This window comes from Brevibacterium sp. UCMA 11752, from assembly GCF_021532235.1.
Taxonomy (GTDB): domain Bacteria; phylum Actinomycetota; class Actinomycetes; order Actinomycetales; family Brevibacteriaceae; genus Brevibacterium; species Brevibacterium antiquum.
Genome location: NZ_JACBOS010000003.1, coordinates 1,323,378 through 1,381,048 on the forward strand (window position 1 = coordinate 1,323,378; position 57,671 = coordinate 1,381,048).

Consider the following 57,671-nt stretch of genomic DNA (forward strand, 5'->3'; position numbering starts at 1 on the left):
ACTCGAGACCAAGGGCGGCGTGATGACCAAGCTCATCGAGCGCAACACCCCGATCCCGACCAAGCGCTCGGAAACCTTCACCACCGCCGAGGACAACCAGCCCTCCGTGTCGATCCAGGTCTTCCAGGGTGAGCGCGAGTTCACTCGCGATAACAAGAACCTGGGCACCTTCGAACTGACCGGCATCGCTCCGGCCCCTCGTGGCGTGCCGCAGATCGAGGTCGCCTTCGACATCGACGCCAACGGCATCGTGCACGTGTCGGCCACCGACAAGGGCACCGGCACCGAGCAGTCGATGACGATCACCGGCGGTTCCGCACTGCCGAAGGAAGACATCGACCGCATGGTCAAGGAAGCCGAGGAGCACGCAGACGAGGACAAGAAGCGCCGTGAGGCCGCTGACACTCGCAACAATGCGGAGAACCTCGCCTACCAGACCGAGAAGCTCATCACCGACAACGAGGACAAGCTGCCCGAAGAGGTCAAGACCGAGATCAACTCGGACGTTGAGGCTCTCAAGGAAGCGCTCAAGGGTGAAGACGACGACGCCGTGAAGACGGCCTACGACAAGCTCGTCGCCAACCAGCAGAAGATCGGCGAAGCCATCTACAACCAGCCAGGTGCCGAAGGCGCCGCTGGTGAAGAGGCAGCAGGCGATGCTGATGCAAGTGCCGATGACGATGTCGTCGACGCTGAGGTTGTCGATGAAGAGGACGAGGAGAAGAAGTAATGACTGCCGAGGGCAACGATCCGTCGTCCGAGGAGCCAGGCTTCACCTTCAGCGACAAGCGCCGGATTGATCCGGACACCGGCGAGCTCCGCCCCGAGGCCGACGCAGCGTCGGCCTCGGCGGAGGCTGGTGAGGCGAATGCCGCGAACGACGCCGCTGGTGCCGAAGGCGCCGAGGGCGTCCAAGATACCGATGAGAATCTGGCCGATGCCAGTGACCTCGGCGTTGACATTCCAGCCGATGCTTCGACGTTGAACGACACCGAGGCAGCACAGGGCGAAGAGGCCGCCGAACCCGCACCGGGAACTGAGGCCGCAGCGCACCTGGCCGACCTCAAGCGCATCAACGCCGAGTACGCCGCGTACCGGATGCGGGCCGATCGCGAACGCGAGCGGGCAGCAACCGGTGGCACGATCAAGGCTGTTGAAGCCCTGATCCCCGTGCTCGACGAGGTGCGCCTGGCGCAGGAGAACGGTGACGTCAGTGGGCCTTTCGAGACCCACGTGAACAAGCTGATCGACTCGCTGAACAAGGTCGGCGTCGAGCAGTACGGTGAGGTCGGCGACGAGTTCGATCCGCGACTGCATGAGGCACTCATGCAGCAGCCTTCGGACGACGTTGAGACTCCGACCGTCTTCCTGGTCATGCAGCCGGGCTACCGCATGGGTGAGCGCATCATCCGCGCGGCGCGCGTCGGCGTGCAGCAGCCGGAAGACTGAGAACCACGCCCTCGCCGAGGTGGTCCCGCCAACGTGGAACCACCTCGGCGGCGGTCCGGATCATCCGGGATCAAGATCCCGGGGTTGCGGATTGTGAGGAGACAATTGAATACACTGATGAAGAAGACACGGAAGGAGGTGCCAGGTGAATACCGGTCCTCAGAATGATTGGTTCGAAAAGGACTTCTACAAGACCCTCGGCGTCTCCAAAGATGCTTCCGACGCAGAGATCAAAAAGGCCTATCGCAAGCTGGCACGCAAGTATCACCCGGATGCCAATCCCGGTGATGCCAAGGCTGAAGACAAGTTCAAAGAGCTCGGCCAGGCGCATCAGGTGCTCTCTGACAAGGAATCTCGCGAACAGTACGATCAGGTCCGCGCCATGGGCGGCGGCGCCAGGTTCACCGGTTCCGGAGGACCAGGAGGCGGCGCCGGCGGTGGATTCGACGACGTATTCTCCGACCTCTTCGGCGGCGGAGGCGGACGGACACGGACCCGCTCGCCCTACGGCGGAGGCGGGGGAGACGTACCCCCTGACCTCGCTGACCTGCTCAATGGATTCGGCGGAGGCGGCTACGGCGGAGGTGGTTTCGGAGGCGGCTATTCGCCACCGGTCAAGGGCGGGGACATCAAGTCCAACACCACTCTGTCCTTCACGGAAGCCATCAACGGCGCCTCGGTGAAGCTGAACATGCCGGGCGGGAAGCCTCTGACCGTGCGGACACCGATCGGCGTCAAGGACGGGCAGAAGATCCGACTGGCAGGCAAGGGCAAGACCAGCCCCAACGGCGGCGAGACCGGCGACGTGATCCTTACGATCAAGGTCAAGCCGCACCCCGTGTTCACCCGTGATGGTGACAATCTGCGGATGGACCTGCCGGTGAGCTTCGACGAGGCCGCCCTGGGCGCCGAGGTCAAGGTGCCGACGCTCGACGGAATGCCGGTGACGATGAAGATCGCTCCGGGCACACCATCGGGACGGACCATGCGTCTGCGCGGCAAGGGCGTGAAATCGAAGAAGGGCACCGGCGACCTGCTGGTGACCGCGGAGATCGTCGTCCCGCAGAACCTGTCGAAGGACGCCAAAGACGCTGTCGAATCATTCCGTACCGCGACCGAGAACGAGGATCCGCGGGATGGTCTGCTCGACAAAGCCAAGGCCAGTTGAGGTGGTGAAGCACAATGCACATATCGACCAGTGCAGCGGTGTACGTCATTTCGGTGGCGGCGGACCTCGCAGGAATGCACCCGCAGACGCTGCGACAGTATGACCGTCTGGGTCTCGTCATCCCTGAGCGTACCGCGGGCAGAGGCCGGCGGTACTCGGGACGAGACATCGCCAAGCTCCGGCTGATCCAGCAGCTCTCGCAGGACGAGGGCGTGAACCTGGTGGGCATCAAGAAGATCATTGATCTGCAGAACCAGGTCGATGCCCTCAAATCCCGGAACGAGGAGCTCGAGACCGAAGTCAGGTCTCAGATGTCTGCGAAGGAACGCGAAGCACGCGTCTTCGCTGCCGGCTCCGCGGGTGATGTCGTCTCGATTGCGCGCGGCAGACGTCCGCAGGGACGGCCCGAACCTGGCGCAATGGTTCTCTACAACAGGTTCCGGCGCAGGTGAACTGACTGCCAGCCGCTCTCAACCAGATCACGACATGACGAAGGGGCGATTCCAACCGGAATCGCCCCTTCGTCATGCCCGGATTCTGACTCCGGTTTCAGGTCCTGGGATCAGATCTCTGAAGGATCCTGAGCAACCTTCTTGCGACGCATGGTCATGGTGACTGCGGCTCCGCCGATGAGGAGGAGGGCAGCTCCGCCGACGAGGCCGGTCAGTTCGGTACCGGTGCGAGGCAGGTCGCCGCCACCGCCTCCGTTGCCGTCACCGCCTCCGCCATTGCCGCCGTCCTCATTGCCGTCGCTGCCACCGGCGTTGGCGTCATCGCTGACGGTGAAGGCCCCGGTCATCTCGTCGTCGCCGCAGGTGACGCTGACGTCGTAGTCGCCGAGGTAGGCCGAAGCATCATCGGCAGAGGTTCCGTAGACGTTGACGGAGGCCGTGCCCTCGTCGTCGGCTTTGACGGTGTTGTCGTAGGCGGTGACGTTCGAGTTGCCCTCAGGGGTGACAACGTAGTGAACGTCCGAGCCGGGCTCACAGTTCTCGACTGCCAGGGTGACGCCCTTGTTCTCCACGACGAAGTCAGCGGCGTCGATGGTCTCAGGCGAGACGGTCAGCGTGGCTTCGACCGCTGGCGTGGTCGGCTTCGGCTCTTCGGTCTCGTCTTCGGTAACGGTGAACTTGGCGTAGTTCGACACTTCTTCGGACTCAGCATCGACTGCGGAGACCGAGTAGTCGCCGGGATCGAGGCCGTCTTCGGGTGCTTCGACCGTGGTGTTGATCTTGCCGTCTTCGTCGGCCTTGACCTCGTCATGGAAGAAGGGCGACTGAGTTGCGTTCCCCATCACGTTGACTGTGCTTCCGGGGGTGAAGCCTTCACCAGTGACCTCGAGGCCATCCTTCTCGAAGTCGGAGGCCGAGATCTTCTTATCGTCGAGGGTGACCTTCGGGTCGACCTCGGGGGCCTCTGGCTCTTCGTTGTCAGCAATGACCTCGACCTGAGAAGGGATCTCCTTGGTCTCTTCGCCGCGGACGACGGAGATCGTGAAGTTGAGAGTACCCGGATCGATGGCGGCGGGATCGCCGGTCACGTTGTGGATGGTGAATTCCACGGAGTCGCCTTCGGCTGTCACCTCTTCACTAGTGAGGTTGTCCGTGACCACGTCTCCGGCTTCGAGGCCAGTGACTGTGACGGTGAAGCCCGGGTCGAGGAGATCGGTCTGGGTGATCTCTTTCGGCGAAACAGTGACAGCTGCTTCGATGGCCTGAGCCTCGCTGCCGTCCTCGGCAGCTTCGGTTTCATCTGCCTGGCTGCCGTTCTGGCTGACCTGAATGTTTGTCTGTCCGAAAGCGTCGGCTGTGGGTGCAGCCATTACGGGGGATGCGGCGAGGCCGGTGATGGCCAGGGCAACTGCGGGGGCGAGTGCAAGCTTCTTCATGATGTCCTTCGTCTGAGCAACTGAGGATGATCTCCTACGCAGGTAACAATAATGAAATATATACAACGAGCATAGTTGTGGTCGTTGTGTTCACCTTTGTTGTCCATATCCGTCACAGGCGTCGTTGGTGAGTTAGGACGGCGGACTTGTTGGAAATGCGTGTGGCCCCGACCGAAGTCGGGGCCACACCCATTCAAGCGCTCACATGATCAGTTTCATCGAGTGATCACTCTGCAGTACTTACTCAGAAGTCGGTGGGTGACTGTCCGATCTTCTTGCGGCGACCGGTCACGGCGATCGCTGCTCCACCGATGATGAGGAGGAGCGCTCCCGAGGCGAGACCGCCAAGGTCTATACCGGTGCGTGGCAGCTGGCTGCCATCGTTTCCGCCGTTGTCGCTTCCGTCGCTGCCGCCGCCGTCTGCGCCGGCGGTGACTGTGAACGATTCCTTCATCGAGTCATCGCCGCAGATTGCGCTGGCTGTGTAGGCGCCGACATATGCCGAAATATTGTCGGAGGTGCCGAAGACATTGACCGAAGCCTTGCCCTCGTCATCGGCTTTGACTGTGTTTTCGTACGCTGTGACCGGGATGCCCTTGGGTGTGACCGCGAAGTGCACGTCCGAGCCGGGCTCGCAGTCTTCGACTGCCAAGGTGACGCCCTTCTCCTCGTTGGCGAAGTCGGCGGCTTCAAGCATCTTCGGTGAGACCGTGAACGACGCTTCTGCTGGAGCCTCGGGAGTGTCCCCTCCGTCTCCATTGTCTCCGTCATCGCCGTCTCCTTTGTCTTCGGCGACGACATTGATGTTGCCCTTGAGCGTCTCCGACTCGGTTCCCTCACGGTCGATTGTGACCGTGAACGGCACCTTGCCCTCTTCGAGGTTGTCGGGATTGCCCTGGTAGTAGAGGTGGAGCTTGTAGTCGCCATCGGCGTCAGCGGTTTCCGTGTCCCCGGTCAGGGAGTCGGTGATCTTGTCACCCTTCTTGACACCTGAGACGGTGACGGTCACGCCCTTCTCCTTGTTGGCGAGATCCGCCGCTGTGATCTCTTTGGGATCGACCTTCAACGAGGCCTCGATCGGATCAACAGCGTCGTCATCTTCGGTGACGGTGACCTCAACGGGAGCAGATTCCTCGCTGGTCGTATCGTCGATGAAGGTGAGTGAGTACTTGCCTGCTTCGATCGATTCTGGCGCGGTCACAACTCCGCTGACATTGCCGTCCTCGTCGGCGGTGGCTTTGTCGGCCTGAGCGGCAGCGCGCTGTGTCGAAACGGCTTCGCCCCTAACGCTGACGGTGCCGCCGGGGGTGAAGCCCTCGCCGGTGAACTTGAGCCCGTCGTTCTTGAAGTCGGAGACCGTGATCTCGTCGGTGCTGAGTGAGACCTTCGGGTCGGCATCCGACACTTCGTCGACGACTTCGATTTCTCCTTTGAGGGTGACCGCCTCTTCACCTTCGCGATTGATCTCAACCGTGAAGGGGACCGGCCCTTCGTCGAGTTCTTCGGGATCGCCCTGGTAATAGACGCCGAACGTGAAGTTGCCGTCCGCGTCGACAGTCCTGCCCTCTTCAGTCAGGCTGTCGGTGACCGTATCCCCTTTTTCCGCATTCGACACGGTGACCTGGACGCCCTTGTCAGGGTCGGCGAGATCTTCTGGGGTCACTTCGTCGGGATCAACTGTGAGTTCTGAGTCAATGGCATCCTGGGCTTCGATGACCTCGGTTGAGCCTGAGAGGGTCGTCGCCGGAACGCCAGCACGCTGGACCTTGATGGTGAAGCTCTTCTTGCCCTCTTTGAGGTCTTCAGCATCGCCGGAGTAGTCGAGGGTGAGCGACTTGCTGCCGTCAGCAGAGGCTGTGGTGGCTGGAGCCGTCAGACCGGAGGTCGAGAGCTTATCGCCCTTCTCCAGGCCGGTGACCGTGACCTTGACGCCTTTGGTTGCGAGGTCTTCGGCCGTGATCGAGGAGTTGGAGACCTTCAGGCTGGCGTTGATCTTCTCGGCGTCGTCCTTGGCGTCGGAGTCGTCCTTCTTGGAGTCCTTGGAATCGTCGTCCTTAGGTGCAGGCTTCTTCGGATCCTTGGCATCATCGCCGGACTCCTCGTCTGCCTTGTCGTCGGCCTTCTTCTTATCGGCTGCTTTCTTGGCCGCGTCCTTTTTGTCCGCAGCCTTCTTCTCGGCTGCGTCCTTCTTCTCCTGCTCAGCCTTGGCCTTGGCAGCCTTCTCTTTGGCTTCTTTTTCAGCAGCAGCCTTTTCCTCGTCGGCCTTCTTCTGCTCTGCCTTCTCCTCGGCAAGCTTCTCGGCCTTTTCCTTCTTGACCTGCTCAGCCTTGGCAGACGCGGACTGAGTGGACGGGGCCTCGGCGGCGGCGACTGGGGCGGCCACCAGGCCGGTGAACGCGAGGGCCACGGCCGGCGCGAGAATGAGCTTCTTCATTGGAGTGCCTTCAATCTAGAAAGTGTGAGGGGATGCACATCTGACAGACATCCTAGGCACAGAGAATTCCCGAAACTACTTATGTACGTTTTGGTCAGGGTAAAACGCGGTAACACTTTGATGAATGAAATGAGCACTCAGAGACACTCTCGTGATGTGACCAGCCAGTAGCTGAGTTCGGCTGATCAGCTGCGCAACTGCTCTCATATGGCATGACACTCACGAATCTCAGACTGGCCAGGCCTCGGCCCGGATCTGCTTGCGCTGCTCCACTGTGGGCACGCGAACGGTCAGCGACGAGGGCATGACCTCCATCGCCAGATATCCGGACTGGCCGATCGGATCCCCGTCCAGCTGCACATCGAGTTCCTCGCCGGATTCGATGACGACCTTCTGGCATTTCCTGATGTCTGTGTGCAGGCCCTTCGACGTCTTCCGGCCCAGAACGGAGGCAAGGACGCCCACCCATTGGCCTAGGTTCTTCGGACTGACGATGAGGACGTCGAGCATCCCGTCATCGATGACGGCCTGTGGCAGCAGCTGAATGCCGCCCTGCAGCTTGCCGCAGTTGCCGCCGAGCACTGAACGCACACGTGCCGAGACCCGATAGTCGTCGTCGAAGGTCACCTTCACGTGACTGGGACGGCCGACGAGCTTCCTTGACCCGGCCTCGACATAGGCCAACCAGCCCAGTCGCGACTTGAGATCGGAATTCGTATCGGCCATGACTGCGGCATCGAAGCCCAATCCCGTCATCACGGTGAAGACATGCGAGTCCCCATCCTCGGCGGTCTTGGCGGTTCCGACGTCGATCTTGCGGTTGCGGCCCCACAGCGCGATCCGCAGCGCCCACTCGGTTTTGTCGAGGACGATGTCGAGGTTTCGCGAGAGCAGATTTCCGGTGCCCAGCGGAACGATCCCCATCGGTGTCGATGTCTCTGCCAGCGCCGAGGCGACGGCTCGGACTGTGCCGTCCCCACCGGCTGCGATGACGACGTCGACCCCCTCGTCGAGTGCGCGGGTTGCGGCGCCCTCACCGGAGTCCTCAGGCGTGGTCTCGATGACCAACGGTGGGTTCCAGCCTTCGAAACGGCAGATCGCCTCGGCGGTCGACGACAACCGGTTGACGTCGACCTTGGTCGGATTCACGACGAGAGCTGCCCGGTAGCGGGCGGAGTTCTCAGACTCTGGCGCATCGGGGTCATTGCCTCGGGCGTACTGCCTGACCCGGCTGAGGGCACGACGAGTCCCGGTGCGGTGGCCGACGAAGAACGCGACAAGCAGCACCACGACGATGCCGGCGACGACGAACCACGTCATCATGGGGTCCAATGCGATGGTCATGTCTCAAATTTACAGTGCCCATCTTGAGAGGGAGCTGGCCACCCACCTGAGCGACGCCCGAATGTCGAAAAGAGTCAAGGGCCGTTAAGCTGAGAGGGTGATCGATCTAGCGCTCCTCAGAGAAGACCCGGACCTGTTCAAGGCATCGCAGGAGGCCCGCGGCTCATCCGTCGACCTCGTTGACGAAGTCCTCGCCGCTGATTCCGCACGCCGCTCTGCCATCACGGCATACGAGGACGCGCGCGCCGATCAGAAGTCCTTCTCCTCTCAGATCGCGAAAGCGGCCAAAGAGGACAAGCCCGCGCTCATCGCAGAGGGCAAAGAGAAGTCTGCCAAGGTCAAGGCACTGCAGGCCGAGTCCGACGAGGCGAGCTTCGCATTCGACAAGCTCGCAGGAAAGCTTCCGAACCTCATCGTCGAAGGCATCCCCTCCGGCGGCGAAGAGAACTTCGTGACCCTGAAGACTGTGGGCGAACCGCGTGACTTCAGCACCGACGGCTTCGAACCGGCCGACCACCTCGAGATCGGGGAGACGCTCAAGGCGATCGACACCGCACGGGGTACCAAGGTCGCAGGTTCGCGCTTCCACTACCTCACCGGCTTCGGTGCCAAGCTGGAGATGGCCCTGCTCAACCTGGCCCGCGACGTGGCCGAAGAAGCCGGCTTCATCCCGACCATCACACCGACTCTGGTCAAGCCCGAAGTCATGCGCGGCACCGGATTCCTCGGCGAGCACGCCGACGAGGTCTACCGACTCGAAGCCGATGACCTGTTCCTCGTCGGCACCTCCGAGGTGCCCTTGGCCGGACTCCACATGGACGAGATCATCGACCTGAGCGACGGTCCGCTGCGCTACGCCGGAATCTCCTCCTGCTACCGCCGCGAGGCCGGCTCCTACGGGAAGGACACCCGCGGAATCATCCGCGTCCACCAGTTCCAGAAGGTGGAGATGTTCGCCTACGTCGAGGTCGAGGACGCCGCGGCCGAGCACGAGCGCATGCTGTCCCTGCAGGAGAAGATGCTGGGTCTGTGCGAACTGCCCTACCGCGTCATCGACACCGCGGCCGGCGACCTCGGAGACTCCGCGGCACGCAAATTCGACTGCGAAGCCTGGGTCCCGACACAGGACACCTACCGCGAACTGACCTCGACCTCGAACTGCACGACCTTCCAGGCACGCCGCCTGCAGGTCCGCGAACGCTACGACGGAGCCACCCGCCCCGTCGCCACACTCAACGGAACCATGGCCAACACCCGCTGGCTCGTCCCGATCCTGGAGAACCACCAGCAGGCGGACGGCTCGGTCACGGTTCCCGCGGCACTGCGCCCCTACCTCGGCGGCATGACCGCCCAGGGACCAGAGGGCCCGCGTTACTGAAGCCACGATCCTCAAGCTTGGAGAGAAATTGCCCGAACACCTCATCGCGCTCGACATCGACGGCACCATCGTCAACTACGACGGATCACTGTCCGACTCCGTCCGCCAGGTGCTGACCCAGCTCGCCGAAGCCGGTCATCACCTCGTCATCTCCACCGGACGGGCGCTGCCCGGAGCGCTTGAGGTCGTCCACGCGCTCGACCTCAAGGAGGGGTTCGTCGTCTGCTCGAACGGGTCCGTCGTCGTCAAGCTCGACCCGGCCTCGCCGCTGGGCTGGGAGATGCACCACGTCGTGACCTTCGACCCCAAGGACGCTCTGGAGAAGATGCACGAGGCACTGCCGAACGCACTGTTCCTCGTTGAGGACCCCGACCTGCACCGGTGGGCCTCAGGACCGTTCCCCGCGGGTGAGCTCGCGGAATCGGACACGCTCGACATCGTCGACTTCGAGCAGCTCCTGCAGAAGCGCGCCACCCGCATCGTCATGCGAGAGGTCAACGGCACTGCGGAGGAATTCGCCGAGGCTGTCGATCGTCTCGGTCTCCACGAAGTCAGCTATTCGGTGGGCTGGAGCAACTGGCTCGACATCGCCCCCGACGGGGTCTCGAAGGCCAGTGGCCTCGAACTCGTCGAATCCGAACTCGGAATCGACCACGAACTGAGCATCGGCGCCGGTGACGGACTCAACGACATCGAAATGATCGAGTGGGTTCATCACGGAATCGTCATGGGCCAGTCGAAGGATGTGCTCAAGCAGCACGCTTCAGTGGTGACGAAGTCGGTCGATGACGACGGCCTGGCCGTCGCTCTCGTCGACTACTTCCACCTCGACCGCGAGGTGCTTTCGCTCAGCGGTTCCCGCGCCACCCACACCTGAGGCTCAGCGGCCGCTCGTGCTGACGCGGCGATGCGACCGCGTACTTCGCTAAAAATACCCGACGTCACTAATTCATTGCGGCGCCGCCCGATATTAGTGACGTCGGGTATTTTTAGGGGCGTCCTGCGCGGGCATCGAGCACGGCACTCAGGTAACGTGCTACGCCATCCTCGTCGACTGCGTCGGTGACGGTGGCAGCGCAATCCTTCACTGACTGCAGCGCATTGCCCATGGCGACGCCGTGCCCGGCCCAGGTCAGCATCTCAATGTCGTTGGGCATGTCCCCGAACGCCATCACTTGATCACGGGCCACGCCGAGGTGGTCGCACAGTTCCTCGAGCGTCTTCGCCTTCGTGACACCTGCCGGAGCCAGTTCGACGAGACCGTTGACAGGGTCTGAGAACGAAGCATGGCAGTTCGCGGCGACCAGGGGATCAAGCAGCTCGTGGAGGGCCGCTGAGTCCTCGGAGCCGATGCTGACGAGGATCTTCACGACATCACGCGTGGCCAGCTCCGACAGGTCCTCCATGACGTGGGCCTGTCGGGGGTTGCGGGAGATGAAGTTCTTGTCGACGAGTCCGCCGGTGAGAGTCTCGAACGCGAAATGCGCCTCCGGGCGGGACGCGGTGATCGTGGCGATGATCTTCTCAATTTCGGAGAATTCGATCGTGTGAGCAGAGACCACACTCGCCGAGGCGATGTCATAGACGACTGCCCCGTTGAGGCAGATGACACGACCGAGGTCGGGTATCTGTGCCGCGATCGCCTCCAACCACCTGATCGGCCGACCGGTGACGAGGACGAAGGGGATGTCCATGTCCTGGCAGCGGTGGATCGCATCGATCGTGGCCGTGGAGATGGGCTTCCAATCAAGCAGAAGCGTGCCATCGATGTCGCTGGCGACGAGGCCCAGATCAAAGCCCTGAGGTGGTGTCATGACTGCCCCAGCCCATCCAGGTTCTCCTGAACGCGTTCGAGCAGCTGCGCAGCGTCGGAGATGAAGCGTGCGGTCGCCGTCGCGCTGGGGCCGATCTGTCGCCCGGCGATGATCTCGGTGCGGGCCATCGATGCGGCGAGCACCGCCTCGGCGACCTTCGACGAGGCCTTGGTCAGCAGCTCCGGAGTGTCACCGACAGCATTTCGGGTGTGGCCGGGAACGACCTGCCCGGAGACCGGGTGATGGGTGTTCAGCCGCGCAGTGATCTCGTCGACGACAGGCACCAGATCGTTGAGGCGCTTCGTCCCCTCGATGATCGTGTTCGCGTCGGCAGACGGACTTCGGCCGTCGGCCGACAGCTCGTGAATGGCCACCGTGGTGGTGTAGTAGCGGTCGACGGCGCGGATGAACCGGTCGCGGTTATGGCGCCAGAGTCCAGTCCCGAACTGCTGGTCGGGGCCCTTGCGCGAGGAGGATCCGCCCGGTTTTCGCAGCCCGGAGAAGATGTTCTTCACAGGTAGTTGCCGGTGCGGCGGTCGTCGGCGTCGTCCTGATTCTGGTCGTTGCCGGCTGCGCTCGGAGCGGTCCCGGGTGCCACCATTCCCGGTGGCAGCTGTCCATACCCGGCAAGCCCCTGCTGCGCCATCGCCTGCTGTGCCATGATCGCGGTCTGGATGCCGTGGAAGAGTCCCTCCAGCCAGCCGACCAGCTGGGCCTGGGCGATGCGCAGCTCGGAGTTCGTCGGAGGGCCATCGCTCGAGTCGAAGGGCAGGTCGAGGCGTTCGAGTTCGTCGATGAGATCCTTGGACAGGCCGTCCTCGAGCTCGTCGATCGACCGGCGGTGGATCTTTGCCAGACGCTCGCGGCCCTTCTCATCGAGGTCGGTGTTGCGAACCTCTTCGAGGAGCTGCTTGACCATGGTCCCGATCCGCATCACCTTCGCGGGGGAGGACACATCGACCTCGGACGATGACTCCTCGACGGATTCACCGGCGGGACCCGTCGGCTTTTCGGGAGTGCTGGTCATGATCGGACACCTTCTTCCTGCGCTGAAGCTCAGACGCGCTGGGCCTCAGTCTCAATGAACCTCAGACGTGCTGCTCGGACTTCGCAGCAGGCGTTGACTCGTCGACGATGAGCAGCACCTTTCCGATGCTCGCGCCCTCTTCCAAGGCGGTATGCGCTTTGGGCGCATCGGACAGGGGCATCGTCTCGTGGACGATCGGGCGGATGTCACCGGAGATCACTGCCGGCCACAGCTGTGCGGCCACCTCGGTGACGATCTCGATCTTCTGCTCCTTGGGCCGTGCCCGGAGCGTCGTGCCGGCGACCGACTTGCGTGGCTGCATGAGCGAGGCGATGCTGAGTTCGGCCTTCGCGCCGCCCTGCATGCCGATGATGACGAGGCGCCCGTCGGTGCCCAGGGCCTTGACGTTGGACTTCAGGTACTTCGCGCCGATGATGTCGAGGATGACGTCGGCGCCGGTGGAACCGTCGGGGCGAACGCAGATCTCGTGGACGCGTTCGACGAAGTCCTCGTCACGATAGTTGATGACGGCATCGGCGCCGAGGCTGCGGCAGAATTCGGCCTTGCGTTCGGATCCGACGGTGACGACGATCTTCACGCCGAGGTGCGCAGCGATCTGGATGGCGGCCGTGCCGATTCCCGATCCGCCGCCGTGGACGAGGAGCCATTCGCCGGCCTGGATGTTCGCGTTGCCGACGATGTTGGAATGCACGGTCGACAGAACCTCGGGCAGGCCCGCAGCCTCGGTGAGGTCGAGACTGTCAGGGACTGGAAGCAGCTGACCTGCGGGAACAGGGACCGACTCGGCATATCCTCCGCCGGAGAGGAGAGCGGCGACTCGATCGCCGACCTTCCACCCGGTGACCTCGGAGCCGAGCTCGGCGATCGTTCCGGAGACCTCGAGGCCCGGGATCAGCGTGGCACCGGCCGGTGGGTCGTAGAAGCCCTGGCGCTGCAGCAGATCGGCGCGGTTGACGCCGGCCGCGTGCACTGTGACCAGCACTTCGTCGGCCGCGATGTCCGGGGTCGGCTCCTCGGTGACCTGAAGGACTTCGGGGCCGCCTGGAGAGGAAATCGTGATTGCTCGCATGATTCCACTCTAGTGGTTCGGCCGAGATTCGGCCGAGGTCACTTCACGTCTGAGACCAGGCCCGCAGGGTCTCAGGCGAAGAGACGGAACATCGGTGAGTTCTGGTGCACGCGTTCGATCTCGATCTGCGAGGCGTCCATACGTTCGAGCAGGTTCGGCAGGTCCTCGGCATAGCCGAGTTCGATGCCGACGAAGGCAGGGCCGGTTTCACGATCAGAGCGTTTGACGTACTCGAACATCGCGATGTCGTCGTCGGGGCCGAGGATCTCGTTGAGGAAGCGACGCAGGGCGCCGGGCTCCTGCGGGAAGTCGACGATGAAGTAGTGCTTGAGGCCTTCGTGGACGAGTGAGCGCTCCAAGATCTCCGGGTAGCGGGAGATGTCGTTGTTGCCGCCGGAGACCAGGCACACGACGGTCGATCCCGGTTTGATGGCGATCGGCTTGCCCGTTCCCGGCTTCCCGATGGCGGCCGAGGCGATTGCCCCGGAGGGCTCGGCGATGATGCCGTCGACCTGGTACATGTCGAGCATCTCTGTGGCCACTGCGCCCTCGGCAACGGGGCGGACATCGACATCGAGGTCGGAGACGATGTCGTAGGTCAGTGCCCCGGCGCGCTTGACTGCGGTGCCGTCGGCAAAGGGATCGATGTTCTCCAAAGTCACCGGACGTCCGGCCTTGAGTGCTGCGATCATCGAGGCGGCACCCGCTGGTTCGGCGCCGATGACGGTGGTGGCCGGCAGGTTGTGAGCCGCATAGGCCGCGATTCCGGAGATCACTCCGCCGCCGCCGACAGGCACGATGATGTAGTCGGGTGCGGCCTCGAGCTGGGAGGCGATCTCCACGGCGACCGTGCCCTGGCCGGCGATGGTGCGAAGATCGTCGAAGGCCGAGACGAGCAGGGCATCGTTGCGTTCGGCGTGCCGGTGGGCCAGTGCTGATGCGTCGTCATAGGTGGAGCCGGAGATCTCGATCGTGACCCAGTCGCCGCCGAAGTGACGGACCCGGTCGACCTTCTGCCTCGGCGTGGTCTTGGGCACGAAGATGGTGCCCTGGATGCCCAGTTCCTTGCACGCGCGGGCGAAGCCCTGGGCATGGTTGCCCGCCGAGGCGCACACGACTCCGCGGGCACGCTCGGTCTCATCCAGCTGCAGCATGAAGTTGAACGCGCCGCGGATCTTGTACGAACGCACCATCTGCAGGTCCTCGCGCTTGAGGTAGACGGTGGAGCCGGTGGCGGCGGACAGCCGCTCCGAAATCTGCAGGGGAGACATGATCACAGAGTCGGCAATTCGCGTCGCGGCCGCTTCGACCTCGTTCGCGAGTGTCTGCTGCTGGGGTGATACGTCTTTTTTCAACACGACTCCATTGTGCTCCTTCTGTGTTGTCCTTGTGCAACTCGTTCCGAGATAAGGACACCCGGCAAGCTGCCCTACCAGCACTCCGCTGCCGCCGACCGGCACTGCGCTGGGGCGTTGAACGCACTGCGATGGGGTGCTGAAGGCACTGCGACGGGGCGTTGAAGGCAAGGAATGCGGTGCGGAGTTGATGATTTCTGGTGCGCCCTGAACAGCGCGAGGGCCGTAACATGATTGGATGGAAGATGCCCGTAATTCCTTCAAGGAGGCGACATGGCCATCAGCAGTGAGCTGGAGCAACTGTTAGCCAGCTGGATACCTCGGCAGTCGTGGTTTCCGAAGCACGCCGCAGACTTCGGTACCGACCCCGATATCACCCCGATGTCGGTGGCTCGCGCCTTTGTGTATAAGGCTGAGGAGCTCGGTGGTTTCGCCGGTCTCGTGACCGTGATCTCTGTCGGTGACGGTCCGACCCTGCGTCGGCTCAACATCCCGCTCTCACTGCGCGGAGTCGAAGACATGCACCTGCGCAAGTCGCTGATCGGTCGGATCGATGACCTCGCACTGGGACCGGTCTTCGTCTATGACGGTGCGGCAGACCCCGTCTTCGTCAATCTCATGGCCGACGCGATCACCAAGCGCAAGGTCTTCGACGGCGGCCAGCTGAGCACAGAATCGCTGCGCCACAGCCAGGAGAAGGCAGCAGCATCGCGAGAGAGCCAGCCTGCACAGTCTTCGGTGCCGGCGGCGTCGGCTGCGTCTCGGTCAGCCTCGGGCAGCGGCAATTCCCCCGCCGAGGTGGTCCCACCGAAGCCATCGAAGGCTGCGTTGGTCACGGACTCTCGTGAAGAGCTGCCCATCGACATCCGTCCCATTGAGGTCACCGACTCCGGCGCCCACAAATCGACGGTCATCATCCACGACGAGTACGAGCCGATGGAGCTCAGCTTCTTCCGTGTGCTCGAGAACGGGATGCCGTCATCGCTGACGATCCCGGTTCTGCTCACCGAGGCGGGCTCCCGCAGTGTTCCCGAAGTCATCGGCTGGGGCTCGGGTCGGTGGTACGACATGTTCGAGGTCACCGAGATGGAGGCTCCGATGGCGCTGCTGTCGCATGTGGACGTCGACGCCGAACCCGCCTGGCGCGAAGCAGTGGACATCGTCTGCGCCGTCGATTCCGGATCGATCGGTGCCTATAACGCTCAGGCCGCAGAGATGGGCCGCCGCATCGGTGAGCTCCACTCAGACATGGCCGCCGAATTCGGCATCGTCGAAGGTCGGGGCGAGCCGACGAGGCTTCTGGCTAAGAAGTGGATTGAGCGCATCGACTGGGCACTGGGCCGTGCGCCGCTGGCCCTGGAGTCCCTGGTGCCCGAACTGCGTGCCCACCGCGTGAAGCTGCAGTCGCTGAATACGATCGGTGTGCTGCAGAAGATCCATGGCGAGCTGACTCTTGATCACGTAGTGAGCTCAGGAACCGACGGCTACTCGGTCGTGAAGTTCACGGACTCGACGAACTCGGATCCGAAGCCGGTGGCACTCGACCTCGTGGCATTGCTGCGCAGCGTTGACTACGCGGCCGGATTCGCACGATTGCAGCGGACCGGCGAGCTCGAATCCGAGGACGGCGGTCTCGTCGTCAACGGCTTCGGCAATGACGCGTCAGCGCTGCGGGCCATCTACGATTCCCCGGAATTCCTCTGGGCCTCGCAGGTGCAGAACTCGCTGCTCAGCGGTTATTCTCGTGCCCGTGGCGAAAGCCTGGGTCTCGGCGATCCTGTCCTGCGCGCGGCCCTCATCGACAGGCTCCTTGTGGAGGTCGTCACCGAACTGCGCAATCGTCCCAACTGGCTCTCGGTTCCGCTGTCGACCTTGGCTTTGGTGCTCCAGGGCAAGCCGGCTCGTTCCGGTGACACTCCTGCCGAGGCGGAACTCAGCGTTCCCGCGACCGCCGCAGAGGTTTCGAGTGCCACGGAGGCAACGAGCGACACGGTGGCTTCAAGCGACGAAGACAATTCGAGTGACGCGGATGAATCGCGGACGCCCGATCTCGTGGTCGAAGCCGACGAGGCTCTCGCTGACGCGGACACCGCGGCGGACGCTGACTCCGAGGTCAGCAAGGACGCTGGGACCGACACCGCCTCCGAGGCAGGCAAGGACGTAACGGCTGACACCGACTCTGTGATCAACACGGACGCTGCCGACACCGAGGTCGACCCAGACAATGCTGCTGACACGGACGCTGCTGACGCCGACACCACAGCCAACACCGGCCCTGTGACCGAAACAGACAGTGCTGCTGGCGCGGACACCGCCGTCGACACGGACGCCGACACCACCGTCGACACGTACTCCGAGACAACAGCATCCGCTGAACCTCAGCCACGTTCCGCACCCCGGCAGGAACCGACGGCGCAGTTCACCGGCGCTGCCCGGCCGAGCAGGATTCGTCGCCCAAGCCTCGCCGAGCAGTCGGCCTTCGACGATGAGGAGTTCGAGGACGAAGAGGACGAGTTCGTCGTCTCGCCCGTGCCTGCTACTTTCGCTGCGCGCGGTGCCGCCCCGGAGGATTCGGATTCGACTGGTCGACACGTCGTGCAGGAGGAGCAGCCGCGGACTGATGAGTCCGAAAAGTCACAGACTGATATGTCTGAGCAGATGCACACTGATGCATCTCAGCAGGGCAGCGGCTCAGCGAAGCACTGACGCCGGTCCGTCGGGAACCGATTAGCAGATGACAATCGGTTTGTGAGAAACTGTTGTGGCTCAGCCTCGTGCGGAGCAGGCCGTGGTTCATTGCGAACCCTTGGAAGCGTGTCCGAGCGGCCGAAGGAGATGGTCTTGAAAACCATTGAGCGGCAACCCCGCTCCGTGGGTTCGAATCCCACCGCTTCCGCAAAGTGAAAGTCCCCGTTCGCATCGTGAAAACGACAGCGACGGGGACTTTCTCACAACAAGCCCAGCCCAGCGCGGCCGGAACTTACTCCTGAACTGCCTCCGGTTCGGACATCTCAGCGTCGGCCTCGGGGTCGTCGAAGCTGCGGACTGTGCGCTTGAAGCCGCGGGTGAGCACGGCCAGGTAGATGACGCCGATGGCCAGCCAGATCGCGCCGCCGATCAGTGCGGTCTCGTGCAGACTCACCCACAGGATGCCGGTGAGTACTGCGCCGATCGCCGGCATCACCACGTAGTTGAACGCCGACTTGAAGTCGACCACCTGTCTGGTGCGGAACGCGAAGTGCGCAATCACGGTGAGGTTGACGAAGGTGAAGGCGATGAGGGCTCCGAAGTTGATCAGCGCGGAGATGAACTCGAGGCTGAACGACATCGCCAACAGGCAGACCGCGCCGACCAGGATGATGTTGAACATCGGGGTGTGAGTCTTCGGGTGGATGTAGCCGAAGGCCTTGCGCGGCAGCACGCCATTGCGTCCCATCACCAGCAGCATGCGCGAGACCGAGGCATGGGAGGCCAGGCCCGATGCCACAGTGGCGGCGAAGGCAGCTGCGAGGAAGAAGCCCATGAAGACGTGCCCTCCGGTGAGGAGACCGATCTCCGGCAGGGGGTCGTCGACGACGCTGAACTGCGAATTGTCGGGAAAGAGCTGTTGAGCGAAGTAGCTGGCGACGAGGAAGATGAGTCCACCAGCGACCACTGTCAGCAGAATCGCCTTGGGCATGAGGTTCACATGCTTGGCCTCATTGGTGTACATCGTCACAGCATCGAAGCCGATGAAGGAGAAGCAGACCACGGTGGCGCCAGTGAGCAACGCGGACATGTGCACGCCCTCATGCATGAAGGGCTCGGCGCTGAAGACGATTCCGGATCCCTCGCCGTTGGTCAGATTGACGACGGCGATGATGCAGAAGAGAGCGACCATGGTGACGGCGAAGACAAGGAGGACGGCGTTGAAGTTGGCCGTTCCGCGCATGGAGGTGGTGACGATGCCGGTCATGATCACGGTATAGAGGACCACCCACACCCAGGCGGGGGCATCGGGAACCAGCGACTCCATATACAGGCGGGCGATGAGGCAGTTGACCATCGGCAGCAGCAGGTAGTCCATGAGCGAGGTCCAGCCGACCAGGAAGCCGAGTCCCGGGCTCATGGTTTCGCGAGTGTAGGTGTAGGCCGAACCCGCTGTCGGGAAGACCTTGACCATCTTTCCGTAGCTGAAGGCCGTGAAGATCATGACGATGAGCGCGACGAGGTACGCGGCGGGCACCGCCCCGTCGGTTTCGTCCGACACGATCCCGAACGTATCGAAGACCACCGTCGGCGTCATATATCCGAGACCGAGCCCGACGATGGACCATAGCCCGAGGTTGCGTTTCAGTGACCCTGACGCAGCCATATCAATCCTCCCCAATGAGTCTTGCCGAATGTCGCAGCGCTCCCACCCGACCGTGCGTTCGCACAGGCGCATAAGTGATCTGCGCCATAGACACTATCCTCTGTACAACCGAAAACGCAATCATTCTCACGAAACGAAACGATAACTTCAGCTAAGGCGGGATATTCACAACGAATCCAGTAGCCCCAGTTGCTGATTGCTCGTATAGATTCGAGTCCGGATCAGGTGCCCAACGCCAGCACTTCGCGCAGGGCCTTGTGCTCATCACGGCGCCGAGGTGGTGGCGCCGCACCACGCTTCCTCCACCACGCTTATCCCATCCCGCCTATCGAACGACTTTTCAGTACCAGCGAAAAGAGAGTAGGTTGATCAGCATTGGCAATGTCGGCCCGCAGAAGTACGGGCTCGCAATGGTTCGGTCCCAACGGGACCGGCCATCATGCTCGACGAAGAGAGGCAACGGCGAACAATGGCGATCGAAACACTCAGCTCGGCGCAGTCGAAGGCGTGGAAAGACAGAGTTCTGCCCCCAGTGGAGAACGTTGCCGAAGGCGTCTGGGCGATCCCAGTCCCGATCCCCAACAACCCACTCGTCTACACCTACTGCTACGGCATCGCGGACGGCTCGGGTCTGATCCTCATCGATCCCGGTTGGGACGGCAAGGACCAGTACCTGGCGCTCACCTCGGCGCTGGGATCACTGGGATTCACTGTCGCGAACGTGCACGGGATCGCCATCACCCATTACCACCGCGATCACATCGGGCTGGTTCCCGCGCTGCTCCACAAGAACCCTGACATGTGGGTCGCCATGCACGGCGAAGATCTGCGCTCGATCAAGCGGTTCTTCTCCCAGAGCGTGGATCTGGGCACCGGCGTCGACCCGAGCATCAACATCGCTCGCGCCTACGGAGTTCCCGAAGACCGCTGGTCCGAGGTCGAGAGCCTCCAGGTCAGCAAGAAGGACGGCAGTAAGAAGGACAAGGGCGGCGCCGGATCCAAGGACGACTTCGCGCTGCTGATGAGCAGCATGCCCGACAGCATCACCATCCTCGAGGACGGCTCCGAACTGCCGCTGGAATCCGGCGCGCTGCGGGCGCTGTGGACACCGGGCCACACCTACGGCCACTCGGTCTTCATCCGCGATGAGGACCAGCTGCTGTTCTCGGGCGACCACGTGCTTCCGACGATCACCCCGAACATCGGGCTCGACAGCGGCGCAATCACGCACAGCCTCGGCGACTATCTGGGTTCTCTGGACAAAATCGGCCAGCTGGACGCCGAGGTGGCGGTCCTGCCGGCGCACGGGTTCCGCTTCCAGGGTCTCCACGACCGCAGGCGTGAACTCGTCGACCATCATCAGCAGCGTCTGGATGAGATCACCGCGCGCATGGAGGCCACCGAGGACCACAGCGTCTACTCGATCGCGCAGGGCCTGCACTGGTCGCGCGGATTCGAATCGCTGCACAACTTCAACCTGTTCGCCGCCCTGGCAGAGACCGCCGCCCACATGCACTACCTGGACATCGAAGTCGGAGCGGGGTCGCTCGTCCCACAGGCGTAAGGCGAGCACGCCCCAGTGAGAAGAGGAGACGCTGATGAGCACCGAATACGTTCCCGCAGCCGAGGTCAGGCCCGAGACCTTCATCTCGCGAGCCGCTGACCACGTCCAGCGCGGTGCCCAGCGCGGGCGTGAGCTGCGCACGGGCATCGAATCCGCGATCGCCGGCTACCGGCGCTACTTCGAATTCCTGTCCATCGCCGAGGCGGACGTCCGTACCGCTGCCGCGTCGAGTCACGCACGTCTCCAGGCATGGTCGCCGGAGGCCGCCGAGGAGGTCGCGGCCGTAGCCGAGGGCGCGCAGGTGCCCGTGGACGAACTGATGGAGGTCATCGCCCGCACGGAGATCATGACCCTGGCACCGGCCTCGGCGACGGAGTGCTCGACCGTGAGCTTCACCCGCCCGGGAAGCTCGCTTGCCGCGCAGAACTGGGATTGGGCTGCCGACTTCTCGACGCTGTGGCACATCAACGATGTGGGCGCTGTGCCCGGCCAGCAGCGTCATGTGGGCATCGCCGAATACGGGATGCTCGGCAAAATCGGACTCAACGAAGCCGGAGTCGGCGTCCTGCTCAACATCCTCAAGCACGAGGGCGACGGGGCCGGTGGAGTGCCCATCCACATGATCCTCGAACGCGTCCTGTCGACGGCGACGACACTGGACGAGGCGCTCGAAATCATCCACTCGGCGCCCACCACCTCCTCGTCGATCATCACGGTGGTCACCGCCGACGAGGTGGTTCAGGTCGAGATCGCCAACGCCCAGAAACGTGAGCGACGAGCCGGAGGGGCGAGCACATCGCCGGGCTCGGAGTCAGGATTCCTGCTGCACACGAACCACTTCCTCCACCCCGACCTCGTCCCCGGAAGCCTCGAGCTCAACGCGACGTCGACCTCACGGGCACGCCACGCTCACCTCGAGCGGCGACTGGAGGAATACTCCGCCCGAGCCGGAACTTCAGGTCCTCCTGAGTCGACGGCCGAGCTCATCGATCTTCTGATCACAGGGCCAGACGAAGCGCCCGTGTCCTGCACCCCGACTCCAGGTGCCGCCTACGGGGACCGGTCGGCGACCCTGGTCACCGTGCAGATCGACCCGAAGCGCAAGCAGATCGACCTGGCTCCCGGTTCACCGGCAGACGGAATGCAGGGCAACCGCCGCTATCAGCTCTGAGCTGTGAACGTCAGGCATCAGCGGCTTCGCTTGCTGCCTCTTCTTCGCGCATCGAGATGATCGTGTCGAGGCCGGAGGCGATCGAGTTCGAATCATCGAGCGCCGTCTGAGCCAGGCGCCACGGCACCATGTCGAGGTTCTGATCGCCGACGCGGAATCGGATGAATGGCTGCCTGCTGCGGGGGTCATCGGCCTCGAGGTTCGCGCCGTAGCGCCACTGTCCGAAACCGATCCTCCGGATGGACTCGCCGATGAAGCGCATCGCTCCGGCGACGAACTCAGTCTCGTCTTCCGTCATCATCTCATCGCGGGAATCGTAGCGGGCCTTGAGCTGCTTACCCAGCCGGACCAGCGCCTCGCGTCCGAATTCCCATGAGGACGGATCGGCTTGTTCCTGTGTCCAGGCGGCGATGCCCGGTTCCACGGTGCCGATGAAGCGGGAGAGGAACTCGACCTCTTCCTCGCTGGAATTCTCAGCGGTGAGCATCCCCATCGCCAGGCCGGTGCAGCTGCGCTTCGGCTCGCCGTCACCGCCGAGGTTCTCGCGGGCCTTGGTCAGGACAGCCGTGAAGACCTCGGCGGTCCGGGCATCGACCGCGGCGAGGATGATCGCCAGGATGGGAATGGGCTCACCCTTCAGCGGACCCTCTTCGGTGTCCGGGCGGATGAAGGGCATCCCGTTTCCGGTCTCCTCGTCGTGATCCCAGGCTCCGCCGATCGCACGGAGGTAGGTCTCGCCGAGGTAGCGGATGAGACCCTCGACGAATCTGCGGTTCTCCGGGTCGATCACCTCGTCAGGGGAGGAGAATTGGGAGAGGACGAAGAACTCGAGCATCGGCAGAGACTTGGGACCGAAGTCCTTGGGGAACGGCACCGTGTCCCCGTCTTCCTTGTCGAAGGTCTCGGGCAGGTCGGCGAGGACGAAGGCGCCGAGGCGGACATCCATGTTGTTGATGAAGGCGTAATATTCGCGCTGTAGTTCATTCACGGCCACCACTTTAGTGCCTTGGTGCCGGTCCTGGGCGTTAGCGGTGGCGAGCCTAGGCCTTCTGCGAGAAGTCGAGCAGTCGACTGAGGATCCGCACCATCTGCGTCGAGTCGATCTCGACGACCTCGTGAAGTCGCTTCCCGGCAGCTGCGCGCAGAGATGACTGCGAGTGGACGGCGGTGAGCGCTTCAATGAGGTCCTTGAGCGGAATCGTCGAGGCGGCTTCCGCGAAGTCGATGGCATTTTCGATCAGCGATAGGATCCGCTGTCCTTGGAAAGAGTGCAGCTCTTCGTACCTGGGGTAGAGGCCAGGCGTACGCAGACAGTACAACTGGATCTCATGCTCAGCGATCACCTCGGCGGCGGTGGGCCTCTTCTGGCTGAAGGTGTCGTCGATGAACTCCCGGAGGAAGCCTTCGATGTCCTCGGGGCGACTGGAGTTGAGGCGATCGCGCCAGCGTTCGATGCTGGCGTCGAGCATGTCCAGGTCGTGGGAGGTGCGCTGTTCGATCGTGGCCAGAACCAGATCGTCGCGGCCGGAGAAGTTCGAGTAGAACGCGCCTCGCGTGAACCCGGCGGCCTCGCAGATCTCCTCGATCGAAGCCCCGTCGATGCCCTTGACGGCGAAGACGGACACGCCCGCCTCCACCAAGGTGGATCGGGTCTGCCGTCTGCGGGCGCTGAGATTGTCTGTATTCATCGAACATTTCATCGTCGTGGTGGTCGTGGTGCTGTGTGGCGGTGTTGCTGTCGCAGGGGCGGTGCTGGTGTGGCCCGTGCACATCGGTGTCGGCCTGGGCATCTGATGAGAATCTTCACGAAACCCCTGATGCATTTGCGCTGAGGGCACTGAGTCAACAACAATACATTACTGTATCCAATACACTTTTGTATCGAGGTCTTTGTGTCAACATTCCTATACGCCCTGGGTCGCCGTGCCTATCGCGCTCCCATCCGATTCATCGCTGGATGGTTGGTGATCTTCGGACTCGTCGGTGCCGGTGTGGCAGCTTTCGCGAAGGACTTCGACGACGACTTCACCCTCCCCGGGTCCGAAGCCCAGGTCGCACTGGACTCGATGAGGGCGACGTTCCCCGAAGCTTCGGGCGTCGCGGCGTCCGTCATCGTCGTCGCCGCCGATGGTGACTCGGTTGAGGACTCCACGTACAAGGACGAGATCGAGAAGGAAGTCGATCGGCTCGAAGACCTCCCGCACGTCGATGCCGTGACCTCACCCTTCGACGACATGGTCGAAGGTGCCATCAGCGGCGACGAATCCGCCGCGATGATCTCCGTCCAGTACGACGGCACCCAGCAGGAGGTCGGCGAGGCCGCACCCGATGATCTCCTGAATGAACTGGAACCGCTTCGCGATGCACTGCCGGACGGTTCCCAGGTCGAAGGCGGCGGCGAACTCTTCCAGATCACCGGTGTGGCGATCTCCTGGGTCGAAGGCATCGGCGTCGTCATCGCCTTCATCGTTCTGCTGCTCACCCTTGGGTCCTTCCGCGCAGCGGGCATGCCCCTGATCACGGCCCTCATCGGCGTCGGCATCTCCGTTCTCCTGGTCGTGGGATCCACGGCCTTCGGCGCGGTCAACTCCTCATCGATCATGTTGGCGCTGATGCTGGGCCTGGCGGTCGGCATCGACTATGCGCTGTTCATCGTCTCCAGAGCCCGGGCGCTCCTGGCCGAGGGCCACGATCCGCTCGAGGCCACAGGACGGGCCGTCGCCACTGCCGGATCGGCTGTGGTCTTCGCGGGTATGACCGTGATGATCGCGCTGCTCGGCCTGTCCCTGGCTGGAATCCCGTTCCTCACCGTCATGGGCATCGGCGCCTCCGGCTCCGTCGTCATCGCCGTGCTGATCTCCCTGACGATGGTTCCCGCGCTGCTGGGACTGGTCAAGGAGAAGATCACCCCCAAGCCGACGAAGCGCTACCGCCGGGCGTTCGCGACCGCACAGAAGAAGGCGGACGACTCCGTCTCCCGGTCATCGATTGCCGCCGAGGCGGAGGCTGAGGCCGGTGAACCCTACCCGAAGACGATCATGAACAAGTTCTTCGCCGGTTGGCTGCGCGTTGTGACGAAGATTCCGCTGCTGACGGTCGTGATCATCGTCGGCGGACTCGCATTGTTCGCGATCCCCGCCTCCAACCTCCAGCTCTCCCTGCCGACCGCAGGTAGCCAGGAGGAGGGCACGCCCGCCCGAACCACCTACGACCTCATCGACAAGCACTTCGGGCCAGGGTTCAACGGACCGCTGGTGATGACCAGCGAGATCGTGACCTCTGATGACCCCCTCGATGATGTCGAGAAGATCGAGAACGAGATCGAAGACGTCGACGGCGTCGACCAGGTCGTCCTCGCCACCCCGAACCGGGATGCGACGACAGCTCTGTTCCAGATCATCCCCACCACCAGCTCCGAAGATCCGGCGACTCTCGACACCGTCGACCGGCTCCGGGACCTGAGCGCGGACATCGAGGACGAGGACGGTTTCGAAACCGCAGTCACCGGCGCCACGGCGATCCAGATCGACGTCTCCGACCAGCTCGGCAAGGCGCTCGTGCCCTTCGGCATCTTCGTCGTCGGACTCTCGATCATCCTGCTCATGATGGTCTTCCGTTCGATCTGGGTGCCGATCAAGGCCACCGGCGGCTTCCTCCTGTCCGTCTTCGCCTCCTTCGGCACCGTGGTCCTCGTCTTCCACGACGGACTCTTCGCCGGTCCGCTGGGCATCGACTCGACGGGGCCGGTGATCAGCTTCCTGCCGATCATCCTCATGGGCATCCTGTTCGGCCTCGCCATGGACTACGAGGTGTTCCTCGTCTCCGGAATGCGCGAGGCCTACGTTCATGGGGCCACCGCCAGAGATGCGATCAAGGCCGGCTTCGCCTCCTCTGCTCGAGTCGTCTCGGCAGCGGCGATCATCATGTTCTCCGTCTTCGCCGCCTTCGTTCCTGCCGGCGAGCCGATCATCAAGTCCATCGCACTCGCTCTGGCCTCGGGCATCTTCGTCGACGCCTTCCTGGTGCGCATGTCCTTGGTGCCTGCCGTCATGCAGATGCTCGGCGACAAGGCCTGGTGGCTGCCGAAATGGCTCGACCGCATCCTGCCCCGACTCGATGTCGAAGGAGAGGGGCTGGCCCATGAGGTGGCTCTGCGGGACTGGCCGGAGCCGGACTCCGAGTACCGGGTCTACGGCCGCGGCATCGCTGTGAGCTCGGGCCGACGCGGATTCGCCCAGGTCGAGATCTCCCTCTCACCGGGCCAGATCCTCGTCGCCAGCGGCCACGCGCGCAAGGCACTTCTGCTCGCCCTCTCCGGTCGTGTCTCACTGACCGCCGGTGAGATGAAGATCGGAGACATGGTCCTGCCCGAACATGCGGGACGGATCCGTCGTCGTGTTCCGTACTTCGACCTCGATGAGAACGGGCCTGGAAAGATGCCAGGGGCACGCGAGCTCTCACAGCTGCGCACCTCGGCGCCGGATCTGCTCATCATCAGCGAAGCAGGCGCACTGGCTGATGAGAGAGGCCGGGACGGTCGCGATCTGCGCGATCTTGTCTATGATCTGCAGGCCGAGGGCACGGCAATCGTGCTGGGTCTGCCCGGCGGCGACGTCACTGGGATCCTGTCCCCGAATACGAACTATTTCCACCTCGACCTCGATGAGGCCAAGCCCGAGGCTGAGCGTGGAACCGACAATGACAACGGCGGCGTGCAAGCCCACGCGGCCGGTCGCAGCGAAATGGAAGGCGTGCAGTCGTGAGACTCGAACGTGCGAACTCGAAACGGCCCGTGACCTGGCTGTCCCTCTTCGGCCTGGTGCTCATCCCGATCATCGTGGCCGCTGGATTCATTCTGGCCACGTACAACAGCACCGATCGCCTCGATACGATCGAGGCCGCGATCGTCAACAACGATGACGGTGCCGAGGTCGATGGTGAGACCGTGCCGATCGGCCGGCAGCTGACCAGTGGGCTCGTGGGCGAAGAGGACAAGAACATCCATTGGGTCATCACCGATGAAGACGATGCGAAGAAGGGCATGTCCGATGGGACCTACGCTGCGACCCTGACCATCCCCGAGGGCTTCTCCAGGGCTGTGACCTCGGTCAGCGACGCCAAGTCCGCAACTCAGACGCAGCTCGACGTCGATGTCTCCGGGGTGGCTCCGGCCGCCGACACCCAGATCGCGCAGTCCGTTGCCGGGGTGGCGCGGACAACCTTCAACACGAAGATGACCGAGACCTATCTCGACAACATCTATGTCGGCTTCAACGACATGGGTGATCAGATGAAGGACCTCGGGGACGCCGCAGGAGAGCTCGATGACGGCGGCGAGGATCTGGCGAAGGGGACGAAGAAGTCCGCAAGCGGTGCGGGCGAACTCTCCGACGGCATGGAGAAGCTCGACTCCTCAGGATCTGAACTCAACAAGGGCGCCGGGGACCTGTCCAAGGGTGCTGGTGAACTGTCGAAGGGCACCTCCGAGCTCTCGGGCGGTCTGCAGGACATGAAGAAGCAGACCGCGGATCTGCCCGACAGCACGCAGAAGCTGGCCGACGGCGCAGGGGAGCTCTCCGGTGGAGTCGATAAGTACACGAAGTCGATCGACCAGATCATCAAGGGCTTCGCCGGTTCCGGTGACTCGGGCTCCGGCGAGGGCGGAATCGATGACCTCGTCAAGGGCGGCAAAGACCTCGACAAGGGCGCGAAGGGTGTCTCCGAGGGCGCCGAAGGCCTGTCATCTGGTCTCGGCCAGTACCGCGACGGTCTCCAGGAAGGTGCCGACCAGGCCGATCAGCTCGCCAAGAGCGGAACCGTGACCGGTCTCGACGACCTCGTTTCGGCGGGCATGATGACCCAGGACGAGGCCGATCAGGCACGTGCTCAGATGTGCCCTGTCGGCACACCGGATGAGGTCTGCGCCGGCATCGAGAAGGCCTACGCTCAGGGGCTCCTCAACGGCACCTCGGGCGGGCTGAACAGCGCCGTCGACGGTCTGGAACAGAAGAAGGACGGGCAGTCGCTGCTCGGCGGCGCGGACAAGCTCGCCGATGGTGCCGATGAACTCAGCGACGGCATGAGCAAGTTCGTCAAGGGCCTGGAAGACGGCCTCGGCGAACTCACCAAGGGCATGGAGGACATCTCGAAGAATGCTCCGAAGCTGCTCGAGGCCTCGAAGGGGCTGCGTGAGGGGGCCTCCGGTGTCGCCGAAGGCAATCAGAAGCTCGCCGACGGTATGCCGGAGCTCAGTGACGGCATCGCCAAGGTCGCAGATGGCTCGAGCGAACTCGACGACGGTGCAGGACAGCTCTCCGATGGACTCGGTGAGTTCTCCACCGGACTCGACAAGTACACGACCGGAGTCTCCACTGCCGCAACCGGCACCTCTGACCTTGCGCGCGGACTGGATACCCTGTCCGAGGGCACAGACAAGTATTCGCAAGGCGTCGGAAAGTTTGCCGATGGTGTGAAGAAGGGCGCGGACGAAGTCCCCACCTATTCGGCCCCGGAGCGTGACAAGCTCTCCACCGTCGCCTCTCAGAACATCAAGGCGCCGAGTTCCTCCGACGCGGGCGATGTGCTGCAGGGGTCGACGCTCGCGCTGCTCATCATGCTCGCCTTGTGGGTCGGCGGACTCGTCACCTACACGGTGCTCAAGCCGATCCCAGCTTCGACCCTGCTCTCGACGAAGTCCTCAGCGGCAGTCTGGCTGCGCGGTTTGGTGCCGGGCGTGATCGTCGGATTGCTGCAGGCCCTTGTTCTGTCGATCCTGGCGGTGAGCGTGTTGGACATCGGTGCCGTCCAAGGCTTCGACATCGCGGTCCTGACGTTCGTCTCCGCGCTGGTGTTCATGGTGCTCAACTTCGCCTTGGTGGCGTGGTTCGGCGGCGTGGGCAGGTTCCTGTCGGTGATCGCTGTGGTCCTCGCAGTTGCCGGACGAACGATCGGCGCGGTGCCCGGCTTCTTCGACTTCCTTGCCCCGATCCTGCCGCTGACGCCGGCGATGAACGGCTTCGCCGCAATCACCGCCGGAACCACGGGAGTGGGGGCCGCCTATGGTGGCCTGCTGGCCTGGGCGATCATCGGAGTCGTGATGTCCCTGCTCGCGATCGTGCGAGCCAGGACCACGAAGCCCGAAGCAGCCCTCGAGATGGCCGACGCCTAGGGGGTAGAGGAGACCTGCGTGGGTGGAGACCCACTTCGACCTAGCCATGAGCGTTCTCCCGACTGCCTGCTCCGCCTGATTCCCGTCTGGGGATCGCGGCGGACCACAGGCTGCGGAGTTCTATCGTCGAAGTCAGACTGAGTTGGTTGCAACCAGCTCAGTCTGACTCAGAGTACTCAGCCGCGCAGCGCCACCCGCCACTGTGGTCATCTCGGGGAGCTCAGCCCCGCAGCGCAGCCGCGCAGCGCCAGGGCGTTCGGAGACCTGCGCCCAGCGGACCCCTCAGATGAGGTCGAGAATGGCGGTGGCTGCGGCGTTGGAGTCGTTCAGTGTTGCTGCGTTCGTCTGGGGATTCGCGGCGATCGCCAGACCCCACTGGACGGAGGAGAGCTGAATGGACAGCGCGAAACGGCGGGGGTGCACGGTGCCTTCGACATCGATCGTGCGGTAGGGCCGCGGCGTGAGCGCCAGTCCGTTGAGGAACTTCTCACGACCGTCGTCCAAGGTCAGACGGGCGGGCGTGAGTTGGCCGCGTTCGACCATCCCGTGCACCAGCACATCGGCGGCCCGGGACACCGCGTTCGTCGGTGACGCAGCATCGATGACGACGCTGCCCGTGATGCCACCCGCGACCTGCGCCGAGGCGACCGTGAAGATCTGCGGCAGCGGGTCCCCGTCCGTAACCGCGGGCCTCCCGCCCGTAACCGCGGGCCTGCCGCCCGTAACCGCGGACCTCCCGTTCGCAACCGCGGGCCTCCCGTGTGCAGGTGCAGAGACATCGGGATTCGCCTCAATGCGCATGTCCGGGCCGATGAACTCGACGAGGCCGGCTTCGGCCAGGGCGAGAAGCTCAGCGATGCGCTGCGGGGGAGGACCGTCGCAGATGCCGGAGACGAAGCTTTCGAACCAGCCGCAGATCTCCATGTCGATGCTGACCCGGTCGATATGGCCTTCCACGATGAGCTCTTTGAGCAGCAGCCGAGACTGCCAGAGCACGGTGAACAGCGACTTTACGGCACTGCCCTCGGGGCCGGCCAGCGAATCGTGGAGGTCGGCGCGGAGGAAGTCGAGCATCCACTCGTGCAGGGAGTTCGCCTCCCTGGGACCTCTGCTATCGAACTCTCGTCCCTCAAGCGGGTTGAGCAGCTCGTGCAATGACATGCGGTGAGCGGGGTCGGGGACAAGGCTCTCCTCGATCTCCGACCAGGCGAAGGCCTCACGGGTGACACGGCCCTGGCGCGCAGCCTCGGCGGCTTCGTGCTGGCGTGACTTCGCAGCGGCGTCAGTGTTCCCAGCATGTAAGTCGGTGGACTCGTGTGCCTCCGGGTGGGTCTCCTGCCAGGTGCGCCTGGTCAGGTGTCGGGACACCGCCTCGGCGATGGCCTCACGCAGCTGACCAGGGTCACCGGCGAACGCCTCGGGACAGATCCTGGACAGGGTGCTGTAGTAGGCGAGACGAAGGTCGGCGAGGATGAGCGGCCACAGCTGGTCGTTGAAACGTGCTCCCGCTGTGCGGTCACCGTCGAGGTCGTCGAGTCCGGCCAGCAGTGCGATGTTCTCCCGCGTGAAGTAGCGCAGAGGCCACGGCGAACGCGGGTGGGCCTGGCAGATGGGTTTGCTGCGGTAGGGGACGCCGCGGCGCGAGCCGAGCAGCAGGCGAGGCTCCTCACCGCTGCGCACATAGCGCAGCTCGCCCGCGATGACGGGATCCGGGTCGAAGCGGCCTCCACGTTCATGCGTGAACAGTGTCTGCAGGTCGAAGTAGTTCAGACCCATGCCGCGGACGATGACACGGTTGCCGGGTGCCACCTCGGCGAGGGGAGCTTCAGCCGGCAGACCCTGTGGGATGTAGAGTCCGCCGGTGCGCTGTGCGAAGGCCGCGAGCCGGGCACGTTCCTCGGTCTGCGCGCTGGGGATGTGGCCGACCGCGAGGACGACGGCCGAGGCGATGATTGCGGTTCCGTCCTCGCAGCGGACCAGCTGCGGCGGCACGGTTTCAGGGTCCGTGGACGTGTGGCCCAAAGGCTCGACGGGCGGGAGATCGATGACCGATTCGACTGTGGTCGGGTGTTCGACGATCGTGACGAAGTCAGGTGCCGTGTCGCGGATGCGTGCATAGGAGTCGCGCAGATAGCGGCCGTAGAGAGTCCGGCTGGGGAACGTGGCATCGACGGGGTCCGTTCCGCCCTCATCTCGATACCACTGTGCCATGTTCGGACCGAACCGATCGGAGGCGCCATTCGGGGAGACGAACGAACAGCTGGCATCGGGGAAGATCGTCTGCTCGGCGATCGTCGTGTTCATCAGCAGGGACTCGGGCTGATCCGTGCGCCAGACGATTCCCGCACCCGGAGGATAGGGATCGATGAGGTGGATGACGACCGTGGGCGGTGTATCTGCTCCCGAGAATCGTTCGGCGGCGAGGGCGACGAGTCTCTCGAGGACCGAGAGTCCGCGCGGACCGGCGCCGATGATCGACACCGAATGGGCCTGCGCGTCTGGACCGTCTGCAGCGGGTGAGTGAACCTCAGATGGGCTTCCGGCTCCCGACTGTGGCGAGGAAGTCGTCACCCTTCATCTCCGGCTCCCGGGCCTGGGTAGCCGGGGAAGTCGTCGCCGGGCTTGAACCCCTTCGGGTAGCACTTGCCTTCGGCGTTGGGCTCGCCGGGCTTCGTGGTCTCGGTGGGCTCACCGCCCTCTTCTCCGGCGGGTGCCTCCTCGGACGCTGCCTCCTCGTCGGGGGCCCCTTCCGTGGGCTCCTCCTCTGCGGTGTCCTTCTTCTCTTCCGGGGCTGCAGTATTGGTCGGCTTGGGCGTCTCCTCACCCTTGGACGCGCCCTTGACCTCGCCGAGGATCCACTTGTGGAGGACGTCGAAGTCGGGGTCGTACGTGGGGGTGACGTCGTTGTTGATCTGCACCGTCGTGACGTCGCCCTTCTGCATCGAGATCGCAAGTTCGATGAAGGCCGGGACCTCGTTCTGCGGAATCGAGGTGGCGATGTTCTTTGTCGCCGAGTTCGCGAGTTTGGGGTACGCCGTGGCGAGTTCGCGGGGGTCGACCTGATCGAGGGTGGTCTTGATCATGCGCTGCTGACGGCACATGCGGTCGTAGTTGTCACTGCCTTCACGTGAGCGCACATACCAGAGTGCGTCCTTGCCCCTCAGCGTCTGCGGACCCGGATCGACCCAGCCGTAGACCTCGTTGGCGGCTCCGGACATCGACTTGCCGCCGCCCATCGGGATGGGGCGTTCGACGTCGATCTTCACGCCGTCGATGGCATCGACGACGTCCTCGAAACCTCCCATGTCCACCGAAGCCCAGTAGTCGAGGTTGAGGCCCAGAGAGCCCTCCACCGCCTGCATCGTGGCGAACATTCCCGGTTCCAGGCCGTGGGGGTTGCCGATGTCGTCCTTGTTCTGCTCGCCCCACTGCCAGACGGAGTTGATGAGGTCGACCGACGATTGACCCGTGGGCCGGAAGCCGTCGGGCCAGGCCTTGTCCAATTCGCTGCCTTCGGGGAAGATCGGGAACGCGAGATTACGCGGTACAGAGATCAGTGCGGTATTGCCGGTTTTCGTGTCGATCGAGGCGACGAGCATGGTGTCGGGACGTGTGCCCTCACGGTCATCGCCGTTGTCGCGGCCCATGAGGAAGACGTTGATGTAGGGTTTGTCGGCCCAGAGGTCCTCGGCGCTCTTGGCATGTCCTGTGCTGTCGCCGAACAGGCTGGAGACCGTATCGCCCTGGACTCGGGCGTAGACCGAACCGACGCCGAGGGGAATGCCGACGATGAGTGCGAGCGAGACGACGAGCACGCCGGCCATCTTGTTCTGCCACGGGGCGTAGCGGTGACCCTTGCGTAGCCCCAAGTGGGAGATCACGATCGTGAGGACCCAGATCACGCCGATGATGGCGAGGATGATCGCGAGGAAGGTCAGCATCGTCGGACTTGAGACGACGGTGCCGAACGCGCGGATCGGTCCTTTGACGAGGACATAGACGAGGGCGATGAGGAAGGTGAGGACGAATCCGCCAAGCAGGATGAAGCCCAGTGGCCGGAATCGTGTGCGCAGCAGTCCGATGCCTGGCAGCAGGGTACTCAGTGAGGTCCAGCCGACGAGGCTGGGGAAGGCTTCTCCGACCCGCGACGAGTGGCGCCGTGCGCGCGAGGTCTCGGCGGGGCGTGCCGCTTCGTCTGTTCGGCGGTCTCTGCGCCGCGGTGCTGCGCTTGCATCGTCAGCGACTCTGTCTGCTGATGCCCTCGCCGAGGCGGGGCCGCGGTCGCGTGCATCGGCGCGCCGGGCGGCGTTGTCGGGTCGTGGCTCTGGTGCGGAGGCGGTCTGCTCCGGCGAGCTGGCACTGCGTTCCTGGGACTCGGCGGCAGATGCCACACCTGCAGCGGAGGCCCCGCTGGCGCCCGCGGCACGAAGCATCCGTGCTTCGCGGCGAGTGCGTGGAGCTACTGGACGAGGCGTCGGTGCCTTCGACTGATTGTTCGAGGAGCTCGGCTGCTGTGAGGCGGAGGACGAACGGCGTGCATCGGCCGAATTCTGCGACCCGGCGGAGTTCTGTGACTGTCTGGCTGAGTTCTGCGACTGCCTGCTTGAGTTCTGCGACTGTGGGGAGGCCCGCTGTGGCTTCGACTGCGAGTTCGATGACGGACGAAGTGAGCTCGATTCATCCTCACTGGCTGTTGCATCGCCGCGGAATCGAGGACGAGAAGAAGCGCGGAGACGGTGACCAGCTGGGCGAGAATTGGGGTCGTTCCCATTCGGCCCTTGCTTGTCAGGGGGAATCTCTGGCAAGTTCTTAACTCCTCGTAGGTTTACGTCTCGTGCTGTGTGCGTTGCTCACGATGCCGGCTATCGGCGCGCATCATGATCGATGCCAGCGCAGGAGGCACCTCCGTAGCATCGTTCCCAAACCCGACAGAGAGCAAACCGCTGAACACTTCAGATCGATTTTACGCCCGTAGATTGATGAATGCTGGAATTCGCGTGTATGCGAGCAGAGGAACCTGGCCGCCATCCCCGTTTTTCCGGTGTTCCGACTCTATCCGGATTATGATCAAGGCCACTCTTTGTCGGTACGCTTTGCTCTTCGCCGCTGGTTTCGCATAGGCTGTTCCCCGTAGTGCAAACTGCAGGTTCGGCACTCTCTTTCAGGAGAGGTATTGAATCAGTATTTGGAGTCGTGGCTGAGCGGCCGAAAGCGTCACCCTGCTAAGGTGAAGTCCCTTGAACTGGGGACCGAGGGTTCAAATCCCTCCGACTCCGCGTTGTGAGAAACCCCCGTCTGACCAGTGAAACACCGGTCAGGCGGGGTTTTCGTCTGTTCGCACTTCAGGGTCAGGGGTGAGCGGTGCCCCATCTCTGGTGTGATTGCTCGTCATCCCCTAAGCTCGGGATTGTCAGTCAATCCTGAGTGGTATTTCACTGCAACGACGAGGAGTCAGTGTCATGAAGATCTTGCTGGTTGGAGCCGCGGGGCACGTCGGAGGGGTTGCTCGAGCCGAGTTGGAGGCGCGAGGCCACAGCGTCGTTGCGGCGTCCCGATCGACTCAGCCTGGAGTCGACACCTCGGATCCTGAATCGATTGCCTCGCTGCTCGAAGCTGTCGGACGAATCGATGCCATCGTGGTGGCGGTGGGCTCTGCGGCATTCAAACCGGTCACCGAGCTCACGCGTGAGGACTACATGAGCGCCTTTGTGTCGAAGGCTCTGGGCCAGGTTGAATTCGTCACGCAGGGCCTCGACTATCTCAATGACGGCGGATCGATCACGGTGACCACCGGTGTGCTCAGTCGAGAGCCTGTGCCGACGGCAGCTGCGGCCGCATTGGTCAACGGCGCCGTCGAATCGTTCGTCATCTCCGCCGCCCCAGAGCTTCCGCGCGGCATCCGTATCAATGCAGTCAGCCCGAATGTGCTGGCGAACTCTCCTCACTTCCACGACGCATTCGCGGGGATGGTTCCGGTGACCGATGAGCAGGTCGCTGCGGCGTTCGTGCGCTCCGTCGAAGGAAACGTCACCGGCAGGGTCATCTCTGTCTGACCCAGTCCGGCAATTTGACCGAACTCAGTAGTCGATATCGTTCAGGAGGCGCCGGAGTGGACTCATCGGAATCAGCGAAAAACGATATCGGGCACACACCGGCAAGCGCTCCCAGCTCGGGCGCCCCGCAGAAATCCTCCGGCGGCGCGGCGCAGGCTCCTGCTTCCAATACGGAGCGCCGGCAGCGCGTCGTCGATGAGATCAAACGACGAATCGTGGTCGGCGAGATCCGGCCGGGGCAGCGCATCATCGAAGCCGAGCTCACCTCTTCTCTCGACGTCAGCCGTCCGACCGCTCGCGAGGCACTCAATCAGATGGCGCGGGACGGATTTCTGATCCAGGAGGCCTACCGTGGCCTTCGGGTAGCCGATATTCAGTCCGATTCTCTGCTCGACATCGCTCGAATCCGGGTCGCCCTGGACACCGAGGCGATCAGCGAGATCCTTGCCGACAAGACCGGCCGGAGGATGGAGGCGCTGGAAGACGCATGGCAGACGTTCGAGAGGGCCACTGCAGAATCGGACCCTTTGGCCCTGCATGAAGCACACGTGCGATTTCACCGGGGAATCTGGGAAGCGGCGGACAACTACCTGCTCATGCGTATCTGGCCGGTGATGGAAGCGCAGATGACGATCGTTTTGGCCTATGACCAATTCACCCGGACGAATCCTGCACGGGCGCATGCCATCCATGCGGCGCTGATGCGCGCGATCCGCACGGGTGATTCTGCGCAGATTCGCACAGCCCTGGACGTTCACACCATGGACAGCGCCCAGGAGCTCGCTTTGCTGACTCCAGAATCGACCGACTGACTCCTGAACCGACCGGCTGACTCGCCGACCGGCTGGTCGACTCACCGGCTGACTCGCCGACCGGCTGGTCGACTCACCGACCGACTCACCGACCGACTCACCGACTGGCTGGTTGTTCCCAGAGCTCAAACGGGGCATCAGCCGGTCCGACGCGCAGGCCCTTGGGAAACTCTGTGCGGAAGAGCATTGACGCGATCACCACGAGTGCGTAGCGTGATCCCCAAGGGATTGTCATACAATCCTTAAGCTGCGACCGATGTCGGTCGCGGTCGGCACTGAGGGAGACCTGTATGAAGGTAGTCGTTGTCGGCGGTGGAGTGGTGGGCCTGGCCAGCGCCTATGAATTGGCGTCTGCCGGCTGCGAGGTCACGCTTCTCGAATCAGGAAAGTGCGGCGCCGGCGCCTCCCATGGCAACGCGGCGAAAGTGGCACTGGCTGAGAGCACTCCGGTTCCCGGGCCAGGTGTTCTGCTGCAGGGCGTCAGATGGATGCTCAGGCCCGACAGCCCCCTATCGATCAAACCGTCTCTGGCACCCGGATACCTGAAGTTTCTGCTCCGGATGGCCCAGCACTGCAACGCCAAGGACTTCGATGCAGGTCTCGACGTGCACCTGCGTATGGGAGAAGACGCGAATGCGCTCTTCGATGACTATCAGCGCCAGGGCATCGATTTCGAGATGCATGCTCGGGGAGTGCTCCTGGCTTTTGAGACAACCGCTCGATTCGAAGAACACGCTCAGACCCTGAAGGCATTCGCAACGGCTGGTCACGTCGCGGAAGAACTCCACGGCGATGACCTGCTGGAGGCGGAGCCGGCACTGAGCGACCGCATTCGCCACGGGATGTTCTTTCCCACCGATCGACAGATCGAACCCGACTCGCTGAACCGCGGACTGCTGAAGAAGTTGGGCGACATCGGTGTGAAAGTGCGCGAGGGCGTGACCGTGCGCAGCTTCGTGCGCAGCGGTGACGCTGTCACTGCGATCGTCACCACCGACGCAGAGGTCATCGCCACCGATGCCGTCGTCGTCGCCGCAGGCGTGCCGACCGGGGCGCTTCTGGGCGAGCTCGGCCGCCGACTGCCCATCTATTCGGGCAAGGGGTACAGCATCGATTACTCTCCCGCGCCGATAGGACTGAGAACCTCACTGACTCTCGAAGACACCAGGGTCGCAGTCACCCCACTCAACGGCATGCTCCGGCTGGCGGGGACGATGGAATTCGGCAGCCGAGATGACGAAGTCAACGACGTCCGTGTCGAAGCCATTCGCCGTGCGGCCAGACAATCGTTCCGTGACTGGGGTGATGGACCGACCGGTGAGCAGACTCCGTGGGCTGGCTCGCGGCCGATGACACCGGACGGGCTTCCCGTGATCGGCAAGCTGGGCACGGCGAAGAACGCCTTTGTGAATTCCGGCCACTCGATGTTGGGGCTGACCCTGGCACCCGCCTCGGCGAAGGTGCTCACCGACATCATGCTCGACCGAAGATCCACCCTCGGTCCTGATCTCCTCGCGCGGATATCACCACAGCGATTCTGATCATTCCCGCTCCTCGTCCGATGTTGAACGACAGCCACCAGTTGAAAGGCCACACTCATGTCAATCACCTTCACCGGCATCTATGCCGCATGCATCACCCCGTTCAGCCCTGACGGCGGCGAGATCGATATCGCCGGTATCGGGGCTCAGGTCGAGCATATGATCTCCAACGGCGTCCACGGATTGGTGCCGGGCGGATCGACCGGAGAATTCACCGCACTCACTGTCGCGGAGCGCAAGGCCGGCAACCGCGCCTACATTCAAGCGGCAGGTGGGAGAGTGCCCGTGGTTGCGGGAACTGGGGCACTCTCAACGGCAGAGACCATCGAGCTCAGCCGCGATGCCGAAGAAGCAGGCGCCGATGCTCTGATGATCGTGCCTCCCTTCTACGACACTCCGTCAATCGAGGAGACCATCGCCCACTACCGGGCAGTCTCGAGCGTCGTCGACATCCCGATCATGTTCTACAACATTCCGGACGCCACCGGGCTTGACGTCAGCGCTGAAGAGTTCGGCCTACTTGGTCGGGAAGGAGGAGTCGCGTGCTACAAGGACACCAGCGGCGACTTCTCGAAGTTCACCTCCGTCTATCTCGACCAGTCCGATGACATCCAAGCTATCAACGGCTGTGACACCTTGACCTTCGCAGCGCTCGCACTCGGAACCGATGCAGGTGTGTGGGGAGCAGCCAGCTTCATTCCCCGACTGTGTGTCGATCTGTACAACGCGTTGGCCATCGACACTGACATGCCGCGAGCGCGGGATCTGTGGGAGAAGATTCACCCCATATGTGTCTTCCTCGAATCACACAGCTATGCCTGCGGAGTGAAGACCGGGGTCGAACTCGTCGGGATGCCGGCAGGACCGACGCGCGCGCCGATTCTGCCGCTGGCGACGGAGTATCGAGAGGAACTTCGAGGCCTCCTCAGCGCCGCAGGCCTCGAGACCGTCGCCTGAGCGTCAACCGTTTTCGAACGAGGTACCGACACAATGGCCAACAGGCAGCTCATTCAGACGGTCGACGTACACGCGGCTGGTGAACCGGGCCGAGTCCTCATGGGCTCCGGTCTGCGAGTCAAGGGTGCGACCATGGTCGAGCGTCTTCGCTACTGTCGTGACCATCTCGATGACCTGCGGACCCTGGTCCTGCAGGAGCCTCGCGGATATCCCGGGCTCTGCTCGCCGCTGATCGTCCCTCCGACAGATCCCAGTTGCGACTTCGGCATGATCGTCATGGAACAGGGCGGATTCCGACCCATGTCGGGATCGAACCTCATCTGCGCGGTGACCGCACTCATCGAAACCGGGGCGATCGATGTCCTCGAACCGATCACCACTCTGCGCGTGGACACCGCGGTCGGGATCGTCACGGTGCGCGCACGAGTGGAAGAAGGCCGGGCCACTCTGGTCACCTTCGACAATGTGCCCGCGTTCGTCCATGGTCTTGATCTGCCACTGGAGGTTCCCGGCTACGGAACGATTCCCGTCGATATCGTCTTCGGGGGACAGTTCTACGTTCAAGCCAAGGCAGAGCACCTCGGCATCGACCTCGAGCCGGTCAACGCGAAGGAGATCATCCGGGCAGCCTCGGTGATGAGGAAAGCCGCCGACGATGCGTTCGACGTCGTCCATCCGCTCATCCCCGAGATCGACGGGATCGCTCTGCCGATGATCCACGGACCGGCACGAACCGAGGGCACGCACGGCCGCAATGCCGTGGTCCTGCCCAACGGGGAGATCGATCTTGATGATTCGAGCACCTGGTCAGGCACTTTCGATCGGTCGCCGTGCGGAACCGGAACCAGCGCCCGTGTGGCAGCGATGTATGCCAGGGGAGAGCTGGCCGTCGGGGAGAAGTTCGTCCACGAGTCGATGATGGGCACGACTTTCACCGCCGAGGTGAAGGAGACGGCATCCGTGGGCGGTCTTGCGGGGGTCGTGCCGACGATCAGCGGTCGCGGGTGGATCACAGGGTTCCACCAGCTCGTCCTCGAATCCGACGATCCGTTCCCGGTCGGCTATACCGTCGGCGACATCTGGGGACGGGGGATGGGCCGAATGACGGCCGGGGAGTGAACTCGATGTCAGTTCTCCCGACTGCGAATGGACAGTGCATGGCGAAGGAGCAGCATATGGAACTCGAAGGTCGGTGATTGTCTTGCAAAGGCTGGGAAGGTGAATCCATTGCGTGCAGTTCACCTCACCGGTTCGTGCGCAGCCACAGAATGGCGACGTGGAGGGCGGTGCGTGATTCCGCATCCTCCAGCGAGACCCCGAGCTTGGCCTGAAGTCTGTCCAGGCGTGCGTACAGTGCCGGCCGGGACAGGAAGCCGCTGCGAGCAAGCGCTGACTTATTGCCGCTGTGAGAGAGAAACTGTTCGAGGAGGGTGAGCATCTCCTCGCCACCGCCACCGCCACCGCCACCGCCACCGCCACCGCCACCGCCACCGCCACCGCTTCCGCTCTCAGCCTCGAGCAGAGGAGCCAACTCTGCCTCGGCGAAGGCCCGAACGCTCGGATCATCGCGCAGGGATGAGAGCAGTCCGCGCAGTCTCACGTCGGAGAATCGGTAGTACTGCCGTTGTCGCAGCTCGAGCGTCGATGCGATCTCGGCCACCTGGTTGGCGGATTCGAGCCGGCTGGCGGCGTCGACGATCGACTCGCTCGTCCGCCCGACTCCGACCGTGGTGTCGCGGGTGGGAAGTTCACCGATGAGCCCCTCGAGGACCGCATCATCATCGGTGCCTGGGGGCAGAGCCACCACGGTACCGAATGAACCCGATTGCAGTCCGGCGGAGAGTGTGGAGCAGCGGTGAGCGGTTGCTGCAGTGACGAATGCACGGTGCAGCGACCGTTCCCGCAGCTGGAGTGATGTCGGGTCGGTGTTCGGACCGCGATCAACGCGGACAACCACGGGGATCATGCGCCCCCGTGGTGCGAACCCCAGGTCCGCCGCTCGAATCCGGACCTGCTTCTCGTCGACGTCTGCCGATTCGATGATTTCGCGGACCAGTCCGCCCTGAGCCTGAATGAGAAGGTCCTGTTCGTCGCGTTCGGCCATCCGCGCCAAGGTCAGAGTCTGCGCGGCGCGCTCGATGACCTGTGCTGCCTCCTCGTCGGATTCCAGGCGGCCCGGCGCGAGCAGTCGGCCCCACCTCCGATCTCGCAGTCCCACCGGATTCTGCAGCCACCGTTGCCCGTGCCCGTGCCTGTGCACATGGTTGTGCCCATGTTCATGTTCGTGGCCCTCGCCGAGGTGGTCCGAGCCATTGCTGTCACACCGAGCAGTCCGCGACGAGGGTATATCGCCGGCGTGGGCGAGAAGGCGATGTCCGACGTCTTCGAGCATGACAGGTGAGCCCAGCAGCTCCGATGTGCGGTCGACGATGTCCTGGGCTCCAGCACTCTCCAGGCTCAACTGGGTGAAGACCTCGTGGACCGTGCGGGCGCGCTCGACGCGGGCAAGCTGCCGACCGAGCAGTTCCTGGTGAGCGAGCTCCGTGACGCGGACGAACTTGATCCGGCGACGCAGAATCACGATCGGGAGCTCGCGACCGCGGGCGGCAGCACGCACGTTCTCGATGGCTTCGTCATCGGGTCGGCCATCGTCATGAATGAGTTCGATGACAGCGCCGGCGGCAGAAGCGGATTCGAGCTGATCGAGGAAATTTGCCGTCGACTCCTGTGACGACCGGTAGGACAAGCCTGTGCTGAGTACGAGTTCGCCGCCTTCGAGGAACTGCGCGACATTCTCCGAATCGGCGATGTGGACCCACCTCACTGCGCGCGCCACCTGGTCGCCGCCTGTCACGACTTCGGGATCACCGCGGCGGATCTCGTCGACGTCGAGCAGGTTCGCGATCGTCAGATCAGGTTCTCGCTGCGACCAAGCTTCCAATGTTCGCTTCCCTTCGCCGTCTCCAGTCCACGTTGTTTACACAGTGTAAGTCTGCATGGGCATATATTGACAGGTCGTCCATGGCGATTCGGGTGCGGCTGGCTCACCATTGAAAGATCAGGGTCACCTCGGCGGTCTGACCCACCTCGGCGATATGGAATGAACTGCGAAAGGACGGCGCATCATGACTGTGATCAATGCGAACGAAGAACTCGGCCGTGAGGTCAACGACTCCAGGACTGAAGGCTCGGAGAGCAATGCGGATCGTGGCCACGGCGAGCGGGCGTTCACTGCCGAACAGCTGCAAGCAGGTCAACGCGCCTACGAGCTCGACCGTGCGCACGTCTTCCACTCCTGGCAGGCACAGGGGCCGTTCGAGCCGATGACGATCGTCGACGCGGAGGGCCCCTATGTCTGGGACGGCGAGGGGCGGAAGCTGCTCGACATGTCCTCGCAGCTGGTGAACACGAACATCGGACACCAGCACCCTAAGGTCGTGACGGCGATTCAGGAACAGGCGGCGAAGCTCTGCACGATTGCTCCGCAGCACGTCAACGATGCCCGCTCGGAGGCTGCCCGGCTCATCACCGACCGGACCCCCGGCGATCTCGACCACGTGTTCTTCACCAACGGCGGTGCCGACGCGAACGAGCACGCGATCCGCATGGCACGGCTGCACACCGGCAGGACCAAGGTGCTCTCCGCTTATCGCAGCTACCACGGCGGCACCCAGCTGGCCGTCAACGTCACGGGGGACCCGCGCCGTTTCGCCAATGACTACTCGGCCGAGGGCATCGTCCACTTCATGCCTGCCTACCAGTACCGCTCCTACTTCGGCTCCACCACCGAGGCGGAGGAGACGCAGCGCGCGCTGCAGCACCTTGAGGACATGATCACGCTCGAGGGCCCGAACAACATCGCCGCGCTCATCCTCGAGACCGTGCCGGGCACCGCCGGGATCTACGGGCCTCCGGCCGGATACCTCGAAGGTGTGCGAGAGCTGACGGCCCGCTACGGCATCGTCTACATCGCCGACGAGGTGATGGCCGGCTTCGGTCGGACCGGTCGCTGGTTCGCCGTCGACCACTGGGACGTCAGCCCGGACCTCATCACCTTCGCCAAGGGCGTGAACTCGGGTTACGTGCCACTCGGCGGAGTCGCGATCTCCGACGCGATCTTCGAGACCTTCCGCGACCGTGTCTATCCCGGCGGCCTGACCTATTCGGGTCATCCGTTGGCATGTGCAGCAGCGGTCGCCACGATGAATGCGATGGACGAAGAGGGAATGATCGAGAATGCCGACCGCCTCGGCCGGGACATCATCGGTCCGGCTCTGCGCGAGATGGCGCAGCGGCATCCGTCGATCGGCGAAGTCCGCGGCATGGGCTGTTTCTGGGCCGTTGAGCTCGTCAAGGATCGGACGACGAAGGAGCCGTTGGCCGCGTACGGCGGCAGTTCGCCGGAGATGAACCAAGTCATCGGTGCGATGAAGGCCGGGGGAGTGCTTCCCTTTGCGAACTTCAACCGAATCCATGTCGTGCCGCCGCTGAACACGCCGGACGAGGACGTGCGCTTCGGTCTTGAGGTCCTTGACGAAGCGCTGACCATCGCCGACGGCTTCGTCTGCTGACGATTGCGCTTACTCACCAGGCCGATTGTGAACGCCGATACATTCCGGGCCTGGTGGGTAGGTGTTCTGCCAGCTCAGAGATGAACGCAGAGTGTCACGAGTGGAGATGTGCCGAACAGCAGGTGAAGATTCGGTGGAATAGGCGGTAGACTTTTTCCGATTGAGGACGCTGCCCGCCAGCTAAATCATCCACGGTCCGAATTGTGTCTACGTTCAAGGTCGCTTAGTGGAAATCATCTTCGTCGTTGTGTTGGTCATCGTGCTGGCACTGTTCTTTGACTTCACCAATGGCTTTCACGACACGGCCAATGCCATGGCGACACCGATCGCCACAGGAGCGATCAAGCCCAAGACAGCGGTCACCCTGGCAGCGTTGCTCAACCTTGTCGGTGCCTTTCTGTCCACCGAGGTGGCGAAGACCATCTCCGGAGGCATCATCAAAGAAGGCGGTGGGGGAGTCCAGATCACTCCGGACTTCATCCTTGCCGGCCTCATCGGTGCGATCATCTGGAACATGGCGACGTGGCGCTTCGGCCTGCCGTCGTCGTCGTCACACGCGCTGTTCGGCGGACTGATCGGTGCCGCGATCATCGGTGCTGGACTCAACTCCGTCGACTTCGGCGTTTTCGTGTCCAAGGTGGTCCTGCCCGCCATCGCCGCTCCGATCATCGCCGGAGTGGGTGCCTATCTGTGCACCCGCCTGGCCTATGCCATCACGCGACGCAACGGCGAAGGGAAGACCGCTCACCGGGCTCCGTTCAAATACGGGCAGATCTTCAGCTCCTCCCTCGTGGCTCTGGCACACGGCACCAACGATGCGCAGAAGACCATGGGCGTCATCACCCTCGTGCTCGTTTCCGCGAACCTCCAGGATCACGGAACCGGTCCTCACATCTGGGTGATCACCGCCTGTGCGCTGGCGATCGCCTTGGGAACGTATGTCGGCGGATGGCGAATCATCGACACCCTCGGCACGAAGCTCACCACCGTCAAGCCCGCTCAGGGACTGGCCGCCGAGACTTCGACTGCCGCCGCAATTCTCGCCTCGTCTCACCTGGGCTTTGCTCTGTCGACAACGCAGGTGGCGTCCGGTTCGGTAGTCGGCTCCGGTCTGGGCCGTAAGGGCGCGGACGTGAAGTGGTCGACTGCCGGTCGGATCGCATCGGGTTGGCTGCTGACCATCCCAGCGGCCGGAATCGTCGGCGGCATCGCTGCCGGCATCGCCCATCTGGGCACCATCGGCGTCATCATCGACACGGTCATTGCCGTCCTTGCCGTCCTCTGGATCTTCCTGAGCTCGCTCAAAGCAAAGCAGACTGACCTCTCGAACTTCGACACCGTCGGCGAGGCTGTCGGTATCCGCGGCCGCAAGCGCAAGATTCGCAAGGACCGCAACCGCAGACGCGCAGCAATGAAGCGTGCCGCTCGCGCCGAAGCCCGAGACCAGCGGCTTTCTGACAAAGCGGATGCGAAGTCCGGTGTCGGCCCAGCTGCCGAAACAGGCTCTGATGCGAGTATCGGCGCCGAGTCCGATCCCAGCGCCGTGCACACCTCGGCGGCGGAGACAGATGCGGATCAGACACGAGCCGATGAGACACGCGCAGACAAGGGAGATTCGAAATGATCGAGTGGAGCTCATTCCTCATCGTTGCGGTCGCGACCTGGGTGTCAGCGATCGTCGTCATCACACTCTTCTCCACCGCTGTGCGGATGCGGGCAGTGCACGTCGACTTGGCTGCCGAAGGCCAGAGCAAACCCCTGCTCAGGGTCGGCTACTGGGCAGTGTTCGGCGTCTGCAGCATCGTTGTGCTCGTCGGCGTCTACCTGATCGTCCCAGCACTCCACGGAGCCTGACCGCGTCTCTGACCGTAACTGCCGCACCGCCTGCGGCACCCACCACCGGTAGCGGCACCCACCACCGGTAGCGGCACCCACCACCGGTAGCGGCACCCACCACCGGTAGCGGCACCCACCACCGGTAGCGGCACCCACCACCGGTAGCGGCACCCACCACCGGTAGCGGCACCCACCACCGGTAGCGGCACCCACCACCGGTAGCGGCACCCACCACCGGTAGCGGCACCCACCACCGGTAGTCGCATTCACTGCAGTCCGTAATATTCACTACCGTTGGCATCGCACGCCCTCCCCGGAGCATCTCGTCCTACAGTTCCTGCAGTGTGAATTGGTGCTCCCGGCACGTGATGCGATTCGGCAGCCGTTTCGGACCTTCGCTGGCGCCACTAAAGGCACCCCGCAGCACTGCAGCGCCAAACTCCGCACGCGCCGAATACCGCAGGCTCCGAACACCGCGGGCACTGCGTCCCTGCATACGAGAATCCCCCAACCACCTCGACGGTGGTTGGGGGATTCTCTGTCGTTCAGCAGAGGCTCAATGACTCAGGGTCTCAGAGACTCAATGACAGAGTCTCACTGTCTCAGGCGAGACCCAGACGGTCGCGCAGGTTGTCGACCTCGGCGCGGAGTTCGGCTGGAACCGAATCGCCGAGCTGCTCGTACCATTCCTCGATGAGTCCGAGCTCGGTTTCCCATTCCTCGGGCTTGATCGCGAGAGCCTTACGCAGCTGCTCGTCGGTGAAGTCGAGGCCCTCGGTGTCCAGGCCGCCCTCAACGGGGGTCAGGCCCAGTGGGGATTCGGCTGCGTCGGCGGTTCCGGTCACGCGTTCGAAGACCCACTTGAGAACACGCGAGTTCTCGGAGAAGCCTGGCCACAGGAACGAGTTGTCGTCATCGCGGCGGAACCAGTTGACGTAGAAGATCTTCGGCAGCTGGGCACCCTCGGTGTTGCCGATGTCGAGCCAGTGCTGCAGGTAGTCACCGACGTTGTAGCCGATGAAGGGACGCATGGCCATGGGGTCGCGGCGGACGACGCCGACGGCGCCGGTGGCTGCTGCGGTGGTCTCCGAGGAGAGCACCGATCCCATGAACACTCCGTGGTTCCAGCTCTTGGTCTCGGTCACCAGTGGCATCGTGGTCTTACGGCGACCGCCGAAGAGGATGGCCGAGATCGGCACGCCGTTCGGGTTCGTCCACTCGGGAGCCAGGGTCGGAACGTTGGCGATCGGGGTGCAGAAACGCGAGTTCGGGTGAGCGGCTGGAGTCTCCGAGTCCGGGGTCCAGTCGTTGCCGCGCCAGTCGGTGAGGTGCGCTGGCTTCTCGTCGGTCTTGCCTTCCCACCACACGTCACCGTCGTCGGTCAGCGCGACGTTGGTGAAGATGTTGCCGCCTGCTTCGATGGCGCGCATCGCGGTCGGGTTGGTGGTGTAACCGGTGCCCGGCGCGACGCCGAAGAGGCCGAACTCGGGGTTGACGGCATAGAGCTGGCCGTCGTCGCCGAAGCGCATCCAGGCGATGTCGTCGCCCAGAGTCTCAGCCTTCCAGCCGGGAATTGTGGGCTCGATCATTGCGAGGTTGGTCTTGCCACAGGCTGAGGGGAACGCGGCGGCGATGTACTTGACCTCGCCCTCCGGATTCGTCAGCTTGAGGATGAGCATGTGCTCGGCCAGCCAGCCCTCATCGCGGGCGATCGACGAGGCGATGCGCAGCGCGTAGCACTTCTTGCCGAGCAGTGCGTTGCCGCCGTAGCCGGAGCCGAAGGACCAGATGGAGCGGTCTTCCGGGAAGTGGGTGATGTACTTGGTGGAGTTGCAGGGCCAGGCGACATCTTCCTGACCGGGTTCGAGCGGAGCGCCGACCGAGTGCACGCACTCGACGAAGGTGCCGCCGTTGGCCACGATCGCGTCGAGGGCGTTCTTGCCCGAGCGAGCCATGACGAGCATGGAGAGAACGACGTAGGGGGAGTCGGTGACCTCGATGCCGAACATCGGCTGGTCAGCCTCAGCATGTCCCATGACGAAGGGGATGACGTACATGGTGCGTCCGCGCATCGAACCGGTGAAGAGAGGTTCGAGGGTCTCCTTCATCTCGGCCGGAGCCATCCAGTTGTTGAGCGCGCCGGCATCCTTCTCCTCGGCGGAGCAGATGTAGGTGCGGCCTTCCACACGGGCGACGTCCTCGGGGTCGGAAGCCGCGTAGAATGAGTCCTTGGTACCGGTCAGGCGAACGATCGTGCCGGCTTCGACGAGCTGGTCGGCGATGGTGGCCTTCTGCTCATCCGAACCATCGACCCAGACGATATCGTCTGGAGTGGTGAGGGTGGCGACCCTGCTGACGAACGAAAGCACCGACTCGCTGTCGGTCGGTGCGTTCTTCAGCTGGTCAGCGACGACGTCATGGTCGAGGACAGTCATGAGTGGTCTCCTGGTCAATCGGGATTACGGGGTTCCGCCTGGCGGCTGGTACATCTCCACCGTAGGACTCGGACGGGCCGGAAAATCCTGGTTTTGAGTCACTGGAAGATGTGCATTGGATCACAACGGCATTTCGGAAGACGTGGATGCATCAATCGAGTGATGTGTTTTTGCATTGCGGTGCTTGTTTGTTGCAAACCGCGATTGTTCATGGAATCAACACCTTCGACACCCTCACCGAGGTGGCTCTCACCTTCCGATCCAAGCTTTCGTAGGTGATTTTCCGGGTATCCCGATGCCGGCTGCAGCCAGGCTGCCTGCGAGATGGATTTAAATTCTACGAATAGTAGAATAAGGGGCAGTTGTCGTCAGCACTGACGCCTTCGATCAAATGAGAATCTAAGGAGCATCATGCCCCGCACCACTATCGGACTTGGTATTGTCCTCATCGTTGTCGGCGTCATCGCCTACGTCGCAACCTCATTCGCCAGTTGGACGGCTCTGATCCCGGCCATTCTGGGCGCCATCATCCTGATCTGCGGACTCATCGCACTGAAGAATCAGAAGCTCGGAGTCCACATCGCTCTGGTTGTCGCCATCTTGGGCATCTTCGGCACCGGCATGAACGTCATGCAGGTCGGCGCGCTGATCGCCGGTGAGGCCGAGCGGCCTGCGGCTGTGATCACGAGCATCATCACCTTCGTGCTGCTCATCATCTACGTCATCATGGGAGTGCGCTCCTTCATTGCGGCCCGTCGATGGAAGAATTCGGCGCAGCCAGAGGCCGCGCAGCAGTAGCCTGCCGACGCCGCGTGGAGGGGCTGCGGATTGCCGATCGAGCGAGCCCGGCCCCTCCCCGCCGAAGCCGCAAATGTGGCGAAGCGCACTCGGGCCGAATTTGAGCTTGGGCGAATTCGGTGTGTATAGTTGATCGAGTTGCAGGGCGAGAGTCCAGACGACATGCGCCACTAGCTCAACGGATAGAGCATCTGACTACGGATCAGAAGGTTGGGGGTTCGAATCCCTCGTGGCGCACAGTAGAGGAGCCCTTCACCAGCAGAAATGTTGGTGAAGGGCTTTTTCGATGTGGTGCGCACTTCGACGCCCTCTTTATGCGTTGAGCACCGGGGGCTGAAGCCTCGAGCCGTCTGAGGGTGCTCGACGCTAGGATTGGACCATGGCCGCAATCACTGCAGATGACGGTGTCCGTCTCGAGTACACCCGGGCCGGAGACTCCTCCGGTCGCCCGGTGGTGCTGTTGGCCGGGTTCAAGGCGCCTGCGACCAGCTGGCGCTACCAGGTCCAACCGGTGGCACAGGATGGATACGCGGTATTCTCCGTCGATCTGCGCGGTCACGGCAACGCCGATCACCCCAAGTCAGGCGTGACAATGGAGCGGCGCAGTCAGGACGTGGCGCAGGTTCTCGAGGCTCTGAAGCTCACAGATGTTCTGCTCGTGGGCGGATCCATGGGCGGCAATACAATCTGGTCCTATCTCACCCAGTTCGGCGCCGATCGCATCGCCGGAATCGTCATCGTCGACCAGACACCGAAGATGCTCAACACCGCAGACTGGCCCCACGGCTACTACGGCTTCGACGAATCCAACGTCGACACCTACTTCGCCGAAGGGATCCCTGCCACCGGACATGGCACGCCCATCTGGAAGCGGGGCAGGCGCATGCTGCGTCTGCTCAAGGCCATGAAGGGTGTGGATCATCACCTCAGCCGCGGCGAACTCGCACTTCTGAACGACCACGCGAAAGCCGATTGGCGTCCGGTGATCGAAGGCGCCGACGTGCCCGTGCTCTTCGTCGCCGGAGCCGAAAGTGAGCACTGGCCAGCATCGCACGCAGCCGCCTCTGCGGGTCTGGCTCCGATCGGCTCATCGACGGTCATCCCCAATGATGGGCATGCGGCCAACATCGAGCAGCCCGAGGCTTTCAACCAGATCCTGCTGGAGTTCGCCGCGTCCCTCTGACAGGAACTGCGAGCAGCGCATCCCGCTGCTCCGGCGACAGATGCTTCACCACTTCGCGCATCGTCACGCCTGAAGCTCGATGCGCACGCGGCAGCATCCAGTCGAAGACCATATCGGGACGTGTGCGGGCGGTATCGCGCAGCACCCAGCCGATGGCCTTGCGGATGAATAACTCCCGCTCCTCCAGCATCGCATCGGCGAACCGTGAAAATCGGGCGAAGTCACCGCGGCCCCCACGCAGTGGTCTGAGGTGAGCCAGCAGCGCAGAGCGGCGAATCCAGAAGTCGTCGTCGCCCGCCCAGCGCTCGAGTATGGGACCGAACTCCGCATCCTGTTCGGACAGCGGGCCGATGGCATCACCGGCGAGTGGATCGACGAGTGCCCAGGTATGTGCCTGACGCAGCATCCGTTCGAATAGGTCAGTATCTTCGGCGCCGAGGTGGTCCTGCTTTTGGATGAGCACCATCGTTGCCGCGCTGCGGAGTTCGTAGACAGGGGTCCCGCTGGCGGCTCGGTTCATGCCGTCTGCACCGCCTGCGTAGTCCCACAGCGCCTCGACAAGAGCAAGCACACCGTCATGCTTCAACTCAGTCGTGCGCAGCACCTCGCGGACCGCTCCCCGAGTACCGGGCACGCCGACGCCGTAGTGAACGAGCTCGCTCTTGAGGTACGCCCGTTCCTTCGTGGCGCGTACGGAGCTGCCGTAGTTCCGAAGTTCACGGTCGAGCACCTCGGCGAGGGAACGCACGCTGGGCGCAGCTGATGTCATGGCACGATCATCCCACTGCTCGCCGAAAGCGGTGCAACGGTTGGTAAGTTCTGCTTGATCCGGTCGCCGGGATCGAGACGAACTTGCCAACTGTTGCACCGTCGGCGCCGAAAAGTGAGGGGCCGAAGGTGGGCCGCGCCGTGGGGGAGTCCGTTGCCGCACAAATAGGTCCGCGACGACACAGAAGCCCACGACGACGCAGAAGCCCGGGACAACACAGAAGCCCTGGACAACACAGAAGCCCACGCACACAGTGCCATCACTGTGTGCGTGGGCTTCGAGAATGACCCAGCTAGCCAGCCGGTCAGTCAGCCACGCGGCAAGCCGCCAAGCTGGCCAGCCAGCCACTCGGCCGACCAGTCGGCCGGGCAGGTGGCTCCTGCTCAGTCCGTGCCGGCGTCGAAGGCGGCGGACAGGCCGGCGCGGTCGCTTGCTTCGTCGACATCGGCGGTGGAGTTTGCTATCTCCTCGGCGCCACCGGCCTCAAGGGAGCCGACGAGCTCCGAAGTCGGGCCCGAGACGATGCCCATGGCTGCGTACTGCTCGAGGCGGGCACGCGAATCGGCGATGTCGAGGTTGCGCATGGTCAGCTGGCCGATGCGGTCCTCGGGGCCGAAGGCGGCGTCGCCCACGCGCTCCATCGACAGCTTCTCCGGGTGATAGCTGAGGTTCGGGCCGGTGGTGTTGACGATCGTGTAGTCGTCACCGCGGCGCAGGCGCAACGTCACTTCGCCGGTGATCGCCGAGGCGACCCAACGCTGCATGGACTCGCGCAGCATGAGGGACTGCGGGTCCAACCAGCGACCCTCGTACATGCGGCGACCCAGGCGGCGACCCTCTTCGTGGTAGAGAGCGATGGTGTCTTCGTTGTGGATGGCGTTGAGCAGGCGCTCGTAGGTGATGTGGAACAGCGCCATGCCGGGAGCCTCGTAGATGCCGCGCGACTTCGCCTCGATGATGCGGTTCTCGATCTGGTCGGAGACGCCGAGTCCGTGGCGGCCGCCGATCTCGTTGGCCTTGAAGACCAGGGCAACGGGATCGTCGAACTTCTCACCATTGATCGACACGGGGCGCCCAGCCTCGAAGCCGACGGTGACCTCTTCGGTCGCAACCTCGACGTCATCGCGCCAGGCAGCAACACCCATGATCGGTTCGACGATGTCGAGTCCGGCATCGAGGAATTCCAGCGTCTTGGCCTCGTGGGTCGCTCCCCAGATGTTGGCGTCGGTGGAGTACGCCTTCTCTGCGGAGTCACGGTAGGGGTAGCCGTGCTCGACGAGCCATTCGCTCATCTCCTGGCGGCCGCCGAGCTCCTCGACGAAGTCCGAGTCGAGCCATGGCTTGTAGATGCGCAGCTTCGGGTTGGCCATGAGGCCGTAGCGGTAGAAGCGCTCGATGTCGTTGCCCTTGTAGGTCGAGCCGTCGCCCCAGATGTCGACGCCGTCTTCCTTCATGGCGCGCACGAGCAAGGTGCCGGTGACCGCGCGGCCCAGGGGAGTGGTGTTGAAGTAGGTCTTGCCGCCGGAGCGGACGTTGAATGCGCCGCACTGCAGGGCGACGAAGCCCTCTTCGACGAGCAGGCGCTTGGCGTCGACGAAACGGGCGATCTCTGCGCCGTATTCCTTCGCGCGCTCCGTCACAGAGTCGAGGTCGGGTTCGTCGTACTGGCCGATATCGGCCGTGTAGGTGCAGGGAATGGCGCCCTTGTGACGCATCCATGCGACCGCGCAGGACGTATCCAGTCCGCCGGAGAAGGCGATTCCAACGTGCTCACCGATTGGGAGTGAAGACAATACTTTCGACATGCGAACCAGCTTAGCGGCCCGGCCAACTCCTGTCGAATTGTTATGCATAGATATGTATTTTTATGTGAATATTGTCGAGGTGGCCCCTGCTGCGCGGGATCGAGCGGACCACTTAGCTTCGCAGGGCCACCCTATAGAAGGGCCGTTCGAAGCTAAGTGGTCCGCTCGAAGCTAAGTGGTCCGCTCGGCGCTCGGCAATCCTGAGGCGGATCTCAGCGATTCGAGCGGTGGGAACGGATCGCCTCGGCGACGGCGATCGCATCACCTTCGGGAGCATCGGACTGTCGATCGGGGCGGGCGATGAAGAGGTAGATGAAACCGGCCGCCAGCACCACGACGAGGCCGATGAGCACGATCCAGTCGGAGAAGAGCGACCCCGAATCGCCGGGCAGTGAGAGCAGGACCATGGCGAAGAGGCCGTAGGCCAACGCCGCGGCGTTGATAAGGAAGCCCCAGCCGCGCAGCGACCATGGGCCAGCCGGCTTCCAACCCTTGACTCGCTGCCGCAGCGCGCCGAGGACGACCATCTGGAATGCCAGATAGATGCCGAGGATCGCGAACGAGGTGACCGCGACAAGGATCCCGTCATTGAACCAGATGAGCACACAGATGAGGGCCGGGGCGATGCAGGCGACGATGAGGGCGTTGCGCGGAATCTTCGTGCCGTCGGTGACCTTGGACAGCCACCGGTGGCCCGGCATCATGCCGTCGCGAGCGAAGCTGAAGATCAGGCGCGAAGCCGCAGCTTGGAGGCTGAGGACACACGAGATGAAGGCGGTGATCGCGACGAGGAGGAAGATCTTCGCACCGACCGCGCCGAGGCTGCCCTCGAGGATCGTGGGAATAGGATCTTCGACCTGCCCGGCCACGATTTCGTCGAGGTTCGGGGCCGCCAGCACATAGCCGGCAAAGGAGAACAGTGCCGAAACCGCGCCGACGAGGATGGTCATGAGCATGGCCTTGGGAATGCCGCGAGCCGGATTGGACACCTCTTCGGCAACGTCACCGCAGGCCTCGAAGCCGTAGAAGAGGAAGAGCCCGGCGACCGCGGCACCCATGAATGCGGCGGTGTAGCTGCCATCACCGGCGGTGCCCATGGAGTCGAAGAACACGCCGAAGCTGTGCTTGCGCTCGAAGATGAGCAGGAACAGGCCGAGGCCGATGACGCCGATGAGTTCGGCGAACAGACCGACCCTGGCAATCCGGGCCAACCACTTGGTGCCGCTGAAGTTGATGGCCAGAGCGAGGACCAACAGGGCCAACGCCAGAAGGAGGGTGGTGTTCCGATTCAGTTCGAAGCCGAACAGGCTCGACACGAATCCGGCACCGAACTCCGACACCGAGGTGATGGTGACGATGAGGGCGCAGATGTAGACCCACGCGGCCATCCAGGCATACCGCTTGCCCCACAGTCTGCGTGCCCACGGGTAGATTCCGCCGGCGATGGGGAACTGGGAGACGACTTCACCGAAGACCAGGGCCACCAGCATCTGGCCGCACGCGACGATGATGATCCACCACATCGACGGCGGTCCGCCGGTGGAGAGGGCCACAGCCATGAGGGAGTACACGCCGACGAGCGGCGACAGATACGTGAAGCCGAGAGCGAAGTTCGCCCAGGGACTCATCGACCTTTCGAAGGAGTCCTCGTAGCCGAGGACGGAGAGATGATCGGCGTCCGAGAGATGTGATTTCGGGGATGGTTCAGTCATGGGATTGCGCCTTTGCACGAATCGACGGTGATTCAACGGTGCTCATCGTATCTCAGAATGTGGATAGGTCGGAGAACGTGGGATACGGTGGACTGCTCGGCCATGCGGGCGAGGCCGATTTCATCCACGAGGCGGAGGTGCCGGGTTCTGCGACAACGTAGGTTGGATCATGAGAACGGCGCAAGACTGAAGCGTCAGTGCAGGACTGAGGAACTGGTGCAGGACCGAGGAGGAACCGTGAGCACGAGAACGGATGACAACGACAACGCCATCGTGGGCACAGAGCCCGCAGCCACCTCGTCGGGAGCAGAGGTGGACGACAAGGGGCGACCTCTGGCGATCGTGCCGGCCACAGTGCCGTGGCTCGAGTTCACCGTCTTCGTCGCCGTCGCGGTGATTCTCGCCTGGCTCGTGTGCCTGCCGCTGTGGTTGAGCGGCGAAGGGTTAGGCAATCCACTGCTCGTGCAGGTGTCGGGGATGGCCATGATGTTCACCCCGCTGATCGCTGTGGTCGTTGCGATGCTCCTTCAGCGCCGTCACACCGGTGAGACTCTGGCCAGCATTGTCAGGTACCTCGGCATCTGGCCTCTGCGTCCCTTCGGCCGGGTTCTCGGGATGGCCGCGCTCGCCTTCTTCGGGATATTTGTGCTCGTCGCCGTGGCCTACCTTCTGGGCGCAGCCTTCGGATGGATGCAGGTTGATCTGCTTGGACTCTCAGGGTTCAAGGCGCAGTTGGCGCAGCTGCCCGGGCTGGACGAAGTCCCGGTGGCCCTGGCAGTGATCGGCTATCTGGTGATCATGGCTCTGGGATCGCTGCTCAACGTGATCGTTGCCTTCGGTGAGGAGGTCGGCTGGAGGGGCTGGCTGCTGACGAGCCTGCGTCCACTCGGAACCTGGCCTGCGCTGCTCATCGTCGGAGTGATCTGGGGTCTGTGGCACGCACCGCTGATCCTGCTCGGGTACAACTTCTCCCGTCCTGATATCACCGGCCTTGCGTTCATGGTCGGCGGATGCATCATGACGGGAATCCTGTTCGGCTGGCTGCGACTGCGCACCGGTTCGGTCTGGCCAGCCGTCGCCGCACACGCTGCACTCAACGGTTCGGCAGGAATGCTCCTCGGTCTGTTCATCGACGGCTCCGCCTCGGCACCGGACATGGCCTTGGTCTCGTTTCTGGGAGTGTCCGGTTGGATCGTCTCCGCGATCGCCATCGCTGTTCTCTTCGCCACCGGCCAGTTCCGCAAGCAGCCCGAACTGGGTTTCAAACGGCCGAAGGCACCTGCGCCCGTTGCACCGCCCGCACCAGCTGTGCCTCCCGCGTCCGATGCGCAGCCGATGGCGCCCGGGGAGCAAGCATCTCCAGCGACATCTCCAGTGGCGCCTCATGACGACGCGCTTTGAGGCCGAGGTCGAGCATCCGTTAGGCTCAAAACCCCATACTTCAAGGAGAATTCCATGGCACTAGGATCATCGTTGCTGCAGACAGCAGGACGCGTACTCACCGCACCGATCTTCATCACCGGCGGATACTCGGCACTGACCAACCCGGGCGGCCGGGTCCAGGCCGCTGGACCGACGCTCGACGCGATCCGCGAATACGTACCGGTCCTGTCCGACGACGATGAGTTCTTGGTCCGTGCCAATGGCGGACTGCAGCTCCTGGCCGGGACTGCTCTGGCGTTGGGTATCAAGCCCCGGGCCTCCGCGCTCGCCCTCGCTGGGTCCCTCGTGCCGACCACACTGGCCGGCCATGCCTTCTGGGAGATGGACGGTGCCGACGCTGCCGCTCACAAGACCCACTTCTCGAAGAATGTCGCCGCATTGGGCGGCCTCCTCCTCATCGCCGGTGCCGGAGCCAGCAAGAAGGCCGCTAAGAAGGCAGCCAAGAAAGCTGCGAAGAAGGCCTCGAAGCAGAACTGAGCCAGAGCCGACGCTGAACGTGGGCAAGCTCGAAGCTTCGCGGCGTCGCCGCACCCACACCACATCGGCCCCACAGCCGCCACCACATCGCAGTCACCACCACCGTTTGTTAGCTTAGGCTAAGCTCAGTCATGGGAGTATGACTGGACGAAGAGGCGGACAAGCATGGTGAACTGGCAGCGCGGAGTGATGCGGCTGATGCGCATCACCAACCACAAGGTTGCGGTGACGCAGGTCGAAGACTTCACCGACTACTACCGGCGAATCCACTTCACAGGGCCAGAGCTCCTGGCCGAGCTCAGTGAGGTGTTTCCCACGCTCTGGACTCGTCTCTGGTTCCCACATCCGGATAAGGGTGAGGGCCAAGTCAGCCAACGCGGTTACACGTTCGTCGATATCGACCTGGCTACCGGCGCATTCAGTCTCGACTTCGTCATCCACGGCGACGAGGCGAATTCTGACGGCGCTGGTCCCGCCAGCCGATGGGCGGCGAGAGCGACGCCGGGAACGACTATCGAAGCCGCGCTGACCCCGGCGCGCATCGACCTGCCCGCCGACACGAATCACATCCTCCTCGCGGGAGATCTCACCGCGCTCCCGGCAGTGAATTCCTGGCTCGAGGCGATCCCCGCCGAGGTGGCGGTGACGGTAACCATCGAGGACGACCGTGCCCCGGAGGCCGCCACAAGCCTCCCTCGGGCCAGCCACCCGAACGCGCGGTGGAAGTGGAATCTTCGCGACGGTGCCTACGGTCACGCTCTGGCTGACCATGTGCGCTCTCTCGGCCTCGATGCTGACGGTCTCTATGTGTGGGCTGCCGGTGAACGCGGACTCATCAAACAGATCCGCACTGTGGTCAAACAGGATCTGGGGTTGAAGAAGGACCACTACTTCTCTCAGTTCTACTGGTTTGACGGAAAACCCACCGGCTGAAGGCCTATGCTCGAAGTATGGCGAAGGCACTTCTCATCGTGGACATCCAGAACGACTTCACCGAGGGCGGAGCTCTCGGGGTAGACGGCGGGGACCGTGTGGCCACCGAGGTGACCCGCTACCTCGAGGCCCATGCCTGTGACTATGACGCGATCATCGCCTCCCGCGACTGGCATGATGCCGACAGCGACAACGGCGGCCACTTCAGCCAGAACCCTGACTTCATCGATTCCTGGCCCGTGCACTGCGTCGCGGACACCGAGGGCGCCGAATACGATCCTCTGCTGACCACCGATGCCATCACCCACCACGTGCGCAAAGGGCAGGGCACCCCCGACTACTCTGCCTTCCAGGGGACGACGGATGCGGGGGAGCACCTCGGTGACCTGCTGGCAGAGCTCACCATCACCGAGGTGGACGTCGTCGGCATCGCCACCGACCATTGCGTATGCGCCACCGTCCTTGACGCCCTCAAAGGAGGTTGGTCCGTCCGTGTTCACCAGGACCTGATCGCGGGAGTCGGCAAGGACTCCTCCACGGTGGCTCTGGCCGAGATGGACGCCGCGGGTGCGAGGATCGTCTGAAGCATCTGGTGACACGGTGCATAGTCGAGAATCCTGCGCCTCCATCGAAAGTTGCAGGTTGAGTCTGAACTCCTAGGCGATGTTTTCAGCTCAGAATATTGATGAGCTTAAGACATGAACACAACACTCACGAAAAGCGCGCACACGCTCGTGTCGAAGCGTGGTTCGTGGTTCGTCCTCGGCGGGGTCGTCATCCTCGTCACCCTCCTCTTCGGACTCCTGTCCGGCGCAGGTGAGGACCGGGCCAACGAATCAGCTCCGGCCGACTCCGAATCCACCCAGGCCGCCCAGCTCCTGCAGAAGTTCCCCGACGCCGACAAGCAGTCGGTCATGGTCGTTGCCTCCCACGCCGACGGGTCGGTCCTCAGCGACAGCGACCAGTCCGAACTGGGGAAGCTGAGCAGCTCGCTCGGCGACCACATCGACTCCGCCCAGAACGTCGATTCGAACACCAACTCCTCGCCCGGTGATGCTGCATCCCAGGCGAGCGGACCGATCATGAGCGACGACGGCAAGGCTGCGCTCCTCATGGTCCCCATCGAGGTCGGTCTGACCAAC

The 57,671-nt window shown here is 63.4% G+C and carries 44 protein-coding genes and 3 tRNA genes (2 of these 47 cut by a window edge); 29 read left to right on the forward strand and 18 right to left on the reverse strand.

From position 1 onward, the window contains the following. From dnaK to HU144_RS05910, 4 genes are all read left to right on the forward strand, one after another. Positions 1 to 730, forward strand: the final stretch of a protein-coding gene (gene dnaK, locus HU144_RS05895; protein WP_198395931.1) for a molecular chaperone DnaK. The gene continues 1,133 nt to the left of window position 1, outside the view; 730 of the gene's 1,863 nt are visible here — the last part of the coding sequence; its start codon lies beyond the left edge, outside the window; the stop codon is at positions 728 to 730. Further along, entirely contained in the window at positions 730 to 1,449 is a 720-nt protein-coding gene (locus HU144_RS05900) for a nucleotide exchange factor GrpE (RefSeq protein ID WP_235350534.1), read from the forward strand. The genes dnaK and HU144_RS05900 overlap by 1 nt, the downstream gene beginning before the upstream one ends. Positions 1,450 to 1,594: 145 nt before the next feature. After that, complete coding sequence (locus tag HU144_RS05905) at positions 1,595 to 2,617, forward strand: DnaJ C-terminal domain-containing protein (protein ID WP_235350535.1); 1,023 nt, start codon at positions 1,595 to 1,597, stop codon at positions 2,615 to 2,617. A gap of 14 nt (positions 2,618 to 2,631) precedes the next feature. After that, positions 2,632 to 3,069 carry a heat shock protein transcriptional repressor HspR gene (locus HU144_RS05910; RefSeq protein ID WP_235350536.1) on the forward strand — a complete coding sequence of 146 codons (438 nt, stop codon included), beginning with the start codon at positions 2,632 to 2,634 and terminating at the stop codon, positions 3,067 to 3,069. Positions 3,070 to 3,179: 110 nt separating this feature from the next. On the opposite strand, the gene HU144_RS05915 is transcribed toward HU144_RS05910, so the two are convergent. From HU144_RS05915 to HU144_RS05925, 3 genes are all read right to left on the reverse strand, one after another. Further along, complete coding sequence (locus tag HU144_RS05915; RefSeq protein WP_235350537.1) at positions 3,180 to 4,505, reverse strand: hypothetical protein; 1,326 nt, start codon at positions 4,503 to 4,505, stop codon at positions 3,180 to 3,182. 244 nt (positions 4,506 to 4,749) lie between these two features. Further along, positions 4,750 to 6,939, reverse strand: a complete 2,190-nt coding sequence (locus HU144_RS05920; protein ID WP_235350538.1) for a hypothetical protein — start codon at positions 6,937 to 6,939, stop codon at positions 4,750 to 4,752. 228 nt (positions 6,940 to 7,167) lie between these two features. After that, positions 7,168 to 8,283 (reverse strand): diacylglycerol/lipid kinase family protein, encoded by a 1,116-nt coding sequence (locus HU144_RS05925; protein ID WP_235350539.1) that lies wholly within the window; start codon positions 8,281 to 8,283, stop codon positions 7,168 to 7,170. Positions 8,284 to 8,380: 97 nt separating this feature from the next. On the opposite strand from HU144_RS05925, the gene serS reads away from it, so the two are divergent. Both serS and HU144_RS05935 read left to right on the forward strand, forming a co-directional pair. Beyond that, positions 8,381 to 9,661, forward strand: coding sequence for a serine--tRNA ligase (gene serS, locus HU144_RS05930; RefSeq protein ID WP_235350540.1), 1,281 nt, complete (start codon positions 8,381 to 8,383; stop codon positions 9,659 to 9,661). A gap of 28 nt (positions 9,662 to 9,689) precedes the next feature. Continuing rightward, positions 9,690 to 10,538 carry an HAD family hydrolase gene (locus tag HU144_RS05935; RefSeq protein WP_235350541.1) on the forward strand — a complete coding sequence of 283 codons (849 nt, stop codon included), beginning with the start codon at positions 9,690 to 9,692 and terminating at the stop codon, positions 10,536 to 10,538. Between the two features lie 112 nt (positions 10,539 to 10,650). Here the strand turns inward: HU144_RS05935 and HU144_RS05940 are convergent, their stop codons facing one another. The 5 genes from HU144_RS05940 to ilvA form a co-directional block, all read right to left on the reverse strand. Next, positions 10,651 to 11,475 (reverse strand): HAD family hydrolase, encoded by an 825-nt coding sequence (locus HU144_RS05940; protein ID WP_235350542.1) that lies wholly within the window; start codon positions 11,473 to 11,475, stop codon positions 10,651 to 10,653. Then, the gene (locus HU144_RS05945; RefSeq protein WP_235350543.1) at positions 11,472 to 11,990 is read right to left on the reverse strand and encodes a hypothetical protein; all 519 of its coding nucleotides are present in this window, start codon (positions 11,988 to 11,990) and stop codon (positions 11,472 to 11,474) included. The genes HU144_RS05940 and HU144_RS05945 overlap by 4 nt, the downstream gene beginning before the upstream one ends. Next, on the reverse strand, positions 11,987 to 12,502 hold the full coding sequence (locus HU144_RS05950; protein WP_328284276.1) for a proteasome activator: 516 nt from the start codon (positions 12,500 to 12,502) through the stop codon (positions 11,987 to 11,989). Before HU144_RS05950 ends, HU144_RS05945 begins: the two co-directional genes overlap by 4 nt. Before the next feature lie 61 nt (positions 12,503 to 12,563). Continuing rightward, positions 12,564 to 13,592: an NAD(P)H-quinone oxidoreductase gene (locus HU144_RS05955; RefSeq protein WP_235350544.1), complete on the reverse strand. Its 1,029-nt coding sequence runs from the start codon at positions 13,590 to 13,592 to the stop codon at positions 12,564 to 12,566. Between the two features lie 71 nt (positions 13,593 to 13,663). Continuing rightward, positions 13,664 to 14,950, reverse strand: coding sequence for a threonine ammonia-lyase IlvA (ilvA, locus tag HU144_RS05960; protein WP_235350545.1), 1,287 nt, complete (start codon positions 14,948 to 14,950; stop codon positions 13,664 to 13,666). 270 nt (positions 14,951 to 15,220) lie between these two features. On the opposite strand from ilvA, the gene HU144_RS05965 reads away from it, so the two are divergent. Beyond that, entirely contained in the window at positions 15,221 to 17,653 is a 2,433-nt protein-coding gene (locus tag HU144_RS05965) for a maltokinase N-terminal cap-like domain-containing protein (protein WP_235350546.1), read from the forward strand. Between the two features lie 102 nt (positions 17,654 to 17,755). Next, positions 17,756 to 17,843: transfer RNA gene (locus tag HU144_RS05970), tRNA-Ser, on the forward strand. Positions 17,844 to 17,927: 84 nt separating this feature from the next. On the opposite strand, the gene HU144_RS05975 is transcribed toward HU144_RS05970, so the two are convergent. Further along, entirely contained in the window at positions 17,928 to 19,301 is a 1,374-nt protein-coding gene (locus HU144_RS05975; RefSeq protein WP_235350547.1) for an APC family permease, read from the reverse strand. Positions 19,302 to 19,770: 469 nt separating this feature from the next. Between HU144_RS05975 and HU144_RS05980 the strand changes: the two genes are divergently transcribed. Together HU144_RS05980 and HU144_RS05985 are read left to right on the forward strand one after the other, a co-directional pair. Next, complete coding sequence (locus tag HU144_RS05980; protein WP_235350548.1) at positions 19,771 to 20,865, forward strand: MBL fold metallo-hydrolase; 1,095 nt, start codon at positions 19,771 to 19,773, stop codon at positions 20,863 to 20,865. 34 nt (positions 20,866 to 20,899) lie between these two features. After that, positions 20,900 to 22,036 (forward strand): C45 family autoproteolytic acyltransferase/hydolase, encoded by a 1,137-nt coding sequence (locus tag HU144_RS05985; RefSeq protein WP_235350549.1) that lies wholly within the window; start codon positions 20,900 to 20,902, stop codon positions 22,034 to 22,036. Between the two features lie 10 nt (positions 22,037 to 22,046). Here HU144_RS05985 and HU144_RS05990 read toward each other — a convergent pair whose 3' ends face one another. Continuing rightward, positions 22,047 to 23,024: a hypothetical protein gene (locus HU144_RS05990; RefSeq protein WP_235350550.1), complete on the reverse strand. Its 978-nt coding sequence runs from the start codon at positions 23,022 to 23,024 to the stop codon at positions 22,047 to 22,049. Positions 23,025 to 23,076: 52 nt separating this feature from the next. After that, positions 23,077 to 23,724 (reverse strand): TetR/AcrR family transcriptional regulator, encoded by a 648-nt coding sequence (locus HU144_RS05995; protein ID WP_235350551.1) that lies wholly within the window; start codon positions 23,722 to 23,724, stop codon positions 23,077 to 23,079. A gap of 204 nt (positions 23,725 to 23,928) precedes the next feature. Between HU144_RS05995 and HU144_RS06000 the strand changes: the two genes are divergently transcribed. After that, the gene (locus HU144_RS06000; protein WP_235350552.1) at positions 23,929 to 26,799 is read left to right on the forward strand and encodes an MMPL family transporter; all 2,871 of its coding nucleotides are present in this window, start codon (positions 23,929 to 23,931) and stop codon (positions 26,797 to 26,799) included. After that, on the forward strand, positions 26,796 to 29,204 hold the full coding sequence (locus HU144_RS19385; protein WP_235350553.1) for a YhgE/Pip family protein: 2,409 nt from the start codon (positions 26,796 to 26,798) through the stop codon (positions 29,202 to 29,204). The genes HU144_RS06000 and HU144_RS19385 overlap by 4 nt, the downstream gene beginning before the upstream one ends. Before the next feature lie 282 nt (positions 29,205 to 29,486). On the opposite strand, the gene HU144_RS06010 is transcribed toward HU144_RS19385, so the two are convergent. After that, complete coding sequence (locus HU144_RS06010) at positions 29,487 to 31,775, reverse strand: FAD/NAD(P)-binding protein (RefSeq protein WP_235350554.1); 2,289 nt, start codon at positions 31,773 to 31,775, stop codon at positions 29,487 to 29,489. Continuing rightward, a complete protein-coding gene (locus HU144_RS06015) occupies positions 31,772 to 33,637 on the reverse strand; it encodes an LCP family protein (protein WP_235350555.1) in 1,866 nt (621 codons plus the stop codon). Before HU144_RS06015 ends, HU144_RS06010 begins: the two co-directional genes overlap by 4 nt. A 754-nt stretch (positions 33,638 to 34,391) precedes the next feature. Here HU144_RS06015 and HU144_RS06020 point away from each other — a divergent pair. The 6 genes from HU144_RS06020 to HU144_RS06045 all read left to right on the forward strand — a co-directional run bounded on the left by HU144_RS06020 (position 34,392) and on the right by HU144_RS06045 (position 39,686). After that, positions 34,392 to 34,480, forward strand: a tRNA-Ser gene (locus tag HU144_RS06020). Between the two features lie 183 nt (positions 34,481 to 34,663). Continuing rightward, positions 34,664 to 35,257, forward strand: a complete 594-nt coding sequence (locus tag HU144_RS06025) for a short chain dehydrogenase (RefSeq protein ID WP_235350556.1) — start codon at positions 34,664 to 34,666, stop codon at positions 35,255 to 35,257. Between the two features lie 56 nt (positions 35,258 to 35,313). Next, the gene (locus tag HU144_RS06030; protein ID WP_198395954.1) at positions 35,314 to 36,069 is read left to right on the forward strand and encodes a GntR family transcriptional regulator; all 756 of its coding nucleotides are present in this window, start codon (positions 35,314 to 35,316) and stop codon (positions 36,067 to 36,069) included. A gap of 233 nt (positions 36,070 to 36,302) precedes the next feature. Continuing rightward, complete coding sequence (locus HU144_RS06035) at positions 36,303 to 37,610, forward strand: NAD(P)/FAD-dependent oxidoreductase (protein WP_328284316.1); 1,308 nt, start codon at positions 36,303 to 36,305, stop codon at positions 37,608 to 37,610. 57 nt (positions 37,611 to 37,667) lie between these two features. Beyond that, positions 37,668 to 38,567, forward strand: coding sequence for a dihydrodipicolinate synthase family protein (locus HU144_RS06040; protein WP_235350558.1), 900 nt, complete (start codon positions 37,668 to 37,670; stop codon positions 38,565 to 38,567). Positions 38,568 to 38,600: 33 nt separating this feature from the next. Further along, positions 38,601 to 39,686, forward strand: a complete 1,086-nt coding sequence (locus tag HU144_RS06045; protein WP_235350559.1) for a proline racemase family protein — start codon at positions 38,601 to 38,603, stop codon at positions 39,684 to 39,686. A 124-nt stretch (positions 39,687 to 39,810) separates the two neighbouring features. Here HU144_RS06045 and HU144_RS06050 read toward each other — a convergent pair whose 3' ends face one another. Further along, on the reverse strand, positions 39,811 to 41,508 hold the full coding sequence (locus HU144_RS06050) for a PucR family transcriptional regulator ligand-binding domain-containing protein (RefSeq protein ID WP_235350560.1): 1,698 nt from the start codon (positions 41,506 to 41,508) through the stop codon (positions 39,811 to 39,813). 184 nt (positions 41,509 to 41,692) lie between these two features. Here HU144_RS06050 and HU144_RS06055 point away from each other — a divergent pair, with 184 nt between their 5' ends. From HU144_RS06055 to HU144_RS06065, 3 genes are all read left to right on the forward strand, one after another. Then, on the forward strand, positions 41,693 to 43,138 hold the full coding sequence (locus HU144_RS06055) for an aspartate aminotransferase family protein (protein WP_235350561.1): 1,446 nt from the start codon (positions 41,693 to 41,695) through the stop codon (positions 43,136 to 43,138). Between the two features lie 226 nt (positions 43,139 to 43,364). Further along, positions 43,365 to 44,762 carry an inorganic phosphate transporter gene (locus HU144_RS06060; RefSeq protein ID WP_235350562.1) on the forward strand — a complete coding sequence of 466 codons (1,398 nt, stop codon included), beginning with the start codon at positions 43,365 to 43,367 and terminating at the stop codon, positions 44,760 to 44,762. Then, a complete protein-coding gene (locus HU144_RS06065) occupies positions 44,759 to 44,992 on the forward strand; it encodes a hypothetical protein (RefSeq protein ID WP_198395966.1) in 234 nt (77 codons plus the stop codon). Before HU144_RS06060 ends, HU144_RS06065 begins: the two co-directional genes overlap by 4 nt. Before the next feature lie 584 nt (positions 44,993 to 45,576). Here the strand turns inward: HU144_RS06065 and HU144_RS06070 are convergent. Continuing rightward, entirely contained in the window at positions 45,577 to 47,409 is a 1,833-nt protein-coding gene (locus HU144_RS06070) for a phosphoenolpyruvate carboxykinase (GTP) (RefSeq protein WP_235350563.1), read from the reverse strand. Between the two features lie 411 nt (positions 47,410 to 47,820). On the opposite strand from HU144_RS06070, the gene HU144_RS06075 reads away from it, so the two are divergent. The 3 genes from HU144_RS06075 to HU144_RS06085 all read left to right on the forward strand — a co-directional run bounded on the left by HU144_RS06075 (position 47,821) and on the right by HU144_RS06085 (position 49,390). Beyond that, positions 47,821 to 48,207: a hypothetical protein gene (locus HU144_RS06075; RefSeq protein WP_235350564.1), complete on the forward strand. Its 387-nt coding sequence runs from the start codon at positions 47,821 to 47,823 to the stop codon at positions 48,205 to 48,207. A gap of 164 nt (positions 48,208 to 48,371) precedes the next feature. Continuing rightward, a tRNA-Arg gene (locus HU144_RS06080) sits at positions 48,372 to 48,444 on the forward strand. A gap of 142 nt (positions 48,445 to 48,586) precedes the next feature. After that, the gene (locus tag HU144_RS06085) at positions 48,587 to 49,390 is read left to right on the forward strand and encodes an alpha/beta fold hydrolase (protein WP_235350565.1); all 804 of its coding nucleotides are present in this window, start codon (positions 48,587 to 48,589) and stop codon (positions 49,388 to 49,390) included. Here the strand turns inward: HU144_RS06085 and HU144_RS06090 are convergent. The 3 genes from HU144_RS06090 to HU144_RS06100 form a co-directional block, all read right to left on the reverse strand. Then, the gene (locus HU144_RS06090) at positions 49,353 to 50,159 is read right to left on the reverse strand and encodes a DNA alkylation repair protein (RefSeq protein WP_235350566.1); all 807 of its coding nucleotides are present in this window, start codon (positions 50,157 to 50,159) and stop codon (positions 49,353 to 49,355) included. The two genes, HU144_RS06085 and HU144_RS06090, sit on opposite strands and share 38 nt — an antisense overlap. Before the next feature lie 383 nt (positions 50,160 to 50,542). Beyond that, positions 50,543 to 51,964: an argininosuccinate synthase gene (argG, locus tag HU144_RS06095; RefSeq protein ID WP_235350567.1), complete on the reverse strand. Its 1,422-nt coding sequence runs from the start codon at positions 51,962 to 51,964 to the stop codon at positions 50,543 to 50,545. Positions 51,965 to 52,176: 212 nt separating this feature from the next. After that, positions 52,177 to 53,676 carry an APC family permease gene (locus tag HU144_RS06100; protein ID WP_235350568.1) on the reverse strand — a complete coding sequence of 500 codons (1,500 nt, stop codon included), beginning with the start codon at positions 53,674 to 53,676 and terminating at the stop codon, positions 52,177 to 52,179. A 237-nt stretch (positions 53,677 to 53,913) separates the two neighbouring features. Between HU144_RS06100 and HU144_RS06105 the strand changes: the two genes are divergently transcribed. The 5 genes from HU144_RS06105 to HU144_RS06125 form a co-directional block, all read left to right on the forward strand. Next, complete coding sequence (locus tag HU144_RS06105; protein ID WP_235350569.1) at positions 53,914 to 55,077, forward strand: CPBP family intramembrane glutamic endopeptidase; 1,164 nt, start codon at positions 53,914 to 53,916, stop codon at positions 55,075 to 55,077. Positions 55,078 to 55,131: 54 nt separating this feature from the next. Continuing rightward, entirely contained in the window at positions 55,132 to 55,596 is a 465-nt protein-coding gene (locus HU144_RS06110) for a DoxX family protein (protein ID WP_235350570.1), read from the forward strand. Positions 55,597 to 55,761: 165 nt separating this feature from the next. After that, complete coding sequence (locus HU144_RS06115) at positions 55,762 to 56,529, forward strand: siderophore-interacting protein (protein WP_235350571.1); 768 nt, start codon at positions 55,762 to 55,764, stop codon at positions 56,527 to 56,529. A gap of 17 nt (positions 56,530 to 56,546) precedes the next feature. Continuing rightward, the gene (locus HU144_RS06120; protein ID WP_235350572.1) at positions 56,547 to 57,113 is read left to right on the forward strand and encodes an isochorismatase family protein; all 567 of its coding nucleotides are present in this window, start codon (positions 56,547 to 56,549) and stop codon (positions 57,111 to 57,113) included. A 114-nt stretch (positions 57,114 to 57,227) separates the two neighbouring features. Continuing rightward, a protein-coding gene (locus HU144_RS06125; protein ID WP_235350573.1) for an MMPL family transporter crosses the window boundary here: on the forward strand, positions 57,228 to 57,671 show its 5' portion. 1,905 nt of this gene lie beyond the right edge of the window; 444 of the gene's 2,349 nt are visible here — the first part of the coding sequence; it begins with the start codon at positions 57,228 to 57,230; its stop codon lies off the right edge, out of view.

What these genes read in the sequence shown, in the direction of transcription:
- HU144_RS05965 (WP_235350546.1), top strand. Translation starts at nt 15,221, where the DNA reads ATGGCCATCAGCAGTGAGCTGGAGCAACTGTTAGCCAGCTGGATACCT.
- HU144_RS06090 (WP_235350566.1), bottom strand. Translation starts at nt 50,159, where the DNA reads ATGACATCAGCTGCGCCCAGCGTGCGTTCCCTCGCCGAGGTGCTCGAC.
- HU144_RS06075 (WP_235350564.1), top strand. Translation starts at nt 47,821, where the DNA reads ATGCCCCGCACCACTATCGGACTTGGTATTGTCCTCATCGTTGTCGGC.
- HU144_RS05985 (WP_235350549.1), top strand. Translation starts at nt 20,900, where the DNA reads ATGAGCACCGAATACGTTCCCGCAGCCGAGGTCAGGCCCGAGACCTTC.
- HU144_RS06070 (WP_235350563.1), bottom strand. Translation starts at nt 47,409, where the DNA reads ATGACTGTCCTCGACCATGACGTCGTCGCTGACCAGCTGAAGAACGCA.
- HU144_RS05980 (WP_235350548.1), top strand. Translation starts at nt 19,771, where the DNA reads ATGGCGATCGAAACACTCAGCTCGGCGCAGTCGAAGGCGTGGAAAGAC.
- HU144_RS05975 (WP_235350547.1), bottom strand. Translation starts at nt 19,301, where the DNA reads ATGGCTGCGTCAGGGTCACTGAAACGCAACCTCGGGCTATGGTCCATC.
- HU144_RS06055 (WP_235350561.1), top strand. Translation starts at nt 41,693, where the DNA reads ATGACTGTGATCAATGCGAACGAAGAACTCGGCCGTGAGGTCAACGAC.
- HU144_RS06040 (WP_235350558.1), top strand. Translation starts at nt 37,668, where the DNA reads ATGTCAATCACCTTCACCGGCATCTATGCCGCATGCATCACCCCGTTC.
- HU144_RS05950 (WP_328284276.1), bottom strand. Translation starts at nt 12,502, where the DNA reads ATGACCAGCACTCCCGAAAAGCCGACGGGTCCCGCCGGTGAATCCGTC.
- HU144_RS06110 (WP_235350570.1), top strand. Translation starts at nt 55,132, where the DNA reads ATGGCACTAGGATCATCGTTGCTGCAGACAGCAGGACGCGTACTCACC.
- HU144_RS06045 (WP_235350559.1), top strand. Translation starts at nt 38,601, where the DNA reads ATGGCCAACAGGCAGCTCATTCAGACGGTCGACGTACACGCGGCTGGT.
- HU144_RS06115 (WP_235350571.1), top strand. Translation starts at nt 55,762, where the DNA reads ATGGTGAACTGGCAGCGCGGAGTGATGCGGCTGATGCGCATCACCAAC.
- HU144_RS06015 (WP_235350555.1), bottom strand. Translation starts at nt 33,637, where the DNA reads ATGCTTCGTGCCGCGGGCGCCAGCGGGGCCTCCGCTGCAGGTGTGGCA.
- HU144_RS05915 (WP_235350537.1), bottom strand. Translation starts at nt 4,505, where the DNA reads ATGAAGAAGCTTGCACTCGCCCCCGCAGTTGCCCTGGCCATCACCGGC.
- HU144_RS06120 (WP_235350572.1), top strand. Translation starts at nt 56,547, where the DNA reads ATGGCGAAGGCACTTCTCATCGTGGACATCCAGAACGACTTCACCGAG.
- argG (WP_235350567.1), bottom strand. Translation starts at nt 51,964, where the DNA reads ATGTCGAAAGTATTGTCTTCACTCCCAATCGGTGAGCACGTTGGAATC.
- HU144_RS06100 (WP_235350568.1), bottom strand. Translation starts at nt 53,676, where the DNA reads ATGACTGAACCATCCCCGAAATCACATCTCTCGGACGCCGATCATCTC.
- HU144_RS05920 (WP_235350538.1), bottom strand. Translation starts at nt 6,939, where the DNA reads ATGAAGAAGCTCATTCTCGCGCCGGCCGTGGCCCTCGCGTTCACCGGC.
- HU144_RS06025 (WP_235350556.1), top strand. Translation starts at nt 34,664, where the DNA reads ATGAAGATCTTGCTGGTTGGAGCCGCGGGGCACGTCGGAGGGGTTGCT.
- HU144_RS05925 (WP_235350539.1), bottom strand. Translation starts at nt 8,283, where the DNA reads ATGACCATCGCATTGGACCCCATGATGACGTGGTTCGTCGTCGCCGGC.
- HU144_RS05910 (WP_235350536.1), top strand. Translation starts at nt 2,632, where the DNA reads ATGCACATATCGACCAGTGCAGCGGTGTACGTCATTTCGGTGGCGGCG.
- HU144_RS05940 (WP_235350542.1), bottom strand. Translation starts at nt 11,475, where the DNA reads ATGACACCACCTCAGGGCTTTGATCTGGGCCTCGTCGCCAGCGACATC.
- HU144_RS05995 (WP_235350551.1), bottom strand. Translation starts at nt 23,724, where the DNA reads ATGAATACAGACAATCTCAGCGCCCGCAGACGGCAGACCCGATCCACC.
- HU144_RS06085 (WP_235350565.1), top strand. Translation starts at nt 48,587, where the DNA reads ATGGCCGCAATCACTGCAGATGACGGTGTCCGTCTCGAGTACACCCGG.
- HU144_RS05955 (WP_235350544.1), bottom strand. Translation starts at nt 13,592, where the DNA reads ATGCGAGCAATCACGATTTCCTCTCCAGGCGGCCCCGAAGTCCTTCAG.
- HU144_RS05900 (WP_235350534.1), top strand. Translation starts at nt 730, where the DNA reads ATGACTGCCGAGGGCAACGATCCGTCGTCCGAGGAGCCAGGCTTCACC.
- HU144_RS06065 (WP_198395966.1), top strand. Translation starts at nt 44,759, where the DNA reads ATGATCGAGTGGAGCTCATTCCTCATCGTTGCGGTCGCGACCTGGGTG.